This window comes from Acidovorax sp. Root70 (assembly GCF_001428225.1).
Taxonomy (GTDB): domain Bacteria; phylum Pseudomonadota; class Gammaproteobacteria; order Burkholderiales; family Burkholderiaceae_C; genus Acidovorax.
On record NZ_LMHQ01000031.1, the window covers coordinates 283,418 to 340,405 of the forward strand.

Below are 56,988 nucleotides of genomic sequence, written 5' to 3' on the forward strand. Positions count from 1 at the left end.
GCCAGCACGCCCGGTGCCACGGCCACAGCGTAGCGCCAGCCACCACTGGCCAGGGCCACCACGCATTTGCTGCCCGCATGCACCAGCAGCGCGGCCATCAACGCCTGCACGATGGCGGGTGCGAACGCGCTGTCCGGGCCACCGCGCACCAGCACGGCTGCGGTGGCCGCATGCACGTCGGCCAGAGCCGCCAGCAACGCGCCCACAAGCATGCCCGCATCGCCTTGCCAGACGGTGAGCCCCTGCACCGCCACCTGAATGCCCGTGAGCAAGGCTGCAATCAGCAAGGCGTCGCGCAACTTGAACATGGGGGTATCAGGGGGGACGGCAACAGCCCCGTCCACCCCGGCATCTGCAGCCTTGGCGGACCGGCGAGCCGCTCCCCGCCCGCCCCACCAGCCCACGGCCGCCGCCACGCATCCACCCGCCAGCGCAGGCAGCCACAGCCACGCCAGCCACTGGGGCTGCACGGTAGCAGCCACCACCACGATCTGCACCATGGTGGCCACACATGAGAGCACCGCAGCCCCGGCGTTGGCGCGTGCTGGGGCCCGGCCCGCACGCACCTCCATGCCCAGGCTGCCGATGGTGGCGGTGCTCGACACAAAGCCCGACGCCAGCGCCGACAGCGCCACCGCATGGCGCGCCTGCATCAGCCGCTTGGCCAGGTGCGCCAGCGACTGGATCACCAGCAGCACGATGACCAGGCGCACCACCACCTGCGGGTTCAGCACCCCTTGCCACAGGGGGGTGTTGGGGGCGAGCGGGTACACCAGCAAGGCCAGCGCAGCCAGAATGAGCCCGCTGCGCACCTCGCCGGGCTGCAACCACTGGTTGGAGAACTGGTGCAGCGCGCCCCGCAGCGCCAGCAGCCCCGTCACCAGCACCGCCAGGGCGGCAGCGAGCAACTGGTCGCGTGCGCAAATCACCCCGATCACATAGGCCAGCAACAGGGCAATCTCGGTGGTCACGCCCGGGTCGCTGGAGCGGTCCCGCGCATAGGCCACCACGGTCAGCGCCGCCACCAGCGCGGCCCCCACCGCCACCAGCGCGGGCATGGCCGTCAGCGCAGCAGCGGCCCCCCCCAGGGAGGCCAGGGTGAACGACCGCACGCCGGCTGGTGCCCGGTCGGGCCCCGCGCCCTTGCGGCGCTCCCGCTCGATGCCCATCAGCAAACCGCAGCCCGTCGCGCTCGCCAGCACCGCCAGCGCTGTCGAAAAACCTCCGAACTCCTGCATGGAACTCCCGCCCCTTTCTGACTTCTCGTTTCTCTGACCACACCCCATGGTGACAGAAAGGGCCGCCATCGCGCCCCGCGCACGGCGGCCATGCGGAGTTGCCCCTAGCCTGAATGTCAGGTGGATCGGCTATAACGAAACCCATCGGAGCCTGCCCATGCAAGACCCCCACAACGCAGCTTCCACCCCTGGCCCCAGTGGCTCCAGCGACGCATTGCTGCGGCTGATTGCCGATTCGGTCCCGGCCATGATGGCTTACTACGACCTGCCCGGCCTGCTGTGCCGGTTTGCCAACCAGGGCTACGCGGCCTACAACGGCCACAGCACCGAATCCATTCTGGGCCTCACGGTAGAGCAGGCCATCGGCGCCAAGGCGTGGCAAGTGATCCAGCCGCATGTGGAACGGTGCGTGCAGGGCGAGCACGTGAAGTACACGCGCGAACAGACCCTGCCCAATGGCGAAGCGCGCATGATCGAGGTCAACCTGATCCCGCATTTTGGCGACACGGGACAGCAGCTGGGCTCGTTTGTGCTGATCACCGACATCACCGAGCGTTGGCGCGCCGAGCGCACCGTGCGCCAGAGTGAAGAGCGCATGCGCAAGTTCACCGAGGCCACGGACGAGGCCATCGTGTTCCACCGCGACGGCATCATCACCGATGGCAATGAGGCGCTGCACCGGCTCACGGGTTTTGCGCTGCACGAGGTGCTGGGCCTGTCGATCTTCAATTTCATCAGCCCCGAATGGCGCGCCACTGCGCTGGAATACACCCGCAGCGGGCGGGAGGACCCCTACGAAGTCACCATCCGCCACAAGGACGGCCATGCGATCCCCGTGGAGGTCGTGGGCAAGACCATGCCACTGCACCACGCGGACTACCGCATCGTGGTGGTGCGGGACATCACGGCACGCAAGCAGGCCCAGGAGCGCGAGGCCTTCATTGCGCTGCACGACCCCCTCACGCAGTTGCCCAACCGCCACTTCCTGATCGAGCAGCTGTCGCAGGTGCTGTCGCTGGCACGCAGGCGCCATGGCCGGGTGGCAGTGCTGTTCATGAACCTGGACCATTTCAAGACCGTGAACGACTCGCTCGGTCACCACGCGGGCGACCAGCTGCTGTGCAACGTGGCCGAGCGCCTGCGCCACGGCGTGCGGGACGCCGATGTGGTCGCGCGGATCGGCGGGGATGAGTTCGTGGTGGTCCTGACCGACGTGCAGACAGCCGACGACGCCGCCATGGTGGCCGACAAGCTGCTGGACTCGATGCATGGTGTGTTCACGGTCGATCAGTTGCCGCTCACCATCTCCCCATCCATCGGCATCAGCCTGTATCCAGACCATGGGGACAGCGCCGACGTGTTGCTGCGCTGCGCCGACGCAGCCATGCAACACGCCAAGGACAGCGGGCGCGGCAACCGCCAGTTCTACACCTCCAGCATGGAAGCGGGCGCCCTCGACGTACTGCATCAGGAGCGGCTGCTGCGCGACGCCATCGCCCGCAACGCCTTCGTGCTGCACTACCAACCACAAATTTGCCTGGCCGATGGCACGCTGCAGGGCCTGGAAGCGCTGGTGCGCTGGCGCCACCCCGAGCGCGGGCTGGTCGGGCCGGACGAGTTCATCACATTCTCGGAGTCTCGCGGCCTCATTGCACCCATTGGCCGCTGGGTGATGCGTGAGGCCTGCCGCCAGCTCAAGGCGTGGCAGGACCAGGGCCTCGCCATGGTGCCCGTGGCCGTCAACCTATCGGCCCTCGAATTCCGCCAGCGCGACGTGGCCGCCGACATTGCAACGGTCCTGCAGGAAACCGGGCTCGCCGCGCAGTACCTGGAGATCGAGCTCACCGAGTCCGTGCTGATGCACCACACGGGCCAGACCCTGAACACCCTGCACGCCGTCAAGGCGTTGGGCGTCGGCATCTCCATCGACGACTTCGGCACCGGGTACTCGTCCCTGGCCTACCTGAAACGCTACCCCATCGACAAGCTCAAGATCGACCGATCGTTTGTCGCCGACACCCCAGGCAACGCCGACGATGTCGCCATCGTCACCGCCATCATCCAGATGGCCCGCAGCCTGCAACTCAAGACCGTGGCAGAGGGGGTGGAGACGCAGGCGCAAATCGGCTTGCTGGCGGGGTTGGGCTGTGACCTGATGCAGGGGTTTGTGGTGGCAATGCCCATGGATGCCGAGGCCGCCGGTCACTGGCTGAAGCAATAGCCGCTGGTTTCCTACCGGGGCCTTCGGCTTGTGGACAATAGGGGTATGCCCCTCATCCCCGACTTCATCGCCCCCACCCGCCACACCGACCCGGCCGATGCGCTGGCCCAGGTGCAGCGCATCTACCAGCAGCAAATCGGCCACCTGCGCGACGCCATGCAGCGTTTTGTGGCGGGCGAGACGCCCGAGGGCCCGGTGCGCGCGTTCTACCCGTTTGTGCGGGTGCACACCACCACCGTGGCGCGGGCAGACACCAAGCTAGCCTATGGCTTTGTGGAAGGCCCCGGGCGCTATGAAACGACGCTGACCCGGCCCGACCTGTTTGCCAACTACTACGCCGAGCAGTTCCGCCTGCTGCGCGCGGCCCACAACGTGGAACTGGAAGTGGGCACCAGCACCCACCCGATCCCCATCCACTTCTCGTTTGCCGAGCACGACCACATCGAAGGCACGCTGACTCAGGCCCGCCGCATGCTGATGCGCGACGTGTTCGACCTGCCCGACCTGGCCGCCATGGACGACGGCATTGCCAACGGCACCTGGCAGGCTGCACCCGGCGAGGCGCAGCCCCTGTCGCTGTTCACCGCGCCGCGCGTGGACTACTCGCTGCACCGCCTGCGCCACTACACCGGCACGGCGCCCGAGTGGTTCCAGAACTTCGTGCTGTTCACCAACTACCAGTTCTACATCGACGAATTCGTGCGCCTGGGCCACGCAGAGATGGCCAAGCCCGACAGCGAATACATCGCTTTCATCGAGCCCGGCAACGTGGTAACGCGCCGCGTGGGCCTGAGCGCCGAGGCCGGCGACGACCTGGGCGCCGCCCCGCCCCGCCTGCCGCAGATGCCCGCCTACCACCTGGTGCGCAAGGACGCGAGCGGCATCACCATGGTCAACATCGGCGTGGGCCCCGCCAACGCAAAAACCATCACCGACCACATTGCCGTGCTGCGCCCCCATGCCTGGATGATGCTGGGCCACTGCGCGGGCCTGCGCAACAGCCAGCAGCTGGGCGACTACGTGCTGGCCCACGCCTATGTGCGCGAGGACCATGTGCTCGACGAAGACCTGCCGCTGTGGGTGCCCATCCCGGCGCTGGCCGAGATTCAGCTCGCGCTGCAGCAGGCCGTGGCCGATGTCACGCAGATCAGCGGCGCGGACCTGAAGCGCGTGATGCGCACCGGCACCGTGGCCAGCACCGACAACCGCAACTGGGAGCTGCTGCCCGACAACACGCCGCAACGCCGCTTCAGCCAGAGCCGCGCCGTGGCGCTGGACATGGAAAGCGCCACCATCGCCGCCAACGGCTTTCGCTTTCGCGTGCCCTACGGCACCCTGCTGTGCGTGAGCGACAAGCCCCTGCACGGCGAGATCAAGCTGCCCGGCATGGCCAACCACTTCTACCGCGAACGGGTGGACCAGCACCTGCGCATCGGCATGCGCGCCATCGAGATCCTGCGCAACGGCGGCGTGGACCGCCTGCACAGCCGCAAGCTGCGCAGCTTTGCCGAGGTCGCGTTTCAGTAAACCGCCCCGGGGCCGCCGCGTATGCCACTGGATTTCCTCACCCTGATGACGGTCATGGCGGCCAACCTGTTCATGATCTCGGCCGCGCTGCCGCTGATCATGGGCCGGGACGTGAGCCGTGCGGCCCGCCATGTGCAGGCCAGCATGCTGCTGCAGGCGGTGGCCTGGGCAGCCATCATTGCCTCATCCACCCTGTGGGACCAAGCCCTCTCCACCCTGTCGATTGCCTGCAACGCCGCCGCGCAGTGGATGCTGTACCGGGCGCTGGAGGAATGGCTGGGCCCCCGCCCCTTGCGCCGCCTGCTGCTGCTGCTGGTGATTGCCGCCCCGCTGGGCTACACGCTGGGCTTTGGTCACTACGCCTGGCGCGTGGGCTGGGCCAACTTCTTGATGGCCACCATTCTGTGCATCGTTGCGCGCGCCACCCTGGCGCCCGTGGTCGAGGCCAACCTGCGCTGGCGCAGCCTGCTGCTGGGCTGCCTGCTGACGTCGGCCGCGTTCACGCTGGCGCGGGGCATGCTGGGCGCCTTCACCGACCAGTACTCCAGCTTTCGCACCCCCCACCCTGTCAACCTGGCAGCGGCCGTTGCCACCAACGTGAGCCTGGTGCTCGGCACGGTGGCCGTGCTGGTGGCCTGGCGGTCGGAGGCCGAACACAAGCTGCGCACGCTGGCGATGACGGACGGCCTGACCGGCGTGCTCAACCGGCGCGGCTTCACCACCCAAGGCAGCAGCCTGCTGGCACACGCCGCGCGCCACCAGCTGCCCATGACAGCGCTGATGCTGGACCTGGACCACTTCAAGCAGGTCAACGACACCCACGGCCACGAGGCGGGGGACCGAGCCCTGCAGCTGTTTGCCCGCCTGCTGGGCGGCACCTGCCGCAGCGGCGACCTGGTCGGGCGCCTGGGAGGTGAGGAGTTTGGCGTGCTGCTGCTGCACAACAGCGAGCCCGCCGGCCTGGCGCTGGACCGGCGGCTGCGCAAGCGCCTGCATGCCGCCAGCGTGGCCGAGCTGGGCTTTGCGCTGGACTACAGCGCCGGGATGGCCGTGCTGCAACCTGGCGAAGCCGGCTTGGCGGAGCTGATGGCCCGTGCCGATGGCGCCCTGTATTCAGCCAAGACGGCGGGCCGGGGGCGGCTGGTCGCTGCGGACTGAGGCAAGGAGTCCTGTTTTGATAGCAGCAGGCGCAATACCCACTAGCGCCTGCGGCTGATTCTGGCAAAACCGCCACCCCCAAGCACCACCGGCGCACTCGTCGCACACAATCCCTCCATGACCGCACTTTTTGAAGCCCTGCACCTGCGCAAGCGTTATGGCGAGACCACGGTGGTGGACGACGTGTCTTTTGCCATTGCTCCCGGTGAATGCCTGGGCGTCATCGGCCCCAACGGCGCGGGCAAGACCACCACCATCCGCATGTGCCTGGGCTTGGCGTCGCCCGACGGGGGCGAAGTGCACTTCACCCCCCAGCCCGGCACGGCCCCGCTGCTGATGCCCCGCGATGCGTTGGCCATCAAGGCGCAGCTGGGCGTGGTCACCCAGTTCGACACGCTGGACCCGGACTTCACCTGCGCCGAGAACCTGCACGTGTTTGGGCGTTACTTCGGCCTGAAAGGCGCGGTGATGGACGAGCGCGTGCCCCAGTTGCTGGAGTTTGCCGCCCTCACCCACAAGGCCGATGCCAAGCCAGGCGAACTGTCCGGCGGCATGAAGCGGCGCCTGTCGCTGGCCCGGTCCCTCGTCAACAACCCACGCCTGCTGCTGCTCGACGAGCCCACCACGGGCCTCGACCCCCAAGCCCGCCACCTGATGTGGGAGCGGCTGCAACTGCTGCTGCAGCAAGGCAAATCCATCCTGCTGACCACCCACTTCATGGACGAGGCCGAGCGCCTGTGCTCGCGCCTGCTGGTGCTGGACCACGGCCGCAAGATCGCCGAAGGCCGCCCGCGCGAACTGATTGCCCAGCACCTGGAGCCCGACGTGGTGGAGGTGTTTGGCGTGGGTGCCGTGCAGATGGCGGAAGACGCCGCGCTGCGCACCCTGGCCGCCCGCGTGGAGGTCAGTGGCGAGACCGTGTTTTTCTACACCCAGAACGCGCAGCCGCTGCTGCAGGCGCTGGGCCAGCACGGCCACCTGCGCACGCTGCACCGGCCCGCGAACCTGGAAGACCTGTTCCTCAAGCTCACGGGGCGACAGATCCGGGAGTGATGAAGCGAAAGGACAGAACGCCGCACGCCGGGCATGCCAATGCTCCTGAATACATAGCTACTAGCGCTTATGGATTAAGCACCAGAAGCCAATTTCTCTCAAATTTCCCAACTACGCCTTGCGTGGCTTGACCTTGCTCGCGGCCAGCTTGGCGTTGGTGCGGGCCGTGTCCACATCGGCCGCGCGCGCCAGTGCCACGCCCATGCGGCGCTTGGCAAAGCTCTCGGGCTTGCCGAACAGGCGCAGGTCGGTGTCAGGCACGCGCAGGGCTTCGTCTACGCCGTCGAACACGATGCCCTGGGCGTCCATACCGCCATAGATCACGGCGCTGGCGCCGGGGTTGCGCAGGCTGGTGTCCACGGGCAGCCCGAGGATGGCCCGGGCGTGCAGCTCGAACTCGCTCTGGTGTTGGGTGCACAGCGTGACCAGGCCCGTGTCGTGCGGGCGCGGGCTCACTTCGCTGAACCACACGTTCTCGCCTTTCACGAACAGCTCTACGCCAAACAAGCCCTGGCCACCCAGGTTGTCGGTCACGGCCTTGGCGATCTGGCGCGACTTGTCGAGCGCTGCCGGGTGCATGGGGTGGGGCTGCCAGCTTTCCACATAGTCGCCGCTCACCTGCACATGGCCGATGGGGTCGCAAAAGCTGGTAACGATCTGGCCGTCGGCGCCCACCGAGCGCACGGTGAGTTGCGTGATTTCGTAGTCAAAATCGATGAAGCCCTCGACGATCACGCGGCCGTGGCTCACGCGGCCGCCGGCCATGGCGTAGTCCCAGGCTTTTTGCACGTCGGCCGGGCCGTCGATCTTGCTCTGGCCCTTGCCGGAGCTGCTCATCACGGGCTTGACGATGCAGGGGTAGCCCACCCCGTTCCCATTCCCGGCGTCAATCGCGGCCTGCAGCTCTTCGAGCGAGTTGCAGAACTTGTAAGGGCTGGTGGGCAGGCCCAGCGTCTCAGCAGCCAGCACGCGGATGCCTTCGCGGTCCATGGTCAGGCGCGCGGCGCGGGCCGTGGGGATCACGCGCACGGTGCCGGCGGCTTCCAGCTCTTCGAGCATGGGGGTGGCGATGGCTTCAATCTCAGGCACGACGAGATGCGGGCGCTCGGCTTCGATCAGCGCCTTGAGCTGGGCCGGGTCGCTCATGGTGATGGTGCGCGCGTGGTGGGCCACCTGCTGGCCGGGCGCGTTGTCGTAGCGGTCTACGGCGATGGTCTCGACCCCGAGACGCTGCAGCGCAATCAGCACTTCCTTGCCCAGCTCGCCCGAGCCCAGCAGCATGACTTTGGTGGCGTGGGGAGACAGGGGGGTTCCGAGGGTGGTCATGGTGGTGCTGCTTTCGGCAAAGGTCTAAAGGAAGGAATGCGGGCAACTTTAATGCAACCGGGCGCAGAACTTGCAATGCAGACTCCATGCCCCCAACGCCCTCTGCTCGCGCCTCCCAGGGCGCCCTCACCGACTGGCACGCGCAGGAGCTGCTGCTGATGCGCGAGGTGATGCGCCTCATCGGCCGCAGCCTGGCGCCCGGCCTGGTGCTGCGCGAAATGCTGCACCTGATGAGCGAGCTGCTGGGCCTGAACCGGGGTCGCATCGTGCTGGTGGACGCAGCGCCCACCGCCCCAGCCGGCGCGCCGCGCACCGCCGCCATCCAACATGCCTACGGCCTCACCCAGGCCGAGGTGGCGCGGGGCCGTTATGCCTGGGGTGAGGGCATCACGGGCCGGGTGCTGGCCACGGGGCAGCCTGCCATCGTGCAGGACATCGATGCCGAACCGCTGTTCCTGGCCCGCGCGGTGGCGCGCAGCCAGCTGCCGCCCGAGACGGTGGCCTTCATCGCCCTGCCCATCGAGGTCAACAACGCCCCCATCGGCGTGCTGGCCTGCCACCGCATCCGCAGCCGCCAACGCCACCTGAACGACGACCTGGCGGTGCTGCGCGTGCTGGCCACGCTGGTGGGGCAGCTGCTGCAGCTCGAAGCCCTGGTGGCCGAGCAGACGCGGCAGCTGGAGGCGCGCAACGCTGTGCTGGCCAATGCGCTCAACACCAAAAGCGCGCGCTACGGACTCATTGGCAGCTCGCCGCCCCTGCTGCAGGCCTTGAGCGAGCTGGAACGCGTGTCGCAAACCCAGGCCACCGTGCTGCTGCTGGGCCAGTCGGGCACGGGCAAGGAGCTGTTCGCACGCGCCGTGCACCTGGCCAGCGGGCGACGCGACCGGCCCTTCATCAAGGTCAACTGCTCGGCCATTCCGGACGCGCTGTTCGAGTCCGAACTGTTTGGCTATGAAAAAGGCGCGTTCACCGGCGCCAGCACGGCCCGCGCGGGCTGGTTCGAGCAGGCCGACAGCGGCACCATCTTTCTGGACGAGATTGGCGAGTTGCCGCTGGCCCTGCAGTCCAAGCTGCTGCGCACGCTGCAAGAGGGTACGCTGGTGCGCCTGGGCGGTCAGCGCGAGGTCAAGGTCAACGTGCGCCTGGTGGCGGCCACCCACCGCGACCTGGCGGCCGATGTGGAGGCCGGCCGCTTTCGGCAAGACCTGTACTACCGCCTGCACGTGATTCCGATCCACCTGCCCTCGCTGGCCGAGCGGCGTGAGGACATCCGCGCGCTGGCGCTGCACTTTGTGAGCCGCGCCAACCAGGCGCACCAGCGCAATGTGAACCTGTCGCCCGACGCGCTGACGCGGCTGGAAGAACACCCCTGGCCCGGCAACATCCGCGAGCTGGGCAATGTGATCGAGCGGCTGGTGCTGCTGACCAATGACACGCTGGTGACGCGGGCGGAGCTGGACCGGTTTCTACCGGCTGCGTCCGTGCCCTTGCCACCGCCGCCTGCACCGCCGCCCCCAGCCACCACCGGCGCAGCAGCACAGCCGGCCGCCACCCCGGCGCCGCTGGTGCGTGACTACGCACCCGCCCAGTCGCACAGCGTGTTGGTGCTGCAGGCAGCACTGGCCGAGCACCACGGCAACCAGTCGCGCGCTGCGCAGAGCCTGGGGCTGACGCTGCGGCAGTTCAGCTACCGGCTGCGCAAGGCGGGTCTGAAGTGACGACGGACACTGTGTCGACAATTTGTCAACACAGTGTCCAGGGCCGTGTGATCCACCCCGACCAGCGACATGTGGCAACACCCCATTCACTATCAAATCAATAGCTGTCAGCGCATATTCCACTAGCGCATTCAGCCATTTCCATTCAAATCTTCTCATCCACAACCGCTCTGGCACACCTGTTGCGATAAGGAGGGCAGGCATCCCGCCCACCACCGCACCGAAAGGTTTTCCATGAGCACCGTGACCGCTACCGCCTCCGACGCCGTCCTCATCTCGCCCACCCAGCTGCAGGCCCTGCAAGCCGCAGAGCCTGTGGTGCTGATCGACACCCGCGACGCCGACACCTATGCCCTGGGGCACATCCCCGGCGCGGTGAACCTGCGCGAGACCTTCACCTACCTCGCCACCTCCACGCCCCAGGGCTTGCAGGAGCTGAAAGACACCTTTGCCGCGCACCTGGGCGCCATCGGCCTGTCGGGTGCGGAGACGGCGGTGTTTTACGAGGATGCACTCAACAGCGGCTACGGCCAGTCGTGCCGGGGCTACTACCTGCTGACCTGGCTGGGCTACCCCAAGGTCAAGGTATTGAATGGCGGCTACTCGGCCTGGAAGGCGGCAGAGCTGCCCGTCTCCACCGAGGCTGTGGTGCCCACCCCGGCCATCTTCCCCACCAACCTGGCCACCACCGACGTGATGCTGACCAAGGAAGACGTGATCGAGGCCCTGGGCACCGACACCGTGCTGCTGGACGTGCGCGATGTGGACGAATGGATTGGCGACAGCTCCAGCCCCTACGGCAAGGACTTTGCGCCCCGCAAGGGCCGCCTGCCCGGCGCCAAGTGGCTGGAGTGGTACCGCTTCATGAAGCCCTCGCCCCAGGGCCCCGTCTTCAAGTCACCAGACGAAGTGCGCGCCGAATGCGCCACGGCCGGCATCAGCCCGGCAGACACGGTGTACCTGTATTGCTTCAAGGGCGCGCGTGCGTCCAACACCTTCCTCGCGCTCAAGCAGGCGGGCTTTGCCGATGTGCGCATGTACTTCGGCTCGTGGAACGAATGGTCGCGCGACGACAAGCTGCCGATCGAAAGCGGGCTGCCGCTGGTCAAGTTCCCCAAAAAGCCTGCGCTGGCGCTGGCGGCCTGAGCCCCGTGCGTTGTTGCAGCGGGCGTGGCCCGCTGCGAACCCTGTCCTTCTTTTTTCATTCCCGTCTCTTTCTTCAAGGAACACCATGTCCACCGATCTGCTGGAACCCTCTGCCCCCGTCACCACCGTGCACACGCACCTGCGCCCCATCGACCGCGACGGCCTGATGGCCTTTGCCGACAAAGGCCGCAACAACCCCGCCAGCCGGGGCACCAACAAGGTCCACACGGTGATGGAGGGGCAGTACCGCTCGCTGAGTTATGTGGGCAACCACGCACCAGTGGTGGTGGACGAGCCCCTGCACCTGTTCGGCCAGGACACGGCACCCGCGCCCGGCGAAATCGTGCTGTCAGGCCTGGGCGGCTGCCTGGCCGTAGGCATCACGGCCGTGGCCACCTGGAAGCAGGTCAAGCTCAGCAAGATCGAGGTGTTCATGGAAGGCGACATCGGCAACCCCGCCGCCTGGGGTGCGGGTGGCGCATTGCAGAAGACGCCGCCGGAGATGGGCTTCCAGGCCATCCGCGTGAAGGTGCTGGTGGAGGGCGATGCACCGCGCGAGGTGTTGGACGAGATCGTGCAGCACGCCAATTTCTACTCGCCCGTGGCCAACAGCATGCGCAACCCCATTCCGTTCGAGATCAGCCTCGCGGACTAAATACCCCCGCAACCGAGCCCGCCCTGCGCACCCAAGGAGCCCCATGAACCCCGCCGACCTCCCTCCCCAACTCCACCTGGACGGCGCCCTGCGGGGCGATGCGCTGCTGGCCGCGGTGCGCCAGATCGCCCAGGGCCCGCTGGCCGCGCAGGTGGAGGCGATTGACCGCACCGGCTACTACCCCTGCGCCGAGCTGCAGCAACTGGCCGCCGTGGGCGCGATGAGCGCGCACCTGGACAGCACGGCGGGCCCGGCCGACTACGGCCTGGCCATCCGCGCCATGGCCGAGGCCTCGCGCGTGTGCGGCGCCACCGGCTTCATGATGTGGTGCCAGGCGGTGTGCGGGCTGTACCTGCAGCAATCGGGCAACCCTGCGCTGATGGGCGATGTGCTGCAGCGCCACGCCAGCGGCGCGGGCATGGGCGGCACGGCGCTGTCCAACCCCATGAAGAGCTACGCCCAGATCGAAAGCCTGCTGCTCAAGGCCACGCCGGTAGAGGGCGGTTACCTCATCAACGGCACCCTGCCCTGGGTCAGCAACCTGGGGCCCGACCACTACTGTGGCGCGATCGCGGCGGTGGTGGAGGCCGACGGTGCGGCCAGCCAGCGCGAGGTGATGTTTTTGCTGCGCTGCGACGCACCGGGCGTGGAGATGCGCGAATGCCCGAGCTTCTCGGCCATGGAGGGCACGGGCACCTATGCACTGCGGCTCAAGGACCATTTCATCGGCACGGCCGACATCATGGCCGACCCTACGCGTCCTTTCATCGCGCGCATCCGCGCGGCCTTCGTGATGCTGCAATGTGGCATGGCCGTGGGCATCACCCAGGGCGCCATCGACTCGATGTGGGCGGTGGAGGCGCAGCTGGGCCATGTCAACCAGTTCCTGGAAGACCGGCCCGACGCGCTGCAGGCCGAGCTGGATGCCCTGACCGCACGCGTCGTGCAACTGGCCCAGACGCCGTTCGACACAAGCACCGACTTCTTCATCGACGTGCTGGACGCCCGCGCCCACGGCGCGGAGCTGTGCCTGCGCGCCGCCCAGTCCGCCCTGATGCACCAGGGTGCGCGCGGCTACCTCATGAGCTCGGACGTGCAGCGGCGCGTGCGCGAGTCGCACTTTGTGGCCATCGTCACGCCCGCCATCAAGCACCTGCGCAAAGAGATCGCCCGGCTCAGTGCCGAGGAGATGCCTGCATGACGCCCGCCACAACCACCACCACGCCGTTGGCAGCCTCCGCCTTCGGATTGAGCGCCGCCTCGCAGGCCGTATACGACGCGTTGGCCGAAGCGGCAACACAAGCGCCCTGGCAAAGCTACATCTGCAACGCCTGCGGCTACATCTACCACGAGGCGGACGGCGACCCCGATGGCGGCCTGCCGCCGGGCACCCGGCTGGCGGACATTCCTGACGACTGGGCCTGCCCGCTGTGCGGGGTGACCAAGGCCGATTTTTCTCCGTACGAAGCCCCCACGCTGGAGGCGCTGCGGGCGCAGGCCAGCGCAGCGCCTCCGGCCCACATCCGCCCGCGTGACGAGCCGGGCGTGGTCATCGTCGGCGCAGGCCGTGCAGGCTGGCAGCTGGCCGAAACCCTGCGCCAGCACAGCGCCACATTGCCTATCACCCTGGTGACGGCCTGCGCAGGCGACCGGTACGACAAGCCTTTGCTGTCGGTGGCCATGGCGCGCCAGCTGGACCCGCTGGCGCTGGTGTCCGAAACCGGCCGCGATGCAGCGTTGCGGCTGGGCGTCACCCTGCTGGCCCACACCCATGCCGTGCGCATCTGCGCCGACACCCGCCAACTGCGCACCACGCGGGGCGTGCTGCGCTACGGCCACCTGGTGCTGGCCCACGGCGCGCAGGCCGCCTTGCCGCCGGGCTTGCCCGCCAGTCTGTGCTGGCGCATCAACCACCTGGACGCCTACCAGCGCCTGCGCCAGCACCTGGGCGAGCAGCCCAAGGACGTGCTCATCATCGGCGCGGGCCTGATCGGCAGCGAGCTGGCCAACGACCTGGCACTGGGCGGCCACCACATCACGCTGCTGGACACGGCCACCGAACCGCTGGCGCGCTGGCACGACCAGCAGGCGGGCCCGCAGTTGCTGGATGCCTGGAAGGACCTGTCCATCCGCTTTGAAGGCGGTCTGCAGGTGGAGCAGGTGGAACGAGTGGACTCGCGCTACCGCGTCACCACCACCAGCGGGCAGCGTTTTGCGGCCGACGAAGTGGTGGCGGCTGCAGGCCTGCTCCCCCCCACCCGGCTTGCGCAAAGTGCAGGGCTCGATTGGGCCCAGGGCATTGCGGTGGACGCAGGCACGCTGCAGACCAGCGTACCCCGCATCCACGCACTGGGCGATTGCATCAGCATCAACGGGCAGTGCAGCCGCTATATCGAACCGATTGCCCGGCAGGCGCGCACGCTGGCGGCCGCCATCCTGGGCCAGCCGACGGCCCCCTATGAGCACCGGGCGGCGGTGGTGCGCGTCAAGACCACCACCCGACCGTTGACCCTGCATTGAGGCAGCCTCCGCCCAGGCGGCGGCCCTGCCCGGGCAGGCATCGGAAAAATTTTTTACATCTCCTGCATCCAAACGGCGTTTTCGTGGGTAGTACCTCCAGCAGCGCAACTTGCTGCTGTCCTATCAACCCATAGACCAGAGAGAAACGCCATGACCATCCACACGTCTCCCATCTCCCGCCTGCTGCCCCTGGGGGGTGCCGTTGCCGCCGCCGTGCTGCTGAGCGCCTGCGGCTCGATGATGTCGTCGCCTTCCAAATCCATGTACTCGCAGGACAGCCTGCCCGACAGCATCAAGGTTCCTGCGGGCAACAAGGTGGCGATGGAAACCGTGGGCGTGGGCGAGATCACCTACGAATGCCGCGACAAGGCCAACATGCCCGGCCAGACCGAATGGGTGTTCGTGGGCCCCAAGGCCGTGCTGAATGACCGCAGCGGCAAGCAGGTCGGCACCTACTACGGCCCGCCCGCCACTTGGGAATCGAACGACGGCTCCAAGCTCACGGCCACCCAGCTGGCCGTGGCACCCTCTGGCACTGGCAACCTGCCCTACCAGCTCGTCAAGGCCAACCCTGCCATGGGCTCCGGCGCCATGACCGGCGTGACCTTCATCCAGCGCGTGGCCTTGAAGGGCGGCGTGGCACCGGCTGCCGCCTGCACCACCGCCAACAAGGGCGAGCGCCAGATCGTGAAGTACCAGGCCGATTACATCTTCTGGAAGGCCGCGTAAACCACGCACACGCAATCCCCTGCGCAGCGGGGGCTACCCACCGGGGCGGTGACGGGTTTGCGGCTACGATGCGCCCACCTTTCAGCCACTGCCCCGCTGCCCGCACACCGTGCCCGACACCCCTGGCGATTTTGACTACGAAGCCGCTCTGGCCGCCTGCGCGGCCGGCGACCGGCAGGCCATGCACCGCCTGTACCAACAGGAGGGCGCGCGGCTGCTGGGCGTGGCGCTGCGCATCGTGCGCCAGCGCGCACTGGCCGAAGACATCGTGCACGATGCCTGCGTGAACATCTGGACCCGCGCCGCCAGCTACGACGCGAGCCGAGGCAGCGCACGTGGGTGGATCTACAGCGTGGTGCGCAACCTGGCCCTGAACGCCGTGCGCGACGGCAGCCGCCACGTGGATGTGGACGACACCACCACCCAAGCCCTGGAGGCCGACATGTCTGTGCAGGCCCACCACGAGGTCGAGGAAACCTTTGAACTCAACGCCAGCCTGGGCCGCCTGCAGCATTGCCTGGAGGCCCTGGACCCGGCGCGCCGCAGCTGCGTGCTGCACGCCTACGTGGACGGCTGCTCGCACGGCGAAATTGCCGAGCGCCTGGGCGCCCCGCTGGGCACCGTGAAAGCATGGATCCGGCGCAGCCTGGTATCGCTGCGGGAGTGCATGGCATGACCGATGTGCGAACCACACCGCCTACGCCCTCGCCGGAAGACCTGCATGTGCTGGCTGGCGAGTACGTGCTGGGCACCCTGCCCGCTGCCGAGCGCCAGGCCATGCAGCAACGCCTGCCCGGTGACCGAGCACTGCAGCAGGCGGTGGCCGAATGGGAAGCCCGCCTGCTGCCACTGACCCAGCTGGTGGAGCCCATTGCGCCGCCCGCCGCCTTGTGGGCGCGCATCGATCAATCGCTGCAAGCAGCCAGCGCGCAGCAGGCCACGACACCCGTTACCGCGCCACCCCGCGCCAACACCGAGCGCAAGCCGTCCGTCCGCTGGTGGGACCACCTGGGCCTGTGGCGGGCTCTCGCCGGCTCGGGCTTTGCGATGGCGGCGGTGCTCGCGGCGGTACTCGTGACGCGCACCGCACCCGTGGCCGCGCCGCCGCAGTTCATGGTGGTGCTGGTCGCGCCGCAGGACAAGGCCCCCGGCTGGGTGGTGCAGGCCAGCTCGCCGCGGCTGATCAGCCTGATTCCGCTGGGCGTGGCCGAAGTACCGGCCGACAAGGCCCTGGAGTTCTGGACCAAGGCCGATGGCTGGAGCGGCCCCGTGTCGCTGGGCCTGGTGCAGCCCGGTCAGCCGCTGCAGATCCCGCTGGACAAGCTACCGCCGCTGCAGCCCAACCAGTTGTTCGAGCTGACGCTGGAACCGCCCACAGGCTCGCCGATTGACAAACCCACAGGCCCCATCCAGTTCATTGGCCGCGCCGTCAAAGTGCTCTGACCGCCGCCGAGGGGGGCGGCCCATACCAGCGACCGCCGCGCAAGGGCCGCCCCGCCGCGCTGGCGGTGTCCCCCTTCCCGAATTGCGCAGCAATTCGAGAGAAAGGGGGAAGGCGCGAAGCGACTCAGGGGGTTAGTACTGTTTATACGGCAGGAATTTGCCGGACAGCACCACATTCACGCGGTCGCCATTTGGGTTGGCTTCGCGCTGAATGTCCATGCTGAAGTCGATGGCGCTCATGATGCCGTCGCCAAACTCTTCGTGGATCAGCTCCTTGATGGTGGTGCCGTACACGCTCACCACCTCGTACCAGCGGTAGATCAGCGGGTCGGTGGGCACGGGTGTGGGCAGCGAGCCCTTGTAGGGCACCACTTGCAGCCACTTCTGCTCCTCGGCCGTCAGGCCGAAAATCTTGCCCACGATCTTGGCCTGCTCGGGCGTGGCAGTCATCTGCCCCAGGCACAGAGCGGTGGTCCATTCCTTGGACTGGCCGACCTTCTTGGCAATGGCCTCCCATTGCAGGCCCTTGGCGACCTTGGTGCTGATGATCTTTTCGGTAACGTCGTTGCGGTTCATGGTGATGGCTCCTTCGGTTGGATGGGTTTTGAAACGGGGAACAGGAACTTCGGGGTGCAGCCCTCCCTGTCGGCCACAAGGGGCAACACGACAGGGCTTGGCTGCTCAGGAATTCAGTGGGCTTTGGCGCGCGTCACCAAGAAGTCCACGATGTGGTTGCGCAGCGCGTAGTAGCCGTCCAGGTGGTGCAGGCTGGTGCGCGTGCGTTCGCGTGGCAGGGGGTTCACCACCACCTCGGCAATGCCACCGGGTCTATAGCCCTCGGGCGTCTCGTTGCCGTTGCTCATCAGCAGGATGCGGTCAGCCAGCAAAATGGCTTCGTCCACATCGTGCGTGATCATGAAGACCGTCTGCTGCGTCTGGCGCACGATGGTCATCAGCTCGTCCTGGATGGTGCCGCGCGTGAGCGCATCGAGTGCGCCAAAGGGCTCATCCAACAGCAGCATCTTGGGCTGGATGGAGAACGCGCGCGCAATGCCCACGCGCTGCTTCATGCCGCCCGAGAGTTGCGAAGGCTTCTTGTCGATGGCAGGGCTCAGGCCTACCAGCGCCACGAACTTCTCCACATGCGCATCGACCTGGCTCTTCTTCCAGTCGGGCCAGCGCGACTTCACGGCGAACGCGATGTTCTGGCGCACCGTGAGCCAGGGCATGAGCGCATGGCTCTGAAACACCACGCCCCGGTCCAGGCTGGGCCCGGCCACTTCGCGCCCGTCCATGATGACGGTGCCCGAGGTGGCAGTATCGAGCCCCGCCAGCACGTTCAGGATGGTGGTCTTGCCACAGCCCGAGTGACCGATGATGCAGACGAACTCGCCCTTGTCGAGCGTGAACGACACATCGGCAAACACGGGTTTGGCGGGCGCAAAGGCTTTGCTCAGCCGGTCGATCTGGAGGAAGCCTTGGGTCACGGCAGAGGCCTTTCGTTGCGGTGCGTCAGTGGCAAGAGGGGCTGGAACAGCCGGGCGCTGGGCAACATCACTCCACATAGGTCACCACCTTCTGCAGCTGGCCAAACGCCAGGTCGAGCAACATGCCCACCACGCCGATCACCAGGATGGCAAAGATCACGTTGGTGAGCGACAGGTTGTTCCACTCGTTCCACACGAAGTAGCCAATCCCCGTGCCGCCCACCAGCATCTCGGCGGCCACAATCACCAGCCACGCAATGCCCATGCTGATGCGCATGCCCGTGAGGATGGTGGGCGCCGCAGCGGGCAGGATCACCAGGAAGGCCTTGCGCAGCGGGTTCACTTCCAGCGTGGCCGACACGTTGAGCCAGTCTCGCTTGACCGAGGCCACACCAAACGCCGTGTTCACCAGCATGGGCCACACCGAGCAGATGAAGATCACGAAAATGCCCGAGATGGATGAGTCCTTGATGGTGTAGAGCGCGAGCGGCATCCACGCCAGCGGGCTGATGGGCTTGAGTACCTGGATGAACGGGTCGAACGCGCGGCGCAGCAGCGGCGACATGCCGATGATGAAGCCGAGCGGGATCGCCACCAGGCAGGCCAGGCCAAAGCCCAGCGCCACGCGGCCCAGCGAGTGCGCCAGCTGGATGGCGATGCCCTTGTCGTTGGGACCGTTGTCGTAGAACGGGTTGGACAGGTGGCCCCACACCGTGCTGCCCATCGCACCCAGCGTGGGAAAGCCACCGCTCTTGGATGCGCCCGGGTCCTTGCCCATCATCTTGGCGTACTCGATCTGCTCGGCCGTCATGCCCGCCGTGCCGCCGCTGGCGCCCGAGGACGACGTGGCTACATACCAAATGCCCAGCAGCGTGAGGAAGATGAGCACGGACAGCAGGCCCGCGCGCAGGTTGAGGTTTTTGGTGGCAGTCATGTCATGCCGCCTTGCGGATAGGGAAGCTCTTGGCGTACTCGGCCGCCTTCGCCGCATCGAACTCGCGCCCCATGATCTTGAACTTGGGGTACGCGCCGTCGGGCACCTTCTGGTCCAGCGCCTTCATCTGCTTTTTCGCATCGGTGATGAGGAACACCTTTTCGGCAATCTGCTTGTAGTCCACATCGCCCTTGATGTAGCCCCAGCGCTGCATCTGTGTGAGCATCCACACGGCCATGCTTTGCCAGGGCATGGGGTCGAAGTCGGCGCGGTCGGGCACGTTCTGGATCTTGCCCAGGCCATCGGCGAACTTGCCGGTGAGCACCTGGTTGATCACGGCCTCGGGCTGGTTCAGGTAGGCCTGGGGCGCAATCACCTTGGCGATCAGCTCGCGGTTCTTGGGGTCGCGCGCCATGGCGGCCGAGGTGAGCACCGCGCGATACAGCGCGGCAAAGGTGTTGGGGTTCTTCTGGATGAACTCGGTGCTGGTGCCGAAGGCGCAGCAGGGGTGGCCGTTCCACAGATCCTTGGTGAGCAGGTGGATGAAGCCGACTTCCTCGAACACGGCGCGCTGGTTGAACGGATCGGGGCCCAGGAAGCCATCGATGTTGCCCGCGCGCAGGTTGGCCACCATCTCGGCCGGTGGCACCACGCGCAGCTGCACGTCAGTGTCGGGGTTCAGGCCCGCCTCGGCCAGGTAGTAGCGCAGCAGAAAGTTGTGCATGCTGTACTCAAAGGGAATCGCGAACTTGAAGCCCTTCCAGTTCTTGGGGTCGCGGTTGTCCTTGTGCTTGAGGGCGAGCGTGATGGCCTGGCCGTTCACGTTCTGGATGGTGGCCACGTTCATGGGGGTGGCGTTGGAGCCCAGGCCCATGGAGATCGCGAGCGGCATCGGGCTCAGGAAGTGCGTGGCGTCGTACTCCTTGTTGATCATCTTGTCGCGGATCAGCGCCCAGCCGGCCGTCTTGGTGACTTCGACATTCAGGCCCTGCTTGCTGTAGAAGCCCAGCGGGTGGGCCATGATCAGCGGCGTGGCGCAGGTGATCGGGATGAAGCCGATCTTGAGGTTGGTCTTTTCCAGCGCGCCCTGTTTCTCTTGCGCCATGGCCTGCAGGCTGGCCACGGGCAACACGCTGGCAATGGCCGCCATGGCTGTGCCCTTGCCCACGGCCTTGATGAAGCGGCGGCGCACCGCGTCTTGCGGAAACAGCGCCTTGACCAGCGTGGCTTCGATGAACTCGTTGCTGTAAAGCTCGAACTCGCGGGTCTCGCTGCGCTGGCGCAAGGTGGCTGCAGCAGCATCGGCCGAGACCTCGGCATGGTGGTCGGCCACCGTGTGGTCGCGGCCACAGCTGCATTTCAGCATCAACGGGCGGTCGGCATCGTAGGGCGAGAAGAATTCGGACATGGCACACCTCGAAGAAGTTGGTGCCAGGCGTTACGCAAAGCGCGGGCCAGTTTTTGCCGGCGCCGGCCCTCTGTCATGAATTCGTGGGTGTGGTGTCTACAGCGTGTAGGGCCAGCACTACAAATCGGGCATATCGCACCCACAAATCACTCGGCAGGCGCGCCACGCGCCAGCAGCGCCAGCTCCACGTCATTGCGCGCGCCGGTCTTTTCGAGGATACGGGCGCGGTAGGTGCTCACCGTGTTGGGCGCGAGCTTGAGCTGCGCACCAATTTCGCTCACGCTCTGCCCGGCCGTGAGCAGGCGGAACACCTGGTGCTCTCGATAGGAGAGCACGTCTACTCCGGCGGGCGCGCCCTGCTGGGCGGTGCGCACCACGCCGGTGCGCTCCACTGCGCCCGCCAGGGCTTGCGCAGTGGCCTCGGTCAGGTAGCGCCCGCCCGCCGCCACCTTGCGCACGGCCGCCACCATATCGTCGGGGTCGGCGCTTTTGTGCAGGTAGCCCGCTGCGCCCATCTGGATGCAGCGCACCGCATATTGCCGCTCAGGGTAGGTGCTGAGCATCAGCACCGGCAATGCAGGCCAGGCCTTGCGCAGCGCCTGCAGCACTTCGAGGCCGTCCATGCCCGGCATGGCGATGTCCAGCAGCACCAGGTCCAGCCCCGGTGCGCCCGTGCGCCCCTGCAGCGCAGTAACCTGCTCCAGCACCTCGCTGCCCTGGGTGGCTTCGGCCACCACGGTGATCTCGGGCGTGCCGTTGGCCGGGTCGCCCAGCACCTGCTTGAGTCCCTCCCGCACGATGCGGTGGTCGTCCCCGATCAATACGCGAACCACGGAATTCATGACAGCTCCAGAGGAATCAGCAATTGCAGGCACGAGCCCTGCCCCAGCTCGCTGGTGATGGTCAGCTGGCCTCCCAGCTGCCGCGCCCGCTCGCGCATGCCCATCACGCCATAGGCGGTGGGCGCCTCCAGCGCCTGGCGGGTGGAGCCTACGCCGTTGTCACGCACGCGCAGTTGCAGCACATCGTCCTGCACGTCAATCGCAATGTCGATGGCGCTGGCCTGCGCGTGGCGGCCCACATTGCTCAGCATCTCCTGGAAGATGCGGAACACGGCGATGGCGGCGGGCTCGGGCAAGTGCAGGGTGGCGGGCACGTCCATGTGCCACGTCAGCTCCAGCTCGGCCGACTGCACAAACTCCTGCGCCTGCCACTCCAGCGCCGCCCACAGGCCCTGGTGGTCCAGGATGCTGGGGCGCAGGTCGGTGATGATACGGCCCACGTTGTCCACGGCGTTTTCGATCAGGCGGCTCATGTTCTGGCATTTGCACCGCATCTGCGTGCGCATGTCGCCAGCCGCTTCGGGCGTGCGCTCGCCCTGCTCGCCCAGGCGCTTGTGCAGCCAGTTCACATCCATCTTCAGCGCCACCAGCAGGCTGCCCAGCTCGTCGTGCACCTCGCGGGCAATGCGCGTGCGTTCGTCCTCACGCACCTGCTCCGAGTAGGCCGACAGCTCCCGCAGCTGCGCCAGCGCCTGCGACAGCTCCTGGGTGCGCGCGGCCACGCGGCGCTCCAGCTCGTCATTGGCGCGGGCCAGGTCGTCGTGCGCGCGCTGCAGCTCGTCGGCTGCGCGCTTGCGGCTGGTGATGTCCACAAACGCAATGACGGCGCCGTGCACCTGCTCGCCCTCGAGGATGGGGTGGCTGGAATACTCCACGGCAAACGCCGAACCGTCCTGGCGCCAGAACACCTCGGTGTCCACCCGGCAGGGCAGGCCCTGGCGGAAGGCGTTGAAGATGGGGCAGTCGCTGTCGGCGTAAGGTCTGCCGTCGGGGTGGCTGTGGTGGGTGAGCGCGTGCATGTTGCGACCCATCACCTCCTCGGCGGCAAAGCCCAGCATCTGTGCGCCCGCCCGGTTGATGAATACGCAGTTGCCGGCCAGATCGATGCCGAACACGCCCTCCCCGGTGGACTCCAGCAGCAGCCCCAGACGGTTTTGCCAGAGGGCGCTGGCACCGGCGGGCAGGTTCAGGACATGGGTGGGCATGACAGCACCCAAGCAATGGACGTGCCCAGCCAGCGGGACGGCCGCCCAAGCAGGCGCGCAAGGGGCTGTGCGACCACCCGCCAACATCGCACAATAAGCGGATGCAAACCGTTACCCCGTCCTCCGTGGCCTCTGTGGCCCCGCCCCCGCCGTCGGTGTGGCGCCCGCCCAGCCTGTCCGTGCGCTGGTGGCCCGTGTTCATGCGCAACCTGCTGGTCTGGCGCAAGCTCGCCATCCCCAGCCTGGTGGGCAACATTGCCGAACCGCTGATGTGGCTGGTGGCCTTTGGCTACGGCATGGGGGCCCTGGTGGGGCAGGTGAACGTGGGCGGCGCGGCGGGCGACACCAAGGTGCCCTACATCCTGTTCCTGGCCAGTGGATCGATCTGCATGAGCGCCATGAACGCGGCCAGCTTTGAGGCGCTGTACTCGGCCTTCTCGCGCATGCATGTGCAAAAGACCTGGGACGGCATCATGAACGCGCCGGTGAGCCTGGACGACGTGGTGCTGGCCGAGATGCTCTGGGCGGCGTTCAAGGCACTGTTCACCGTGACGGCCATCCTGGGTGTGATGCTGGCCCTGGGTATCAGCCATAGCCCCAAGCTGCTGGTGGCCTGGCCGGTGCTACTGTTCGTGGGCATCATGTTCTCCAGCATCGCGCTCATCTTCAATGCGCTGGCCAAGGGGTATGACTTTTTTACCTACTACTTCACGCTGGTGCTCACACCCATGATGTTTCTCTCGGGCGTGTTCTTCCCGCGCGAGCAGCTGCCGCCCATCGTGCGCGCCATCTCCGACTGGCTGCCGCTGACCAACGCGGTGGAGCTAGTGCGCCCGTTGTTCATGGACCAGTGGCCCGCCCACCCCCTGCGCCATGGCCTAGTGCTGGTGGTGACCACGGTGGTCGCCTTCTGGGTGGCCCTGGCCCTGACCCGCAAGCGCTTCAAGGCATGACCGTGCTGCTCGGCCCCAGCCATATCGCCATGGTGGCCAAGGGCGTGTCGGCCATCGTGGCGTCACGCGATGCGGCCCTGCGCCCGAGCATCATGCGGGCCGTGGGCAGCCACATCAGCGGCGATGGGCAGGAGGTCACGGTGTACCTGCGGCGCAGCCAGTCCGAGCAGTTGCTGCAGGACATTGCGCACACTGGTGAGATTGCCGTGGTCTTCAGCGTGCCGTCCACCCACCAGACGCTGCAGCTCAAGGCCCGCCGGGCCACGCAGCGCCCGGCCCATGACGGCGACGTGCCCGTGTTGCAGGCCTACCTGCAGTCCATGGTGCAGGAGGTGGGCCAGGTCGGCTACGGGCCGCAGTATGTGGCTGCCATGCTCGCAGCGCCGCTGCAGGATGTGGTGGCCGTGAGCTTCACGCCCACCAGCGCGTTCGACCAGACACCGGGCCCGCGCGCAGGCGCAGAGTTGTGCGCGCCACCCTCACCACCTACGCCGCAGCCATGAGCACTGCAGCGCCCTCCCTGCACAGCATCCGCCCCTGCCTGGAGGGTGCTATTCCCGCCGTCATGGCGACCTGCGACCCCGACGGCACACCGAACGTGGCCTACATCTCACAGGTGGTGTATGTGGATGCGACGCATGTGGCACTGTCGTTCCAGTTCTTCAACAAGACCCGCCAGAACATCCTGCGCAACCCGCGCGCGTCCGTGCTGGTCCTGGACCCGCTCACCGCCCATTTCTACCGCCTGCACCTGCTGTACGAACGCACCGAGGACTGCGGCCCGGTGTTCGAGAGCATGCGCGCGCAGCTGGCGGGCATTGCATCGCATTCAGGCATGGCCGAGGTGTTTGAGCTCAGGGGCGCCGACATCTACGCCGTGGAGCACATCGAATCGGTGGCGGGCGAAGGCCTGCCGGCACCCGCGCCACGCTCCGGGCTGCTGCACACGCTGCGCCTGTGCAGCGAAAGCATTGCGCGCTGCACGGGGCTGGACGAATTGCTGCAAGGCGCGCTGCAGGGCCTGCAGCACAAGCTGGGCATCGAGCACGCCATGGTGCTGATGCTGGACGCCAGCGCCCAGCAGCTCTACACAGTGGCCAGCTGCGGTTACGCCACCTCGGGCGTGGGCTCCGAGATCCGCCTGGGCCAGGGCGTGATCGGCATGGCCGCGCGCGAGCGCACCCCGGTGCGCATCAGCCACATGACCCATGCCGCCCTGTACAGCCACGCCATCCGCGAGAGCATGGACGCGCATGCCGCCCCCGATGCGCCCCCGCTGCGCGGCATGGACATTCCCTACCCCGGCTTGCCCGAACCGCACAGCCAGGTGGCAGTGCCGCTGCTGTCGGCCGGGCGCCTGCTGGGCGTGCTGTTTGCCGAGAGCCCCGAGGACATGCGCTTTGGCTTCGAGGATGAGGACCTGCTGGTGGCCATTGCGGGCCAGCTGGCCGCCGCCATCGACCTGCTGCAGGCCGCGCCCGATGCGCCCGAGCCGCTGCCTGCTCCTACAGCAGCACCGCCGGTGAGCGGCAGTGCGCTGCGGGTGCGCCACTTTGCGGCCAACGACAGCGTGTTCATCAACGACGACTACCTGATCAAAGGCGTGGCGGGCGCCATCATCTGGAAGCTGCTGCGCGACCACCAGCACACTGGGCGCGTGGACTTCACCAACCGCGAGCTGCGGCTGGACCCCGCCCTGCGCCTGCCCGATGTGGCCGACAACCTGGAGGCCCGCCTGCTATTGCTGCAGCGCCGCCTGCAAGAGAACTGCCCACACATCCACATCGAGAAAACAGGGCGCGGCCGCTTTCGGCTGTGCGTGCTGCGCCCCGTGGTGCTGGAAGACGCCTGACGCCTTCACGCCACTGATTTCTCAAAGTCAGTGCACCAGACCCGGAACCACCGGCAGGCCCAGGCTGCGCATCAGCTTGGTCCACTCGGGCTGCGAGAGGTGCGGCTGCACCTGCGCCAGCACTGCGGCCAGCACAGGGGCAGGCGCATGTTGCTGCATGTCTGACAGCATGGCCGTGCGCTCGGCCGGTGACATGTAGGGCACCATCCAGCGGGCCACCACCATCATTTCGTGCGGGGGGATCGAGGCCACCAGCGCATCGTGCACGCCCGCCAATTCGGCGTCGGTGTAGCACTGCCAGAGCACGCGGTTGTGGGCAGTCTCTTCCTCATGCATGTGCTCGAAGTTGTGCGCCACAAACAGCGCCAGCTGGCGGTACAGGGCCAGGGTGGCGGCCGGGCGTGCGGGCTTGGCGCAGGCCATCAGGTGGTTCACCCCGTCGGCCAGGGCCGTGATGGCCTGTTCGTGCTCCACATGTTCACCGGCAATGCTCTGGCTGGAGCCGGGCTGGCGCGCCTCCATGGCGGCGTGCACAAACTGGTTCTCGTGGTGCAGGTGCGCGCGGCACAGGTCCAGCAGCTGCATCACGCGGTCGCAGGTCTGGGCAAACTCCAGGTCGTCGTCCACATCCATGCGGCCCAGGCCCAGCAGCGTGTCGGCCATGAAGGCGCGCAGCGCCTTGTGGATGCTGGCGTACATGTCCATGCGGGGGGCGGCGGGTTGGGCTTGGGTCAGTGCGGCAATTTCGCGGGCATCAATCTTCATCACGTTCTTTCATGGCCTCGTTGGGCTCTTTCAGCGCCTTTTTTCGGGCGCCGGGCCGGGTGCACCATGCACCCGCTTCCATGCCAAGAAGTCTAGAAATTCGCCGCGTTTTTGCCTGTTAAAAACTCCTTAAACAGACCCTTTGAAAACCTTAAAAATCGCGTTCCGGGCGCCAAACGTGAAATCGTTCACGGCGCGGCGCGCAGCAAGTCCACCGCTTTTTCCGCAATCATCACCGTGGGCGCATTGGTGTTGCCGCTCACGATGCGCGGCATGATGGACGCGTCCACCACGCGCAGGCCGGCGAGGCCATGCACGCGCAGTTCGGCATCCACCACGTCCAAGGGCCCAGGCCCCATCCGGCAGGTGCCCACGGGGTGGTAGATGGTGTCGGCGTACTGGCGGATGAACTGCTCGATCTCGGCATCGCTGCGCGCACTGGCCGAGGCCGCCAGCTCCTTGGCGCCGAACTTCGCGAGCGCCGGTTGCATCAGGATCTCGCGCGTGCGCTTAAAGCCACGCACCATGCGCGCCATGTCGTCGGGATCGGCCAGGAAGTTCGGGTCCACCAGTGGCAAGGCCATGGGGTCGCGGCTGGCCAGCGTGACCGAGCCCCGGCTCTTGGGCTGCAGCAGGCACACATGGGCCGAGTACCCGTGGCCGAACACCGTCTTGCGGCCATGGTCCACCAGCTTGCCGATCACAAAGTGCAATTGCAGATCGGGCGCAGCCTCTGACGGGTCGCTCTTGATAAAGCCGCCCGCCTCGGCGAAGTTGGTGGTCAACATGCCCGTGCGGTGCTTGCGCCATTCGATGATGCCGCGCATGGTCTGTGCCATGCCCGACAACGAGAGGCCGAACAGGTCCTTGAGCTCAGGGGCGTCCAGCACCTGTACCACGTCGGGGTGGTCGTGCAGATGCTGGCCCACGCCGGGCAGGTCGTGCAGCACCGGGATGCCGTGTTGCTGCAAATGCGCTGCAGGCCCCACGCCCGACAGCATCAGCAGTTGCGGCGACAGCAGCGCGCCCGCACTCAGCAGCACCTCGCGCCCGGCACGCACTTGCTTGATCGCGCCACCCTGGCGGTATTCGACACCCACCGCGCGCGTGCCGTCGAACAGGATGCGCGTGGCATGGGCGCCGGTAATGACCTGCAGATTAGGCCGCGCCAGGTGGGGCGTGAGGTAGCCCTTGGCTGCGCTGTGGCGTTCGCCATTCTTGTGCGTGACCTGGTACAGGCCCACGCCTTCCTGCGTGGCGCCGTTGAAGTCGGTATTGTGCGGGTGCCCGGCCTGCACACCTGCGTCGGTGAAGTATTGGCTGAACCGGTTGGGCGCACGCAGGTCCGCCACGTTGAAGGGGCCGCCCTGGCCGTGCCATGCATCGGCGCCGCGCTCGTTGTTCTCGGCACGCAAGAAGTAAGGCTTCACGTCCTCCCAACCCCAGCCCGGGTTGCCCTGCGCGGCCCAGTGGTCGTAGTCCGCATGCTGGCCCCGGATGTAGACCATGGCGTTGATCGAGCTGGAGCCCCCCAGCACCTTGCCACGGGGCTGGTAGCCGCGCCGGTTGTTCAGCGCGGTCTGCGGGGTGGTATTAAAGCCCCAGCCGTTCAGCTCGAACTTGGCCATCACGGCCAGCCCGGCCGGGCAGTGGATGAGCACACTGTTGTCGGCGGGCCCCGCTTCCAGCAGGCACACGCGCACGGCGGGGTTCTCTGTCAGCCGGCCGGCCAGCACGGAGCCTGCTGAGCCTCCGCCGATCACGATGTAGTCGAACATGTTGTGGTGTCTCCTCCGCCATGCTGCGCAGCGGCTTGTTGGTTCAGGTTTGACGCACGATAACCGAACGGTCGTGCGATTCGCCTTACCATTCCGTCCATTCGTTTCACTTTGAAGAGGGCTCTCTATATGACGATTCAGACCGTAGGCATCATCGGCGCAGGCACCATGGGCAACGGCATTGCACAGGCCTGTGCGGTGTCAGGCATCAACGTGGTGATGGTTGATATCTCGGATGCTGCAGTGCAAAAAGGCCTGGCCACCGTGGCCGGTAGCCTGGACCGCCTGATCAAGAAGGAAAAGATCAGCGAAGCCGACAAGGCTGCCGCCCTGGCGCGCATCAAAACCTCCACCAGCTACGACGACCTCAAGGCTGCGCAGCTCGTGATTGAGGCCGCTACCGAAAACTACGAGCTCAAGCTCAAGATCCTCAAGCAGGTGGATGCCATCGTGGCGCCTGAGGTGATGATTGCTTCGAACACCTCTTCGATCTCCATCACCAAGCTGGCCGCAGCCACCAGCCGCGCCGACAAGTTCATCGGCATGCACTTCTTCAACCCCGTGCCTATGATGGCGCTGGTGGAGATCATCCGCGGCCTGCAGACCAGCGACGCCACGCACGACGCCGTGAAGGCGCTGGCCGAGGCGCTGGGCAAGAGCCCCATCACCGTGAAGAACGCGCCCGGCTTTGTGGTCAACCGCATCCTGGTGCCCATGATCAACGAGGCCTTCTTCGTGCTGGCCGAGGGCCTGGCCACGCCCGAGGACATCGACGCGGGCATGAAGCTGGGCTGCAATCAGCCCATCGGCCCCCTGGCGCTGGCCGACATGATCGGCCTGGATGTGTGCCTGGCCGTGATGGATGTGTACCTGACCGAGTTTGGCGACAGCAAGTACCGCCCCTGCCCGCTGCTCAAGGAAATGGTGGCCGCAGGCCGCCTGGGCCGCAAGACCGGCCAGGGCGTGTATACCTACTAACCCCCCTGAGTCGCTTCGCGCCTTCCCCCCAGGGGGACGCCCCCAGCGCATGGAGTGGAAACGACATTTGCATGTCGTGGCGGCCCTTGCGCGGGGGCACTGGTAAGTCGCCGCGCCGGTTTTGGAGGCCGCTTGCCTTAATCGGCTGCGCTGTCTCGATTGAGACGGCGCGCAGCGCTTGAAGCGTTTTCAATCATGGGCCAGGAGACCTGCGCCCATGACAAACATCACCCCCACTACGCCCCCGCCCGAGGGCAACATCGACACCCAGGTCATCGGCCATGTGCTGCTGATCGGCATCAACCGGCCTGCCAAGCGCAATGGCTGGACGCCCCCCATGTTCCGCCAGCTGGCCGAGGCTTACACCCGACTCGACGACGACCCCGCCCTGCGCGTGGGCGTGCTGCATGCGTTTGGCGACCACTTCACCGCCGGGCTCGACCTGCCCGCCGTGAGCGCCTACATGCAGCGCGGCGAAAAAGCCATCCCCGAAGGCCTGGTGGAGCCGCACGACTACGGCCTGCCTGGCTACCGGCGCCGCACCAAGCCCATGGTGGTGGCAGTCAAGGGCATCTGCTTCACCGTGGGCATCGAGCTGATGCTGGGCGCCGACATCGTGGTGGCGGCCGACAACTGCCGCTTCTCGCAGATGGAAGTGCAGCGCGGCATCATGGCCACGGGCGGCGCCACGCTGCGCATGGCCGAGCGCGCGGGTACGGGCAACGCCCTGCTGCACCTGCTGACCGCCGACGAATTCGGCAGCGCCGAGGCCTACCGGCTGAACTTTGTGCAAAAGGTGGTGCCCGCAGGCCAGGAGCTGCAGGAAGCACTGCAGATTGCCCAACGCGTCGAAGCCCAGGCGCCGCGGGCCGTGGTGGCCACGCGGCTCAATGTGCTCAAGGCCATCGAGCAGGGGCAGGCGGCAGCGGTGGCGGAATTCATCCCCGTGCAAAAGCAGCTGGCCAACAGCGAAGACGCGGCCGAAGGCGTGCGCGCGTTTGTGGAGCGCCGGCCCGCGCAGTTCAGCGGGCGCTGAGGTCTTGGTGGTTCGTTGTCGCCCGAACCACCACATGCAAAGTTTCAAGCCTAATCGACCGCTAGCGCATATGGATCATGCGCAAGCAGCTCTGCTATTGATAGCAATTCCCCGCGATTGACGGGAGCACAGCGCCCCCGCCTGCGCCAGCGGGACGCGCGACTAGCACCGATGGCGTGGCGCTGCTTCCCCACCCACCCAATCCCATTCATTAACAAAGTTTTTCACAATTCAATTGCACACAATTGAATTTGCAATCAGAATTCACCCCATGCCCAGCCACAGCACACCCCACACTCCCAGCCCCGCCATCCTGCGGCTGGACAACCAGGTCTGCTTTGCGCTGTACTCCGCCTCGCTGGCGATGACCAAGCTGTACAAGCCCCTGCTCGACCGCATCGGCCTGACCTACCCGCAGTACCTCGTGATGTTGGTGCTGTGGGAGCAGGACGGCGTGACCGTGTCCGAGCTGGGCGAGCGCCTTTTTCTCGACTCCGGCACGCTCACGCCGCTGCTCAAGCGCCTGGAGGCGCAGGGCCAGATTGCCCGGCTGCGCGATGTGCAGGACGAGCGCCGCGTGCGCATCACCCTCACCGCCGAGGGTCGTGCGCTGCGCGACCAGGCCGAGGCCATCCCGCAGTGCGTGCTGCAAAGCAGCCAGTGCTCGATTGCCGAGCTGACCACCCTGACCACCGAACTCAAGCAGCTGCGAGACCGGCTCAGCGAGCAACGCTGACGGCCCGCAGAAACACGCAACGACATTGCAAGAACCGATTCCCTCCACCGCCCATCGTGGGCAACAACCGCAAGGAAGACACCATGACCACACTCGAAAAAGTCCTGTACACCGCCAAGTCGCACGTGACCGGTGGCCGCGATGGCGCCGCCAAGACCGATGACGGCCGCCTGGAAGTCAAGCTGTCCTCGCCCGGTACGTCCGGCACCGGCACCAACCCCGAGCAGCTGTTTGCCTCCGGCTACGCAGCCTGCTTCATCGGCGCGATGAAGGCTGTGGGCGGCAAGATCGGCATCCCCGTGCCGCAAGACGTGTCCATCGACGCCGAAGTGGACCTGGGCCCCATCCCGAACGCCTACGGCATCGCCGCGCGCCTGGCCATCAGCCTGCCCGGCATGGACAAGGCCACGGCCCAGAAGCTGGTGGATGCAGCCCACCAAGTCTGCCCCTACTCCAACGCCACGCGCGGCAACATCGACGTGACCATCACGATCGTCTAAGACGATGGGTCGCCAGCTGCTTCCCCGCATCGCGGTGGCCCTGGTGGCCATCGAGCATGTGTACATCCTCGTGCTCGAAATGTTCTTCTGGAACAAACCGCAGGGCATGAAGACCTTCAACCTGACCCAGGAGTTCGCCGACGCCACCACGACGCTGGCGGCCAACCAGGGGCTGTACAACGGTTTTCTGGCGGCGGGCCTGTTCTTTGGGCTGTTCACCGGCAACCGGGTGTTCAAGATCTTCTTTCTGGCCTGTGTGATCGTGGCCGGGGTGTTTGGCGCCGCCACCGCAGCGCCCAAGATCTTCTTCAGCCAGGCGCTGCCCGCGATCATTGCGCTGGGCCTGGTGCTGGCGCTGGACAAACCAGTCACCGCACAGCGCAGCCTCTGAGCTACCAAAACCATAGCTGCTAGCGCTTGATACACCAGCGCTGGCGGCTATTTTTGATTTGAAGCCACGCAGGCACTGCCACCTGCAAGCTGGCATTCAGCCATGCGCGCGATGATGGGGTTGGAGACAACCACATGAAAATCGCCCTGCTGTCCGACATCCACGCCAACCGCCAGGCCCTGGACGCCTGCCTGACACACGCCCGCGCCCACGGCACCGAACAATTTGCGCTGCTGGGCGACCTGGTCGGCTACGGCGGCGAGCCCGTGGCCGTGGTGGAGCAAGTGCGCGACCTGGCCCAGCAAGGTGCCCTGTGCGTGCTGGGCAACCACGACGCCATGGCCCTGGCGCCCCCTGCCAACCCCCGCAACCGCAGCGAGCTGGGCGCGCAGTGGACCCACGACCAGCTGGGCAACAGCCACATCGCCTTTCTGCAATCCCTACCGCTCACCGCCAGGCTGGGCAGCAGCGCGCTGCTGGTGCACGCCAGTGCCGACATGCCCGCGCAGTGGCGGTATGTGGAGGACTCCAACGCGGCCGAGCGCAGCATGACGGCCGCCCAGGGCATCGACCCCGCCATCCGCTACGTGTTCTGCGGCCATGTTCACGAGCAGGTGCTGTACTTCCTCACGCCCACCGCCAAGCTGATGCGCTTTGCACCCGAGCCCGGCGTGCCGGTGCCCGTGCCCACGCACCGCCAGTGGCTGGGCATCGTGGGCTCGGTGGGCCAGCCGCGCGACGGCGATGCGCGCGCCATGTACGCGCTGTTCGACGACACTGCCAAGCAGATCACCTTCTACCGCGTGCCCTACGACCACCTGGCCGCCGCCGCCGCCATTCGCGCGGCAGGCCTGCCCGGCTTCTATGCCGACCGCTTGGAAAAGGGCCAGTGAGATGAAGCTGCTGGAGCCCGGCACCGAGATCGACGGCTTCCGCGTGGTGGACTGCATCCACGCCGGCGGCATGGCCCACATCTACGCCGTGGAATACGCGCAGGCCGACCGCAGCCCCGGCTTTGCCATGGCGATGAAGATCCCGCGCATGACGGCGGGCGACGGGGCCGAGAACATCGTGAGCTTCGAGGTCGAACTGCAGATCCTGCCCGTGCTCAGCGGCCCGCATGTGCCGCGTTTTGTGGCTGCGGGCGACCTGGTGCGGCTGCCCTACCTGGTCATGGAATACATCCCCGGCCAGACGCTGCAGCACTGGCTGGATGCGCCTGGGCACTGCGACATCCCAACAATAACCCGCCTGGGCGCGGCCACAGCCCACGCGGCGCACAGCCTGCACCAGCAGAACGTGTGCCACCTGGACCTCAAACCGGCCAACGTGCTCATCAAAGACGACGGCACGGCCGTGCTGCTGGACTTTGGCCTCTCGTGCCACGCCCACTACCCCGACCTGCTGGCCGAGGAGATGCGCCAGGCCGTGGGCTCCCCCGCCTGGATCGCGCCCGAACAGGTGGTAGGCGTGCGCGGCGACCCGCGCAGCGACATCTTCGCCATCGGCGTGATGCTGTACGAGCTGGCCACGGGCGAGCTGCCCTTTGGCGCCCCCACCACCAGCGGCGGCATGCGCCAGCGCCTGTGGATGACGCCCGCGCCGCCGCGCAAGCACCGCGCCGATATCCCTCCCTGGCTGCAAGAGGTCATCCTGCGCTGCCTCGAGCCCGAGGCCGCCAGCCGCTACCCCTCGGCCGCGCACCTGGCGTTTGACCTGTCCAACCCCGAGCAGGTGCTCATCACCGAACGCGGCGAACGCACCGAGCGCACACCGCTGCGCACCCACCTGCGCCGCTGGCTGCGCGCAGCGGGCATGCACTACACGCCCAGCCCCCTGCCCTCGCAGCAGATAGAGGACACGCCCATCCTCATGGTGGCCGTGCCCCATGCCGATGTGAGTGATGCCACGCTCTATTCGCTGCGCCAGGCCGTGGGTCGATCATTGGGCATCCGCCCCGGCGCGCGGCTGGCCTGCGTGACGGTGGTGTCGCCCGGCGCCAGCAGCACCAGCGACAGCGAGCGCAGCGAGACCACGCTGCACCGCCAGAACATGGCCCGTCTGCGCCAGTGGGCCCAGGGGCTGGACCTGACCGGCCATGCCGTCAGCTACCACGTGCTCGAAGCCAGCGACGTGGCACAGGCCCTGGTGCGCTATGCGGCCAGCAACCACGTGAGCATGATGATCCTGGGCGCGGCAACGCACGGGCTGCAGACCCAGCGCTTTTTTGCCACCGTGCCCATGCGCGTGGCGCGCGACGCGCCCTGCACCGTCATCCTGGTCAAACAGGCGCTGCCTTTCGAGCAACTGGCGCAGCCCACGGCGGACTGAGCCCGTTGGCACTCCGGCGCACCGACACGCCGCGCACCTGTCGCCCAGGCGGCGCGCCCCGCTTGAGCGCGCGTACGCTTTGGTTTAGCGTCGCGACATGAGCACCACCACCCTCCTCGTGCGCCAGGACCAGCTGGCCACCACCCGCCTGACCACCACCGACGACACCCCGCTGGCCGAGGGCCAGGTCCGCGTACGGGTCGAGTCTTTTGCCCTCACGGCCAACAACATCACCTACGCCGCGCTGGGCGACATGCTGAACTACTGGCAGTTCTTCCCCACCGGCGAGGCCGGCTGGGGCATCGTGCCCGTGTGGGGCTTTGGTACCGTGGTGCAGTCGCTGCACCCGGCCGTGGCCGTGGGCGAGCGGCTGTATGGCTACTGGCCCATGGCCAGCCAGGCCGTGCTGTCGCCAGACCGCGTCAACCCCACGGGCTTCAGCGACGGCGCCCCGCACCGCGCGGGCCTGCATGCGGTCTACAACCACTACCTGCGCACCAGCACCGACGGGCTGTACCGCGCCGACAACGAAGACGTGCAGGCGCTACTGCGGCCGCTGTTCATCACCTCGTGGCTCATCGACGACTTTCTGGCCGACCAGCAGTTCTTTGGCGCCCAGCGCATGCTGCTGTCCAGCGCGTCGAGCAAAACCGCCTACGGCACGGCCTTTCAGCTTGCGCGGCGTGAGGGCATCGAGATCATCGGCCTCACCTCGCCCGGCAATGTGGCGTTTTGCGAGAGTCTGGGCTGCTACCACCGCGTGGTCACTTATGACGCACTGGACACCCTCGACGGCACTACGCCCACCGTCTACATCGACTTTGCGGGCAGCGTGGGCCTGCGCCAGCGCATCCACGCCCACTTCACGGGCCTGGCCTACAGCTGCTCGGTGGGCGCAAGCCATGTGGGCGATCTGGGCGGCGCCGGCCAGCTGCCCGGCCCGCGCCCGGTGATGTTCTTTGCGCCCGCCCAGGTCAAGAAGCGCCATACCGACTGGGGCGCGCAGGGCCTGAACGACCGCTTGGTCGCGGCCTGGAACCAGTTCAGCACCGCCGTGTCGGCCGGGCCGCAGCCCTGGCTGGTGGTGCAGCACCACGCGGGGCCCCAGGCCACGCAGGCGCTGTTTGCCAGCGTGCTGGCAGGCAGCGGCGACCCGCGTGCGGGGCATATCGCGACGATGCTGCCTGGCTGAAACGCTATGTGCGGCCGGCAAGGGCGCGGCAGCGACAATGAGGCATGACCCCATTGCCCCCCGATACCGCCGCCAACGCTGCCAACGACCAGCACCCCTACGCCCGCCTCACCCCCGATCAGGTGCTGGACGCGCTGGCCAGCGTGGGCCTGTACGGCGACGGCCGCCTCATGGCCCTGTCGTCCTACGAAAACCGGGTGTACCAGGCCACGCTGGAAGACGGCGAACGCGTGGTGGCCAAGTTCTACCGCCCCGGCCGCTGGAGCGAGGCGCAGATCCTCGAAGAACACGCTTTTGCCGCCGAGCTGATGGCCGCCGAGGTGCCCGCCGTGGGCCCGCTGGTGCTGAACAGCGCCACCCTGCACCAGCACGAGGGCTTTGCGTTTTCCGTCAGCCCCTGGCGCGGCGGGCGCCAGCCCGAGCTGGACGACTTTGAAGTGCTGGAATGGATCGGCCGCTTTCTGGCCCGCATCCACACGGTGGGTGCTGCCCAGCCCTTTGCCCACCGGCCTACGCTGAACCTGGCCTCCTTTGGCACAGCGTCGCGCGACTGGCTGCTGATGAACGAGATCATTCCGCTCGACATGCAAGCCGCCTGGAAGACCCAGTGCGAAAAAGCTCTCGATTTGATAGCTAACAGCGCATATGCCACTAGCACTACAGGCACATTTGGCTTGAAAGATGCCACCCAGATCCGCCTGCACGGCGACTGCCACCCCGGCAACATCCTGTGGACCCCGCTGGATGAGTGGGGCCGCGGCGGCCCGCACTTTGTGGACCTGGACGACGCGCGCATGGGCCCAGCCGTGCAGGACCTGTGGATGTTGCTGTCGGGCGACCGGCGCCAGCGCACCCACCAGCTCGGCGCGTTGATCGACGGCTACGAGCAGTTCCGCAGCTTCGACCGCCGCGAGCTGGCACTCATCGAGCCACTGCGCACCTTGCGCCTCATCCACTACAGCGCCTGGCTCGCACGCCGCTGGCAGGACCCGATCTTCCCGGCCAACTTCCCCTGGTTTGGCAGCAGCGACTACTGGCGCGGGCAGGTGGACATGCTGATCGAGCAGATCGAGGCGATGCAGGAAGAACCGCTGATGGCCTGACGTGGGCGGGCCCGGGCGCTGCGGCAAGATACGGGAGGCACCCGCGTGGGGGCAGACCGTGCGCAGCAGATGCCTTCACGACGGCGCCACCGGCAAGGCCCCACGCCACCCGCGCACCAGCACATCGCTCACAAACTGGCGATCCATCCACAGCCAAAGCAGAATGGGAGCCAGTGTGGGCACCACCAAAGAGCCCCATTGGTAGCCGTAGATGATGGCCTCCATCTGCCATTGGGCGATGCGCAGCAGCCGGATATCGGTCTGCGCCGCCAGCACCATCTGCATGAGTGCCGACATCGTGAGGCTGAACGCCTGGAACGGCAACAGCAGTACATACCCGCCCACCGCCCGGGTCAGTCGACCCTTGCCACGTGCTGCGAGCACCAGCGCCAGAAAGATGGGCAGACCATACGCGTAGTGCGCTGGGCGCACTTCAATGCTGACCTCTCCCCGCCGCCCCCCAGCCTGGGCCACCGGCACCGAGATGGCGGTATCCACCTCCATGGCACCCGGTGACAAGCGCACCTGCCGCACCCACATGGGCGCCCCCTGCTCCAGGGCCATGTGCGACAGCACTCCCACGGGGTAAGACGTCCAGGCAGACACCACGGACCACGCGGCGGTCAACGCCAAGATCCAGCCAAAGGCCGACAACACGAAGAGAGTCAACGGAGACAGACGGCGCATTCACAAGCTCCAGAATGGCATCGTGCGATGCATCAGCCCGCACTGGCAGGCGCAGTGGCCCGCCCCGCTGCCCGGTCCCCGGCGCGTACCCACAGCAGCCAGACAATCAACACGTCCAGCATGATGAGGGCCTGCCACAGGTACTCGTGGGCGAAATTGAACGCGGTGGTACTCCACTGCCCCAGATAGAAAAGGCTGATCACCCGCACGACATTCAGCCCTTGCACTGCCACAAAGCCCACACCCAGCCCCACGAGCTTGTGACGCCAGGTGGACGGAAACGCCATCACTGCAGCAAACAGCACGATGCACGCCTCGATGCCGTTGCAACCCGGCTCGATCGATACGCCAAAACCGCTGACGGTGTTCCACAGCACCTTGCCCGCCGCAGCAGCCGATGCGTCAAACAATGTCACCAGCCCAGCGCAGCCACGCGCCAGCAGCGCGGTCCAGGGCAGCACCACGTGCTGCTGCACCACCCCCAGCATGTTGATGCCAAACAGGGTGAGTTGGAGCACGACAAAAGTCAGGAAGAACCGCAGCATGGACACTCTCAAACAACGAAGTGGCCAGCACCGGATGCATTGGCCCTGCGCGCATTATCCGCAACGCATGCGTTCCAAGAAACAACCGTAGTGCCATGGCCCGGAGATGGCACGCGCGCAAATCTTGGCTATGCTGTAGCCACTCACCGCCGGGTGCCCCATGAAAGACTGGATCCGCAACGCCTTATCGATCCGCCAGCCGCGCAAGCCGGCCCCCGTGGGCTCGCTGCCTGCGGTGGGGGTGTTCATCGTGCGGGGGGGCACCAAGATGCTGGTCACGCACCCTGTGTCCGCAGAGTTGTGGGACTGGCTGGTGCTTTCGGGCTGGCGCAACATGCCGGTCAAGGCAGACCGTCGCAAGAGCATGCTGCTGCCTGACGGCGCGCTCAAGGCCCTGATCGACGCAACCCCGGCGGAGCTCAACCAGACACATGCGCGCCTCCTGGCGCTGGCAGAACCCCGTGACTGACGGGCAGCGCAGGAAATCCCGGCACCACGCATCACACTCCCGCAGAAACAAAAAACCCCGGTGGCGCATTGGCACCACCGGGGTCTCATATTTTGATAGCAGCAAGCGCTTATGGCACTAGCGCCTACCGCCATTTTATCGACAAATCGCCCCCCTCACACCAGCAAGGCGTTCACGCGCCTCACATAGGCGGCGGGGTCTTCGGGCAGGCCACCTTCGGCCAGCAGGGCCTGGTCGAACAGGATGTGGGCCAGGTCGTGGAAGTGCACGCTGCCGTCGAGCTTCTTGACCAGCGCGTGCTCGGCATTCACCTCCAGCACGGGTTTGGTCTCGGGCGCCTGCTGGCCAGCCTGCTTGAGCATGCGGGCGAGCTGGGTGCTCATGCCGTCGTCCTGCACCACCAGGCAGGCGGGTGAATCGACCAGGCGCGTGGTCACGCGCACGTCTTCCGCCTTGTCCTTGAGCGCTTCCTTGAGCTTGGCCAGCACGGGTTTGAAGGCTTCGGCGGCCTCTTCGGCGGCCTTCTTCTCGGCTTCGTCTTGCAGCTTGCCCAGGTCCACGGCGCCCTTGGCCACGCTTTGCAGCGGGGTGCCGTCGAAGTCGTGCAGGTAGTTCAGCGCCCACTCGTCCACGCGGTCAGTCATCAAGAGTACCTCGATGCCCTTCTTCTTGAAGACTTCGAGCTGCGGGCTGTTCTTGGCGGCGGCCAAGCTGTCGGCAGTGATGTAGTAAATCGCCTCCTGGCCTTCCTTCATGCGGGCCTTGTAATCGGCAAAGCCCACCGTCACGGCGTCGCTGGTGGTGGATGCAAAACGCAGCAGCTTGGCCAGGCGCTCGCGGTTGCCGAAGTCTTCGCCCAGGCCTTCCTTCAGCACCGCGCCAAACTCGCTGTAGAACGCCGTGTACTTGCCTTCCTTGGCCTTGTCGTCGGCGTCCACCACATCGGTCACGCCATCGGCATTCGCCGCGATGTCGTGCTTATCGTGCTTGGCCAGGTCTTCGAGCATGCTCAGCACGCGCTTGGTCGATCCCTCACGGATGGCGCGCACGTCGCGGCTTTCCTGCAGTAGCTCGCGGCTCACGTTGAGCGGCAGGTCGGCCGAGTCGATCACGCCCTTGACGAAGCGCAGGTAGGTGGGCATCAGCGCCTCGGCGTCGTCCATGATGAAAACGCGCTTCACGTACAGCTTCACGCCCGCCTTCTTGTCGCGGTTCCACAGGTCAAACGGTGCCTTGGCGGGGATGTACAGCAGCTGCGTGTACTCGGTATTGCCTTCGACGCGGTTGTGCGCCCAGGTCAGCGGGGCCTCGTGGTCGTGGCTGATGGTCTTGTAGAACTCGGCGTACTGTTCTTCGGTGATGTCCTTCTTGGGGCGCGTCCACAGGGCGCTGGCCTTGTTGATGGTTTCCCACTCGCCGGTCTTGACCATGCCACCGGGCTGGCGGCCGCCGTTTTCGTCCGATGGATTGATCAGCTCGCCGTCTTTCCACTCTTCCTTTTCCATCAGGATGGGCAGGCTGATGTGGTCGGAGTATTTGGCGATGACCTGCTTGAGCTTCCAGGCGTTGAGGTATTCCTCGGCGTCGTCGCGCAAGTGCAGGATGATGCTGGTGCCGCGCTGGGCGCGGGTGATGGTTTCGACCTCAAAGTCGCCCGTGCCGCCGCTGATCCAGCGCACGCCTTCTTCGGCCTTCAGGCCCGCGCGGCGCGATTCCACGGTGATCTTGTCGGCCACGATGAAGCCCGAGTAAAAGCCCACGCCGAACTGGCCGATGAGCTGGGCATCCGCCTTCTGGTCGCCAGAGAGCTTGCCCATGAAGTCCTTGGTGCCGCTCTTGGCAATCGTGCCCAGGTGGTCGATGGCCTCCTGCTGGCTCATGCCGATGCCGTTGTCGGTGATGGTCAGCGTCTTGGCATCTTTGTCGAAGGTCACGCGCACTTCGAGATTGGGGGCGTCTTCGAACAACGCGGAGTTGTTCAGGCCCTCAAAGCGCAACTTGTCGCAGGCGTCCGACGCGTTGGAGATCAGCTCGCGCAGGAAGATTTCCTGGTTGGAGTACAGCGAATGGGTGACCAGGTGCAGCAGCTGGGCCACTTCGGCCTGGAACGACAGGGTTTGCTTGCTCATGGGGGGTTCTCTCTCAGTGGAAATCGGTCTGAACGGAAACGAATGGAATCGGCACAAAAAATCACGCCTGCCGAACCAGCAGGCGTGATTTAGGGGCATGCGCCCGGTTTTCAAGGCCCCTTCGGGTGGCGTCGCACCACCCAGGCGGGGCGCGGGGGCTCAACCGTCGGTGGTGATGCGCTGGATCAGCGTCTTGAGCATGGCGTCGGCCTTGTCATTGGCCACCTGGCAGGTACCTGCCGCAGCATGGCCACCGCCGCCAAACTCCAGCATCAGGTTGCCCACATGGGTCTTGCTGCTGCGGTCCAGGATGGATTTGCCCGTGGCGAACACCGTGTTCTGCTTTTGCAGGCCCCACATGACGTGGATGGAGATGTTGCACTGGGGGAACAGCGCATAGATCATGAACCGGTTGGTGGCCCAGATGGTTTCCTCATCGCGCAGGTCCAGCACCACCAAGTTGTCGATGCGGATGGCGCAGCTCTGCAGCTGGGCCTGGGCCTTGCGGGCGTGCTCGCGGTAGAGCTGAACGCGTTCCTGCACGTCCGGCAGCGCCAGGATCTCGTCGATGGTGTGGTCGCGGCAGTACTGGATCAGGTCCATCATCAGCGCGTAGTTGCTGATGCGAAACTCGCGAAAGCGTCCCAGGCCGGTGCGCGAGTCCATGAGGTAGTTCAGCAGCACCCAGCCCTGGGGGTTGAGGATGTCTTCGCGCGAATACTGGGCCGAGTCGGCCTGGTCCACGGCCGCCATCATCTCGTCGGTGACGCGCGGGAACGCGGCCTTGCCGCCGTAGTGGTTGTAAACCACGCGCGCGGCCGAGGGAGCATGGGCCTCGATGATGTGGTTTTCGTCGCGGCGGCCCGAGTTGCGGATGGTCTCGGACTCGTGGTGGTCGAACACCAGGTGCGCACCGGGCACGTAAGGCAGGTTGGTGGTGATGTCGCGGCTGGTGATGGGCACCTTGCCGTCCTGCATGTCCTTGGGGTGGACGAAGGTGATCTCGTCGATCAGGTTCAGCTCATTGAGCAGCACCGCGCAGACCAGGCCATCAAAGTCACTGCGGGTCACCAGGCGGTATTTCGCATCACTCACTCAATTCTCCTTGTTATATAGCGCAACGCGACATGGTAGCCGCGCCCCGACGCCTGGCAAGCACCGCCTGCGTCGAAAAGCAGGCCGCCCAGGCATTGATCGATCCATCAATGGACCTTCATCCAGTCCTCCAGCTGCCGGGCCACGCCCGCATCCGCCAGCAGGTCCAGGTGCCCCAGGCGGTAAAACACCGCTTGCCGAGCCTTGTCAAATCCCAGCGTCCGGCCGGCATCATCGTGGATGCCCAGCGCACTGTGCAAGGGCACCAACCCATCCCCCACCAGCCGCTCGCCCACCGGGCTGCGGCGCGCGGCCAGCGTTGCAGCCACCGCGTGGCAGGCCACCCCGGCGGGCAGAGGCACCGGGGTGCGCTGGTCGGGGCTTTTGCGAAAGCGATCGCGCCCTTGCCAGTCGGTGTCGAGCACGTGGCCGTAGCGCAGGTCGGTGATGCCCGCGCTGCGCAGCTGGGCCAGGCGTGCAAACGGGCGCGAATAGGCGGTGCTGCCCAGCAGCACATCCACCCAATGCCCGGCGCGTTCCAGGGGCGCGCCGTGGTGCGGGGTGCCCAGAAAGACCAGATGGCGCAGCCGAGGCAGCCAGCCGCTGGCGCTTGCCGGTGTCTGGGCTGCCAGGTGGCAGGCGCTGCGCGCCACCAGCCCGCCCATGCTGTGTGCCAGGATGGACAGCTCCGTCACCGGCACGGGCCACGAAGCCACGAGGGATGCAAGCAGGGCCGATAACTCGGCACCGTTGGTGGATGTGTGCTGGCCGGTGTTGTAGCGCAGGTAGACAGGGGTATAGCCCAGGACCTCGGCCAGATGGGCGCCATGGTCGTGGCCATTGCGCAGCCACTGCAGGTCGTTCATGCACAGGCCATGCACCAGCACCAGGAGCTTGCCCGTAGCGGCGCCCGGTGCAGCCAGCGCGCGCAAGTCCAGGGGCAGACCGTGCTGGTACCAGCCCATCTGCGTGCACAACGGGTTGCCGTCGCGTTGCAGGCGGTCGCCCATCACGCCGTTGAGCGCGGCGATAACCGCCTCGCGCTCCCAATGCACTGCGTCGGATGGCGTGGCCGGAGCAAAAAACGGCTCCAGCCGCGCCAGCCCGGCCTGCAGGCCCGCATCCACCAGCTGCGTTACCCCCCGGATGCTTTGGTACACCAACCCGGTCAGCCCCCGCGTACGACCCGGCTGGTCACCACCCGGCAGCCCCAGCGTGCCCAGCACCGACTGGTGCACCCCCTCGGCCACCCGGCTGATGCCGGTGGTGGCCTGCGCGGCCAGGCGCGCGACACCGCGCAGGTCGGACGCCCGCAACTGGCGCAGCGGGTTGGCGTTCGCCGCAGTGGCGCCGTCGACCGAAGGGGCAGAAGCAGCAGGCTTGCGCAGCCGGGGTGTGGACGGTGGGGGCATGAAAGGGCTCCGTTTAAAAAGTGTCAGGGAGCCCACAGGCTCTCAGAACCGCTCGTTGGGCGACAGGTAGCGCCACTGCCCCACAGGCAGATTGCCCAAGGTCACGCGGCCGATGCGGATGCGCTTGAGACCCACCACCTTGAGCCCCACCAGTTCGCACATGCGGCGGATCTGGCGTTTTTTGCCCTCGGTGAGCACAAAACGCAGCTGCTCGGGGTTTTGCCAATCGACCTTGGCGGGCTTGAGCGGTTCGCCGTCCAGGCTCAGGCCATGGCGCAGGCGTTCCAGCAACTCTCGGGGAAACACCGCCTGCACATTGGTGCTGACCGGGTCACGCTCGTCGATTTCCTGCAGCGGCGCGGAGCGCTCGCCGGGGTGGCGTGGCACCGCCTGACCGGGGGCCTGGTAGACCACGCGCACCAGATACTCCTTTTCCATCTCGGAGTCCTCGCCAATGATCTGCCGGGCCACGCGGCCGTCCTGGGTCAGCACCAGGAGGCCTACCGAATCGATATCGAGCCGCCCGCAAGGTGCCAGGCCCCGCAGCTGCGGCGGGGAGAAGCGGTTGCGGCTGGGGTCATCGCGCCAGTGGGTGCGGGGGTTGATCAGCGCCACGGCGGGCGTGTGGCCGTCTTCGGCCTGGCCGCTCACATAGCCAATGGGCTTGTTCAGCAGGATGGTGACGCGCTGCTCCTGGAAACCCTGGGCAATCTTGTCCACCTCGATGCGGTCGGCCGCCGTGACCTGCTGGCCCATGGTGGCCACCACGCCGTTGACCTTGACCCAGCCCTGCTCCACCCAGTCGTCGGCCTCACGCCGCGAACACAAGCCCAGTTCAGCCATGCGCTTGTTCAGGCGCGAGGTGGGCAAGCCTCCCACGGTGCTGGTGGCGGGCGCAGGCACCTGGCGCACCGGCGCGACAAATGCGCCCGACGCCACACGGTAGCCAGACGGCGCAGGCGCGCGGGCGGGGCGGGGAGCCCTGGGCGGCGGCGCAGGCCGCGCGGGAGCGGGCTTGGCCGCCAGGGTCGGGCGGCGCAGCACGGGTCGGGCGGATGCGGGCGCAGAGGAAGGGGACGCGCCAGCGTCAGAGGCTGGGGCCGCAGCAGGGCCCGCAGGCGGGCGAGAGGAAGAAGAAGACATTGCGCGTATTTTCGCCTGCGGACCGCCCGGGCCCCAAATGAAATGCAACGGCCCTGGCGCCGCCTACCCCTGGTGCGCCTGCCAGGCCAGAAAATCATCGACCGGCAGAGGCCGCGCAATGTGGTAACCCTGCGCCTCATCGCAGGCCAGGACACGCAGGCGCTCCAGGATGGCCGCCGTCTCCACGCCCTCGGCCACCACGGTGAGTCCCAGGTTGTGCGCCAGATCGATGGTCGAACGCACGATCATCGCGTCGTCCTCGCCGGACTCCATGCCCATCACAAACGACTTGTCGATCTTGAGCTCATCGACCGGCAGGCGCTTGAGATAGGCCAGCGACGAATAACCCGTGCCGAAATCATCGATGGACAGCTTGAAGCCCTGCTCCGACAGGCGGTTGAGCATGGCCTCGGCGCGCTGCGGGTCGTCCATGATCGCGCTCTCGGTGATCTCCAGGCAGAAGGCACTCGCAAGCACCCCGTGGCGTGCCAGGATGTCGCCCAGCCGGTGGCTCAGCTCGGGGTCGAGCAGATCGCGGGTGGAGAGGTTGACCGACACCCTGAGCGGCAGGCCCCGCGCGCGCGGGTCGGCCAGCAGGCGCGCGACTTCTTCAAACATCCACAGCGTGAGGTGGCGCACAAACCCCGTCTGCTCAGCAAACGGAATGAACTGCATGGGCGGCACCAGCCCGCGCTGCGGGTGCTGCCAGCGCACCAGCGCCTCGGCCGCCAGACCCGGCTGCCCGTGCAAGGGCACCTTGGGCTGCAGGTACAGGCGCAGCTCATGGTGCTCCACAGCCTGGCGCAGCTCGGTCAGCAGCGACAGGGTCTGGGCGCTGGACGAGTCAAACGCTGCGTCGTACTGCAGCGCGCCACTGAGCTGACGCTTGGCGGCATACATGGCGATTTCAGAGCGGCTGAGCAGGGTGTCGGCATCGTCCGCATCGCCCGGCCAGCAGGCAAAGCCAATGCCCGCGCTCAGGTCCACGGTCTGGTCTTCAAAAGCCAGCGGCTGCTCGAACGAACGGTTGATGCGCTGCGCAATGTCGTGCGCGGCGGCGGCGTCGGCACGTCGCAGCAGGATGGCGAATTCGTTGCCGCCCAGCCGCGCCACCATGTCGTCGGGGGATGGCAGCTGCTGGCTCAGGCGCTCTGCCACCGCCTGCAGCAGGCGGTCGCCAAATGCGTAGCCCAGCACATCGTTGACATGCTTGAACCGGTCCAGGTCCAGGGTTAGCACCGCCAAGGGCTGCACGGGTGCAGTGCTGGCGGCAATGGCCTGCACCACGGCGTCACGAAAACGCTCCCGGTTGGGCAGGCCCGTCAGCCGGTCCCAGTAAGCCAGGTGGCGGATCTCGGCTTGCTGCGCGCCAATGTCCACCCGCATATGGTCGAACGAGCGCGCCAGGTTGCCAATCTCGTCGGTGCGGTCGGTGTGCTCCAGCGGTACGTCGTATTCGCCGCGCGACAGCCGCTGCGTGGCCGCCAGCAGCGAGCGCAGGGGCGTGGTGAGCCGCTGGGCCACCAGGCCCGTGCCCGCCGCAAACAGCAGCACACCCGCCACGGTGATGATGGCCAGCAGCACCTGCAATTGCCGGTACGGCGCCACCACCTCGTCCACCGAGCGCAGCAGCAGCGAGTGCACCTCGCCCCCCACGCTGTCCATCCGGCTGGAGCGCGCGAGCAATGCGCCCTCTTCCGTCTGCAGCTCGCCCGCGGCGCCACCGCTACCTAGCAGCAAGGCCCGCGCATCGGCGGGCAAGGTGCTGACGGGCAGGGTCACCGTGCCATCCGGAGCCTTGACCATCAAGGTCACATGCACGGACAACAGCTGGCGCATTTCGTCGGCACGCGACTGGTCGATGCGAAAACCCATGAGCACCCAGCCAATGACCACCGGCGCCCGCAGGGGCACCATCACAAACTGGTAGGGCACGCCGTCCATGACCGCAATCTGGCTTCCCTGGGGCTGCTGCGCCAGCCGGGGCACCACCTGCCGCAGCGTGGCCGGAAATTGGTCCATGCTACCCGTGAGGCTGACCGCACGCAGCTCCAAGTCGGTCCCCAGCAGCGCCGTCACGGCCGCGCCGATGCGGCTGCCGTGGTTCTCCAGCACCGATTGGATGGTTTCCTCGTCCCCCGAGTTGACCGCAGCGCGAAACCCGTAGTCGGCAGCCAGCAGGGCCGAGCCCTGGCGCAGTTGCTCGGCGTTCTGGTCCAGCAGGCGGCGCCAGATGTTTTCGTCCAGGTCCAGGGCGCGCGCGATCTGCGCGCGCGCATTGCGGTCGATGGAGGCCCGCACCACCGCAAAACCCGCCGCCTGCACGATGAGCAGCAGCAGCAGCGACAACCCCACCAACCGCAGGATCAGGCTGCGCCGGGCCAGGCGCAGCCGCATCAAGGCTGCAACCCCGTCATGCGCACCGAAGCCGTGGCCATGCCCGTGGCGGGCACGGCCAACGTCTGCTCCAGCGCCGGGGCACCCACCGGCAGGCGGGTGTGCCAGGTGCGCAGCGTGTAGGTGCCGGGCGGCACGTTGTCGAGTTGCGCCTTGCCTGTGGCGGCGGGGGTGCGGGCGTAGTACGGCGTATCCACCACCAGCACCCAGCCCACCATCTGGTCGTGGATATTGCAGCCCAGGGTGACCACCCCGGTTTTGTCAAACAGCACCGGGTTGGACGGCGTGCCGCTGTACAGCTTGAGCTCGAACTTCTTGGCAGGCGAGAAGGAGTACACATGGTGCCGCACCGAATCGCGGTTGGGGAACAGCACCTCGGTGCCCACCGGCACCACCAGCAGGCCGGGCACGAACTGCCGCTTCTCCTGCGCCATCTCCGCACCAGACAGCGGCTTGACCTGCTTGCGCGCCTCGGCAGAGTCCAGAAACACCACGGCATCGGCCAGCGGCTTGCCCGCGGCGTCAGACACATCGACCTGCACCGTGCCCGCACCGGCGCCAGCGGCCAACGTGGCCAGCAGCGCCGCGCACCAGGTCCTGCGCCCCGCACGCACCGGCAGCCTGGGCATACCGCTCTGGCTCATGGTTCGATCGCCAGGCCCACCAGTGGGGCGCCGTCGCCCACCAGGCCCAGGGGGCGGGTGGCGCCCGTGGCCAAGTCCACCTGGTGCAGCCGGGTCTGGGTATCGGCGGCGGTGCGCACGGCAATGAGGGCGGTGTTGCCCACGTCGGCAATGTCAAAGCTCACATCCGTGAGCGGCCCCAGCCCCAGCGGGCCTACGGTGCGCAGCTGCCCGGCATTGGGCGACACCACGGGCACCGTGCCTTCGCGCGAGCCCTGCATCACCAGCACGCCCAGGGCGCGATCGATGGCGTAGTTGGTGGTGATCTTGCTGTCGTTGGGGTTGTAGGTGTAGGCAGCACCGGCAATGTCGGGCTTGCGGCGGGCGTTCACGTCGCCCCAGGCGTAGCGCAGGCTGGGGTCGGGCTGCACGCCCTCCACGGCAGCGTCGCCATCGACGGCAGCCCCGGTGTCGGGGTGCAGGCGCAAGTTCTGGCCGGTGTTGGACACCACCCGGATGCGGTCGGCCGCTGGGTTGAAATCAAAGCCGAACACGGTGCCCTGCAGCGCCAGCGCAGCGGGCGCGAGGCCCACCGGGCGCAGCGCGCCCGTGGGGATGTCGAGCGTGTACAGGCGGCCCGCTTGCGACAGCGCATAGAGCACGCCCTTGGCCACGCGGAAGTCGATGCCCACCAGCCGTTCGCCGGGCGCCAGGCCCGTCACCGGGCGCCGCTCCAGGATGCGCTCGGGCTGCACAGCCTGGAAGGTGATGAGCTCCTGCGAGGCCGTCACCGCCACCAGGGTTTCGCGCAACCCGGTATCGGGCCGAGGCGCCGCACAGCCGGCCAGCACGGCCAGGGCCGCCGCAGAGGCGGCGGCCGCGCGCAGCGTGGAGGAGGGAAAAAACGGATGCATGAAAGGCCTCGCAAGTGTTACAGGTTTATACCTGATCGATTGCGCCCACGGCGGGGGCAAGGGCAAACCCCAAGCCTTGCATTTACTTTGTTTTTGATAGCAACAAAGCCATATTTCGATGGCACTACCAGTGTTTTTCATCATGATTTCAGCGCGACCTTCTGTTGCACTTTGCCTCCAGCGCACCCGGCTCGTGCATGGCCGCATTTGTAACAACGGCGGCCATGCAGATCGGGCATGGGGCCATCCGCAACGCTCATGACACATTTGGTTGTTATTACCTACACTGCACCGACCCCAGCGCCCGCCCAATGGGCGCACAGCGGCCGGTGGGCACCCTTATTGCTTGGCGCAAAAGCCCACCGTTTGATCACGCTTTGATCCTTTTCGAGACCCAAGGACCCCCATGTCGGCTGCTTCCACCCTCAAATCCCTCTCGATCTCCAGCCGGCTCGGCCTGGGATTCGGCTGCATGCTGGTGCTCCTGGTGGCTGTGGCGGCGGTGGGCCAACTGTCCGCGGGCAAGGTGCACGATCAGATGATTCAGATCACCGACGTGGGTGCCAACAAGGCCAAACTGGTCAACGGCATGCTGGAGGGCGTGAGCGCCATCGGCATCCAGAGCCGCTCCGCCGCCATGCTCAACGACATCGACCCCAAGCAGGCGCGCGAGCAGATCGTGGCCGTGGGCAAGACGCTCAAGGAGTACGCCACGCAGGAAGCCGCTTTGACCCAGTTGCTCACCCCAGCCACCGCCACCCCCGCAGAGCTCAAGCTGCTGGGCGAGGTGCAGGCCCTGGGCGGCAAGACGCGCCCCGAGCTCGACAACGCCATCAAGGCGGCAGACGACGGCGACACCGTGAGCGCCACGCTGGCGCTCATGACGCGCGTGGCCCCCGCCGAAACCGCCTGGCGTGCCAAGCTGCGCGAGTTGATCGAACTGCAAAACACCCTGAATGCCGAAGCCACGGCTTCTGCAGAGCAAACCCAGAGCAGCGCCCGTGTGGTGGGCGGGCTGCTGGTGCTGCTGGCCATCGGGCTGGGCGCACTGATCGCCTGGCGCATCACGGCCAGCATCACTGCCCCCATCGGCCGTGCGGTGGTGGTGGCCGAGCGCATTGCGCGCGGCGACCTCACCTCGCAGGTGGAGGTGCGCATCCACGACGAAACCGGGCGCCTGCTCGAAGCCATTGCGGCCATGCAGGAGCGTCTGCGCACCCTGGTGGGCGAGATCGGCCAGACTGCCGACTCCATCCTGGTGGCCAGCTCGGAGGTGGCCTCGGGCAACCTGGACCTGAGCCAGCGCACGGAGCAGACCTCGCACAACCTGCAAAGCGCTGCCACCTCGCTGGTGGACCTGACCGGCACGGTGTCGCAAAGCGCCGACTCGGCCCGCCAGGCCAACCAACTCGCGTCCACCGCGTCCGATGCGGCCACACGCGGCGGCGAAGTGGTGGGCCAGGTGGTGCGCACCATGGACACCATCAGCGCCAGCTCACGCAAGATCGCCGACATCATCAGCGTGATCGATGGCATCGCGTTCCAGACCAACATCCTCGCGCTGAACGCCGCCGTTGAGGCCGCCCGTGCCGGCGAGCAGGGCCGGGGCTTTGCCGTGGTGGCGGGCGAGGTGCGCAACCTGGCGGGCCGTTCGGCCCAGGCTGCGCGCGAGATCAAGGCCCTGATCGGCACCAGCGTGGACCAGGTGCAAGAAGGCAGCACGCTCGTCAACCACGCGGGCAAGACCATTGAAGAACTGGTGCAGTCGGTGCGCCGCGTGTCCGACATCATGGGCGAGATCACGGCCGCCACGCAGGAGCAAAGCCAGCGCATCGGCCATGTGAGCCAGTCCGTGGGCGCGCTGGAAGAAATGACCCAGCAGAACGCCGCGCTGGTGGAAGAAGGCGCGGCCGCCGCCGACAGCCTCAAGGACCAGGCGGGGCGCCTCACGCAGATGGTGGGCACCTTCCGCCTCACGCGCAACGATGGCGGCGGCGAAGACAGCTGGGGTACCGCCAGCCCCGCCGCAGCACCGGCGGCGGTGCCGGCGCCCACACGCACCACAGCCCCACGCCCACTGGCCTCTGCCCCGTCACGCGCTCCTGCACTGCCGCGCAGCTGACGAGACTTTCCCACGGGCGTACGCTCCCAGAGGGAAAGCGCAGAGCGCCTCAGGGGGCGGTCACGCTGGACCGCAGCGCAGCCAAGTCCAGCACGCGCAGGCCGCCGTACTCCACACGAATGGCGCCTTGCGCCTCCAGCGCAGACAGCGCCTCGTTCACCCGCTGGCGTGACAGCCCCACCAGATAGGCCAGCTCTTGTTGCGTGATGCGCAGCACCTCGCCCACGCCCGGGTACAGCACCGGGTTGAACAGCGATGCCAGGCTGCGCGCCACCCGCACATCGGGGTTGTTCAGGCGGTCGATTTCGCGCGCTGCGATGAACTGACCCAGGCGCTCGTTGAGCTGGTTCATCACGAAGCGGTTGAAGCCGATGGAGTGGTCCAGCAGCCAGTGAAAGCTGTCGATGGGCAGCCCCGCCACCACGCTCTTGCGCAGGGCCTGGATGTTGTAGCGATAGGGTTCGCGCTTGATGGTCGTGCCCTCGCCAAACCAGCCGCCAGGCGGCAGGCCCGCATAGGTCATGGTCTGCCCCTGGGCGTTGTCGGTGCTCATCTTGAGCAGACCCTCCACCACCCCAAACCAATAGGTCACCGGGCGTCCCACACGGCACACATAGTCGCCCGGCTTGGCGTCACCCACCAGCAGCGAGGCCACCGCACGCTCCCGTTCAGCGGGCAGCAGCAGGGGGAGCCAGGGAATGCCTTCCAGCTCCTGCGGTGTGGGCGAACGGCGCCGCTGGTGCAGCGACAAGTCCTGGTGGGTGCGTGGGTCCATGGCACAAAGGTTCTCACGAAAAAGGGGCCCCGCGGCCGCCTGGGCATGCGGGAATACCACGACCCCAATTGTCGTCAGACCGACAAAAAAATGCCAATCGTGACGGGATGATGTCGCCTCGCGCCCCCGCCATACAGGGAGGGCGCCCCGAGGAGACAAGCACCATGACCCAACCATCTTCCACCACCGCACGCCCCCACCACCCCGCGCCCACCGCACTGCGCCCCCTGGCCCGCCGCCAAGTGCTGGCCGCTGCAGCCGCCACCGCAGCGGCCGTGGGCCTGCCCGGGCTGGGCTGGAGCGGCGCAGCCCGCGCGCAGGAGGGCGCCATCAAGATCGCACAGTCCACCGCCCTCACCGGCCCGCTGGGCGATCTGGGCTCGGCCATGCACCAGGGCGCCAAGGCCGCGTTTGCGGGCATCAATGCGCGCGGCGGCGTGCACGGCAAGGCCATCGAACTCGTCACCCAGGACGACACCTACGACGTGCCCAAGGCGCTGGCCAACGTGGAGCAGTTTCTGGCCGACCCTGGGTACTTTGCGCTGTTCAACTGCATGGGCACGCCCATGATCGACGCCATGCTGCCCAAGGTGATCGAGAGCGGCATCCCGTTTTTTGCGCCCTTCACCGGCGCGCAGCTCAGCCGCACCAAGAACGCCCGCAACGTGTTCAACATCCGCGCCAGCTATGCCGACGAGGCCGAGAAGCTGGTGCAGCACCTGTCCACCATCGGCATCCAGCGCATTGGCATCGTCTACCAGAACAACTCGTTCGGCAAAGAGGTGTTCAACGCGGCCAAGCAGTCCATGGACCGGCTCAAGCTGCCCGAGGCCGTCGCGGTGACCGTGGAGAACAATGCCTCGGACGCGGGCAGCGCCGCAGCCAAGCTGGCCGGCGGCAACCTGGAGGCCATCGTGATTGGCCTGGCGGGCAAACCCACGCTGGAGTTTGTGAAGGCGTTCCGCGCGCTCAAGCGGGGCGTGACGCTGTACGCGCTGTCGGTCATGGGCACCCCGGCCACCGTCAAGGCCCTGGGCGCGGACGCCACGGGCATGGCGATCTCGCAGGTGGTGCCCCTGCCCTCCAACGTGGTGATGCCCGTGGTGCGCGAGTTCCAGGCCGCCTGGAAGGCCTCGGGCGCCACGGCCGAGCCTTCGCATCTGGCGCTGGAGGGCTACATCAACGCCCGCGTGTTTGCCGAGGCTTTGCAGCGCGCAGGCCGCAACCCCACCCGCGCAGCCTTCATCGACGCCACCTGGAACCTGAAAAAGTGGGACCTGGGCGGGTTCGAGATCAGCGCCAGCACGCCCGACCGCAACGCCTCGCGCTTTGTCGAACTCACGCTGGTGGGGCGCGATGGGCGGTTCTTGCGATAGCCCGAAGGGCCCGCCGCTGGCACGCTGATGACAGGGGCGCGCTGCGGCGGGGCCGCCCATTCAATTGCTATAAATCAGATAGCTATCAGCGCATATTGCACTAACGCTACCGGCCGATTTCGCCCAAATACTGCTATTGCGACGCCAGCCCGTACCGGTAGCCCTTGAACGACCAGATGGTGCGGCCGGGCTCGATCTTCTCCAGCAGCAGGCCCGGCCCGGCCGGGTCGCCCTCGTGCAGCACCTGGCCGTTGACGATGGCCATCCGGTACACCGGGTTGCTGGAATAGGTGACCCCAGAAATCTTGAGTGACGGCAGCTGCGCCCGCACGGCTTCGGGCAGATCGGCCTGCGCAAACACGGTGCCCGTGGCGACCGGGGCTGCGGCAGGAGCGGAATTGGCCGCTGCTACGTCTGCGGCACGCGGGGGGGGAGCGGCGGGCGTGCGCTCGCGCGGGGCGGGCGCTGCAGAGCGCGGCCGCTCGGGGTCGGCCGCAGGGGAGTGCGGCACCACGGAGGGGCTGGGCGCGGGCGCAGGCCGCTCCCGCTGCGGTGCCGCCGCGCGCGGCGCGGTTGCCGGAGGGGGCGTTACCGCTGGCGCCACGGCAGGGGCCGGTTCCAGGGAGGCCACGGCAGCGGGTGGCGCCGTGGACGCTACCGCCGGCATGGACGGAGCCACGGCCGCAGAAGTAGCAGGCGCTGCAGCCACTACGACGGCGCCCGCCGGTACAGGCCGCTGCAAGACCCACCAGGTGCCGCCGGCCGCCGCGGCGGCCACAGCAACCACCGCCACAGCCACCAGCACCGGGCTGATGGCCGACCGCCCGGCCACCGGCACGGCACCCGGCACGGGCACCGCCTGGGTATGGATGCCGGGCACGGCGCCACGGCCCCGTTCGGCTTCTGCGCGCCGCAGCGCGTCGAGGATGTAAGACACTGGGTTCAGCCTCCGGTGCGCAAGCGCGGTTCGCTCACGCCGTTGACACGGTTGAGCAGCATGAGGGTCAAGGGCCCCGCACGGCCGTCCGGGGTCACCCCCTGGGCCAGCTGGAAGCGCTGGATGCGTGTCTGGCGCTGGGCCGGCGTAATCGCACGGCCGACTGCCGTTGCGCCAGCGCGCGAGCCACCGGCCGCAGCCGTGGCCAGCTGCTGGTCCAGCCAGGCGGCGCCGGCAGCGGTCTCCGCCAGGTCGCCCTTGTCGGGCATGTCGGGCGGCGTGCGCCACAGCGTGGCCATGTCGCCACGCCACACTTGCGCCAGCTCGGCCACCGGCACACGCACCGTACGGCCCGCGCCTTCGAGCGTGGCCATGTCGCCGTCCAGACGGCGTAGCACGGCCGACACCGCCACATCGCCCTCTTCGGACGGGAACAGCGTGACCAGCACTGGGCGGTCGATCTGCCGCACCAGGTTCAGGCCCGCGCGGCGGTTGCGGTAGCAACGCAGGCCGTCGCGCGGCAAGGCGGCGCAGGCATCGGCACCTTCGGCCACGCTGCCCCCCCAGGCCGAGGCCAGCGTCTGCCAGGCCGCGTTGTCGCTGGCGGGCAGTGCGGCCACAAACTGCTGCAGGTCCGACATGGCCACCGGCGCCGCACCGCGCGGGGCCGAAGCCCCTGCCGTTGGCGCCGTGGGCGTTGTAACCGCTGCCGTGCTGGCAACACTGCTGGGTGGGGCGGTGGATGATGGCGCGCTGGCAGATGTTTTGCTGGCCATGGCGCCCGCAGGCGCGGCGGATGACACGACGCCCTGCCGAGACCATTGCGGCCAGGTCCCCAATGCCCAGCCGCCCGCCACCAGGGCGGCACCCGCCGCCACGCCCAGGCTGGCCACCGCCCAGCGGGGCCACTGGCCCCGCGCGCTGCGCGCCGCAGCGGCCGACGCGGGCGCATCAAACACCTCAGCCGCCGCACGCTGGACGATGCGGGCGCTGACCTCGCGCACCCCGGCCGCGTAGGCGCCCAGCAGCGCCCGGTCGCACAGCAGGTTGATGCGCCGGGGGATGCCGCGCGACAGCGCATGCACCCGCCGCAGGGCGCTGCGGCTGAAGGGCTGCGGCCCTTGCAGACCCGCCACGGCCAGGCGGTGGGCGATGTACTGCTGGGTTTCCTGCGCGCTCAGCGCATCGAGGTGAAAGCGCGCTATCACGCGCTGGGCCAGTTGCTCCAGCGCAGGGCTGGCGACCATGGTGCGCAGCTCGGGCTGGCCGATGAGGATGATCTGCAGCAGCTTGCGCTCGCTGGTTTCCAGGTTGGTCAAGAGGCGTAACTGCTCCAGCACGTCGGCCGACAGGTTCTGCGCCTCGTCGATGATCAGCACGGTGTTGCGCCCGGCGCCATGCGCAGCGAGCAGCGAGGCATTGAGCGGGTCGATGTAATCCTTGACCGTTTCCACCCCGGCCACCGAGGGCTGGTGCGGCACGCCAAACTCGTCGCAAATAGAGCGCAGCAGCTCGCCCACCGTGAGCTTGGGGTTGAAGATGTAGGCCACGTTGCAGTGCGGCGGGATCTGCTCCAGAAAGCAGCGGCACACCGTGGTCTTGCCCGCCCCCACCTCACCCGTCAGCAGCACAAAACCGCCGCCCGCATCCAGCCCGTACAGCAGGTGCGCCAGCGCCTCGCGGTGCCGCTCGCTCATGAACAGGTAGCGGGGGTCTGGGGCGATGGAGAACGGCGGGTGCTGAAGGCCGAAGAACGGGGCGTACATGCCCCGGAGGATACCGCCCGCCCATGGGCAGGGTTTTACCCACCCGGGAGTTACCCCTAAATTGTCGTCGGCAAGACAAGATGGCGTCAAAGTGGGTCCTAGCATTCCCCCATCGCGCAAACACAAGCTTGCGCACCCGGCAGTCACCGGGCTGACACCTTCTCACTTTCAGGAACCAGCAATGTTGACCACGTTCCCGCAACTGCTGCTCAAGCACGCCGCCGAGCGCCCCGACGCCCCGGCCCTGCGCGAAAAAGAATATGGCATCTGGCAAACCCACAGCTGGGCCGACCTGGTGCGCCTGGTGGAACAGGTGGCCGCCGGCCTGCACCTCGCAGGCCTGAAGCGCCACGAACACATGGTGGTGGTGGGCGCCAACCGCCCCCGCCTGTACGCCACCATGCTGGCCGCGCAGTCGCTGGGCGCCATCCCCGTGCCGCTGTACCAGGACGCGGTGGCAGCCGAATGCATCTTCCCGCTGAACAACGCCGAAGTGCGCTTTTGCCTGGTGGAAGACCAGGAGCAGGTGGATAAGCTGCTCGAAATCCGCGAGCAATGCCCGCAGATCTCCAACATCTACTTTGACGACCCGCGCGGCCTGCGCAATTACGCAGAGCCCGGCCTCGCCTCGCTGGACGCCCTGATCGAGTCCGGCAAGGCCTTTGCAGCCCAAAACCCCGGCTGGTTCAAGGCCGAGGTGGCCAAAGCCCAGCCCGGCGATGTGGCCGCGATGTTCTTCACCTCGGGCACCACGGGCAACCCCAAGGGCGTGGTGCACACCCACAGCACGCTGCTGGACCGCGCCAGCGCGGGCGCCGAATTTGACAAGCTCACCAGCGGCGAAGAAGTGCTGGCCTACCTGCCACCCGCCTGGATCGGCCAGAACATCTTCAGCTACGCGCAGTGGCTGGCCTGCGGCTACGTAGTCAACTGCCCCGAGTCAGCCAGCACCGTGACCATCGACCTGAAAGAAGTAGGGCCCACCTACTACTTTGCGCCCCCCCGCATTTTTGAAGGTCTGCTCACCAGCGTGATGATCCGCATGGAAGACGCTGGCGCCTTGAAGCGCAAGATGTTCGAGGCCTGCATGGCCGTTGCCAAGCGCGTGGGCCCGGCCCTGATGGACGGCGAGCCTGTGGGCACCCTGGACCGCATCAAGTACGCGCTGGGCAACCTGCTGGTGTACGGCCCCCTGCGCAACAACCTGGGGTTCAGCCGCGTGCGGGTGGCCTACACGGCGGGCGAGGCCATCGGCCCCGACCTGTTCACCTTCTACCGCTCCATCGGCATCAACCTCAAGCAACTGTACGGCTCCACCGAAACCGCCGTGTTCGTGTGCCTGCAGCCCGACAACCAGGCGCGCGCCGACACCGTGGGCGTGCCGATTCGTGGCGTCGAGATCAAGGTCGCCGACAACGGCGAGATCCTGGTCAAGTCGGCCGGGTTGCTCAAGGAGTACTACAAGAACCCCGCCGCCACGGCCGAGGTGCTGACGGCGGATGGCTGGTACCACACCAGCGACGCGGGCTTTCTGGATGCGCACGGCCACCTCAAGATCATCGACCGCGTCAAGGACGTGGGCCGCATCCTGGGCGGCGCCAACGACGGCGCCATGTTTGCGCCCAAGTACGTGGAAAACAAGCTCAAATTCTTCCCGCACATCAAGGAAGTCGTGGCCCTGGGCGACAAGCGCGAGAAGGTCTGCGTGATGGTCAACATCGACTTCGACGCCGTGGGCAACTGGGCCGAGCGCCGCAACCTGCCCTACGCTGGCTACACCGACCTGGCCCAAAAGCCCGAGGTGTATGAGCTGATCCGCGAGTGCATCGAAAAGGTCAACGCCGACCTGGCCACCGACGCCATGCTCGCGGGCAGCCAAGTCAGCCGCTTCCTGGTGCTGCACAAGGAGCTGGATGCCGATGACGGCGAACTCACCCGCACCAACAAGGTCCGCCGCGGCTTCATTGCCGACAAGTACGGCGTGCTGGTGGATGCACTGTATGCAGGCCGCACCGAGCAGTACATCGAGACGCAGGTGAAGTTTGAAGACGGCCGCACGGGCAGCGTGAGCGCCACGCTCAAGCTGTCGGACACCAAGACCTTTGCGCCTGTGAAGAGTGCCGCATGAAGCCCGCGCTCTACCCGCTGGAGAAGCCCCCCACCATGACCACCAAGAAGATCGGCGACGTCATCCTCGACGTCAAGAACATCAGCCTGCGGTTCGGCGGCGTGAAGGCGCTCACCGACATCTCGTTCAACGTGAAAGAGCACGAGATCCGCGCCATCATCGGCCCCAACGGTGCGGGCAAAAGCTCCATGCTCAACTGCATCAACGGCGTGTACACGCCGTCCGAAGGCTCCATCACCTTC

Annotated in this window: 51 protein-coding genes (2 of these 51 only partly in view); 29 read left to right on the forward strand and 22 right to left on the reverse strand. The window is 67.0% G+C overall.

What is annotated here, in order from left to right; all coding sequences use genetic code 11:
• On the reverse strand, positions 1 to 1,238 hold the 5' portion of the coding sequence (locus ASD94_RS21015; RefSeq protein WP_056647296.1) for a DUF4010 domain-containing protein. Its footprint begins 52 nt before the window's first position; only the first 1,238 of its 1,290 coding nucleotides appear in the window; the start codon lies at positions 1,236 to 1,238; its stop codon lies beyond the left edge, outside the window.
• Positions 1,239 to 1,395: 157 nt separating this feature from the next.
• Here ASD94_RS21015 and ASD94_RS21020 point away from each other — a divergent pair, with 157 nt between their 5' ends.
• From ASD94_RS21020 to ASD94_RS21035, 4 genes are all read left to right on the forward strand, one after another.
• Positions 1,396 to 3,459, forward strand: coding sequence for a bifunctional diguanylate cyclase/phosphodiesterase (locus ASD94_RS21020; protein ID WP_056647300.1), 2,064 nt, complete (start codon positions 1,396 to 1,398; stop codon positions 3,457 to 3,459).
• A 45-nt stretch (positions 3,460 to 3,504) separates the two neighbouring features.
• A complete protein-coding gene (locus ASD94_RS21025) occupies positions 3,505 to 4,986 on the forward strand; it encodes an AMP nucleosidase (protein ID WP_056647302.1) in 1,482 nt (493 codons plus the stop codon).
• 21 nt (positions 4,987 to 5,007) lie between these two features.
• Positions 5,008 to 6,144: a GGDEF domain-containing protein gene (locus tag ASD94_RS21030; RefSeq protein ID WP_056647307.1), complete on the forward strand. Its 1,137-nt coding sequence runs from the start codon at positions 5,008 to 5,010 to the stop codon at positions 6,142 to 6,144.
• A gap of 117 nt (positions 6,145 to 6,261) precedes the next feature.
• The gene (locus tag ASD94_RS21035; RefSeq protein WP_056647310.1) at positions 6,262 to 7,197 is read left to right on the forward strand and encodes an ATP-binding cassette domain-containing protein; all 936 of its coding nucleotides are present in this window, start codon (positions 6,262 to 6,264) and stop codon (positions 7,195 to 7,197) included.
• Positions 7,198 to 7,308: 111 nt separating this feature from the next.
• On the opposite strand, the gene purT is transcribed toward ASD94_RS21035, so the two are convergent.
• A complete protein-coding gene (purT, locus tag ASD94_RS21040) occupies positions 7,309 to 8,523 on the reverse strand; it encodes a formate-dependent phosphoribosylglycinamide formyltransferase (protein ID WP_056647312.1) in 1,215 nt (404 codons plus the stop codon).
• A gap of 86 nt (positions 8,524 to 8,609) precedes the next feature.
• Here purT and ASD94_RS21045 point away from each other — a divergent pair, with 86 nt between their 5' ends.
• From ASD94_RS21045 to ASD94_RS21080, 8 genes are all read left to right on the forward strand, one after another.
• Positions 8,610 to 10,244, forward strand: coding sequence for a sigma-54-dependent Fis family transcriptional regulator (locus ASD94_RS21045; RefSeq protein ID WP_056647315.1), 1,635 nt, complete (start codon positions 8,610 to 8,612; stop codon positions 10,242 to 10,244).
• Positions 10,245 to 10,478: 234 nt separating this feature from the next.
• Positions 10,479 to 11,390: a sulfurtransferase gene (locus ASD94_RS21050; RefSeq protein ID WP_056647318.1), complete on the forward strand. Its 912-nt coding sequence runs from the start codon at positions 10,479 to 10,481 to the stop codon at positions 11,388 to 11,390.
• Between the two features lie 85 nt (positions 11,391 to 11,475).
• Entirely contained in the window at positions 11,476 to 12,045 is a 570-nt protein-coding gene (locus tag ASD94_RS21055; protein WP_008905298.1) for an OsmC family protein, read from the forward strand.
• Between the two features lie 43 nt (positions 12,046 to 12,088).
• The gene (locus ASD94_RS21060; RefSeq protein ID WP_056647321.1) at positions 12,089 to 13,246 is read left to right on the forward strand and encodes an acyl-CoA dehydrogenase family protein; all 1,158 of its coding nucleotides are present in this window, start codon (positions 12,089 to 12,091) and stop codon (positions 13,244 to 13,246) included.
• Complete coding sequence (locus ASD94_RS21065) at positions 13,243 to 14,565, forward strand: FAD-dependent oxidoreductase (protein WP_056647324.1); 1,323 nt, start codon at positions 13,243 to 13,245, stop codon at positions 14,563 to 14,565. Before ASD94_RS21060 ends, ASD94_RS21065 begins: the two co-directional genes overlap by 4 nt.
• Before the next feature lie 150 nt (positions 14,566 to 14,715).
• Positions 14,716 to 15,294: a DUF3455 domain-containing protein gene (locus tag ASD94_RS21070; protein ID WP_056647328.1), complete on the forward strand. Its 579-nt coding sequence runs from the start codon at positions 14,716 to 14,718 to the stop codon at positions 15,292 to 15,294.
• A 109-nt stretch (positions 15,295 to 15,403) separates the two neighbouring features.
• Positions 15,404 to 15,970: a sigma-70 family RNA polymerase sigma factor gene (locus tag ASD94_RS21075; protein WP_056647331.1), complete on the forward strand. Its 567-nt coding sequence runs from the start codon at positions 15,404 to 15,406 to the stop codon at positions 15,968 to 15,970.
• Positions 15,967 to 16,737 carry an anti-sigma factor domain-containing protein gene (locus tag ASD94_RS21080; protein ID WP_056647333.1) on the forward strand — a complete coding sequence of 257 codons (771 nt, stop codon included), beginning with the start codon at positions 15,967 to 15,969 and terminating at the stop codon, positions 16,735 to 16,737. Before ASD94_RS21075 ends, ASD94_RS21080 begins: the two co-directional genes overlap by 4 nt.
• A gap of 132 nt (positions 16,738 to 16,869) precedes the next feature.
• Here the strand turns inward: ASD94_RS21080 and cynS are convergent, their stop codons facing one another.
• From cynS to ASD94_RS21110, 6 genes are all read right to left on the reverse strand, one after another.
• Positions 16,870 to 17,313: a cyanase gene (cynS, locus tag ASD94_RS21085; RefSeq protein WP_008905293.1), complete on the reverse strand. Its 444-nt coding sequence runs from the start codon at positions 17,311 to 17,313 to the stop codon at positions 16,870 to 16,872.
• Between the two features lie 113 nt (positions 17,314 to 17,426).
• Complete coding sequence (locus tag ASD94_RS21090; RefSeq protein ID WP_056647336.1) at positions 17,427 to 18,302, reverse strand: ABC transporter ATP-binding protein; 876 nt, start codon at positions 18,300 to 18,302, stop codon at positions 17,427 to 17,429.
• Entirely contained in the window at positions 18,292 to 19,158 is an 867-nt protein-coding gene (gene ntrB / locus ASD94_RS21095) for a nitrate ABC transporter permease (RefSeq protein ID WP_056647337.1), read from the reverse strand. The genes ASD94_RS21090 and ntrB overlap by 11 nt, the downstream gene beginning before the upstream one ends.
• A 1-nt stretch (position 19,159) precedes the next feature.
• Positions 19,160 to 20,566: a CmpA/NrtA family ABC transporter substrate-binding protein gene (locus ASD94_RS21100; protein ID WP_056647340.1), complete on the reverse strand. Its 1,407-nt coding sequence runs from the start codon at positions 20,564 to 20,566 to the stop codon at positions 19,160 to 19,162.
• Positions 20,567 to 20,712: 146 nt separating this feature from the next.
• Positions 20,713 to 21,408: a response regulator transcription factor gene (locus ASD94_RS21105; protein ID WP_056647343.1), complete on the reverse strand. Its 696-nt coding sequence runs from the start codon at positions 21,406 to 21,408 to the stop codon at positions 20,713 to 20,715.
• Entirely contained in the window at positions 21,405 to 22,613 is a 1,209-nt protein-coding gene (locus ASD94_RS21110) for a PAS domain-containing sensor histidine kinase (RefSeq protein ID WP_056647345.1), read from the reverse strand. Before ASD94_RS21110 ends, ASD94_RS21105 begins: the two co-directional genes overlap by 4 nt.
• Before the next feature lie 101 nt (positions 22,614 to 22,714).
• On the opposite strand from ASD94_RS21110, the gene ASD94_RS21115 reads away from it, so the two are divergent.
• From ASD94_RS21115 to ASD94_RS21125, 3 genes are read left to right on the forward strand one after another with little or no spacing between them, the layout of a single operon-like run.
• Positions 22,715 to 23,566, forward strand: coding sequence for an ABC transporter permease (locus tag ASD94_RS21115; protein ID WP_056647348.1), 852 nt, complete (start codon positions 22,715 to 22,717; stop codon positions 23,564 to 23,566).
• Positions 23,563 to 24,069, forward strand: coding sequence for a hypothetical protein (locus ASD94_RS21120; protein WP_056647351.1), 507 nt, complete (start codon positions 23,563 to 23,565; stop codon positions 24,067 to 24,069). The genes ASD94_RS21115 and ASD94_RS21120 overlap by 4 nt, the downstream gene beginning before the upstream one ends.
• The gene (locus ASD94_RS21125; protein ID WP_056647667.1) at positions 24,066 to 25,418 is read left to right on the forward strand and encodes a GAF domain-containing protein; all 1,353 of its coding nucleotides are present in this window, start codon (positions 24,066 to 24,068) and stop codon (positions 25,416 to 25,418) included. Before ASD94_RS21120 ends, ASD94_RS21125 begins: the two co-directional genes overlap by 4 nt.
• 27 nt (positions 25,419 to 25,445) lie before the next feature.
• On the opposite strand, the gene ASD94_RS21130 is transcribed toward ASD94_RS21125, so the two are convergent.
• Together ASD94_RS21130 and ASD94_RS21135 are read right to left on the reverse strand one after the other, a co-directional pair.
• Positions 25,446 to 26,183 (reverse strand): hypothetical protein, encoded by a 738-nt coding sequence (locus ASD94_RS21130; RefSeq protein ID WP_056647354.1) that lies wholly within the window; start codon positions 26,181 to 26,183, stop codon positions 25,446 to 25,448.
• A gap of 188 nt (positions 26,184 to 26,371) precedes the next feature.
• Positions 26,372 to 27,961 (reverse strand): GMC family oxidoreductase, encoded by a 1,590-nt coding sequence (locus ASD94_RS21135; protein WP_056647357.1) that lies wholly within the window; start codon positions 27,959 to 27,961, stop codon positions 26,372 to 26,374.
• A 129-nt stretch (positions 27,962 to 28,090) separates the two neighbouring features.
• Between ASD94_RS21135 and ASD94_RS21140 the strand changes: the two genes are divergently transcribed.
• The 9 genes from ASD94_RS21140 to ASD94_RS21180 all read left to right on the forward strand — a co-directional run bounded on the left by ASD94_RS21140 (position 28,091) and on the right by ASD94_RS21180 (position 36,228).
• Positions 28,091 to 28,939 (forward strand): 3-hydroxybutyryl-CoA dehydrogenase, encoded by an 849-nt coding sequence (locus ASD94_RS21140; protein WP_056647360.1) that lies wholly within the window; start codon positions 28,091 to 28,093, stop codon positions 28,937 to 28,939.
• Between the two features lie 217 nt (positions 28,940 to 29,156).
• A complete protein-coding gene (locus ASD94_RS21145; RefSeq protein ID WP_056647363.1) occupies positions 29,157 to 29,975 on the forward strand; it encodes a crotonase/enoyl-CoA hydratase family protein in 819 nt (272 codons plus the stop codon).
• Positions 29,976 to 30,246: 271 nt separating this feature from the next.
• Positions 30,247 to 30,711: a MarR family winged helix-turn-helix transcriptional regulator gene (locus ASD94_RS21150; RefSeq protein WP_056647366.1), complete on the forward strand. Its 465-nt coding sequence runs from the start codon at positions 30,247 to 30,249 to the stop codon at positions 30,709 to 30,711.
• An 83-nt stretch (positions 30,712 to 30,794) separates the two neighbouring features.
• On the forward strand, positions 30,795 to 31,211 hold the full coding sequence (locus ASD94_RS21155) for an organic hydroperoxide resistance protein (RefSeq protein WP_056647672.1): 417 nt from the start codon (positions 30,795 to 30,797) through the stop codon (positions 31,209 to 31,211).
• A gap of 4 nt (positions 31,212 to 31,215) precedes the next feature.
• Complete coding sequence (locus ASD94_RS21160) at positions 31,216 to 31,602, forward strand: DUF1304 domain-containing protein (RefSeq protein WP_056647368.1); 387 nt, start codon at positions 31,216 to 31,218, stop codon at positions 31,600 to 31,602.
• 134 nt (positions 31,603 to 31,736) lie between these two features.
• Positions 31,737 to 32,495: a metallophosphoesterase gene (locus ASD94_RS21165; protein ID WP_056647370.1), complete on the forward strand. Its 759-nt coding sequence runs from the start codon at positions 31,737 to 31,739 to the stop codon at positions 32,493 to 32,495.
• Between the two features lies 1 nt (position 32,496).
• Positions 32,497 to 33,933: a bifunctional serine/threonine-protein kinase/universal stress protein gene (locus tag ASD94_RS21170; protein WP_056647373.1), complete on the forward strand. Its 1,437-nt coding sequence runs from the start codon at positions 32,497 to 32,499 to the stop codon at positions 33,931 to 33,933.
• A gap of 97 nt (positions 33,934 to 34,030) precedes the next feature.
• On the forward strand, positions 34,031 to 35,125 hold the full coding sequence (locus tag ASD94_RS21175) for a DUF2855 family protein (protein WP_056647378.1): 1,095 nt from the start codon (positions 34,031 to 34,033) through the stop codon (positions 35,123 to 35,125).
• 44 nt (positions 35,126 to 35,169) lie between these two features.
• On the forward strand, positions 35,170 to 36,228 hold the full coding sequence (locus ASD94_RS21180) for a serine/threonine protein kinase (RefSeq protein WP_056647383.1): 1,059 nt from the start codon (positions 35,170 to 35,172) through the stop codon (positions 36,226 to 36,228).
• A 75-nt stretch (positions 36,229 to 36,303) separates the two neighbouring features.
• Here the strand turns inward: ASD94_RS21180 and ASD94_RS21185 are convergent, their stop codons facing one another.
• Complete coding sequence (locus ASD94_RS21185) at positions 36,304 to 36,915, reverse strand: exosortase H-associated membrane protein (RefSeq protein WP_056647385.1); 612 nt, start codon at positions 36,913 to 36,915, stop codon at positions 36,304 to 36,306.
• Between the two features lie 32 nt (positions 36,916 to 36,947).
• A complete protein-coding gene (gene xrtH / locus ASD94_RS21190; protein ID WP_056647390.1) occupies positions 36,948 to 37,460 on the reverse strand; it encodes an exosortase H in 513 nt (170 codons plus the stop codon).
• Between the two features lie 160 nt (positions 37,461 to 37,620).
• On the opposite strand from xrtH, the gene ASD94_RS21195 reads away from it, so the two are divergent.
• Entirely contained in the window at positions 37,621 to 37,929 is a 309-nt protein-coding gene (locus ASD94_RS21195) for a hypothetical protein (RefSeq protein ID WP_056647393.1), read from the forward strand.
• 155 nt (positions 37,930 to 38,084) lie between these two features.
• Here ASD94_RS21195 and htpG read toward each other — a convergent pair whose 3' ends face one another.
• The 7 genes from htpG to ASD94_RS21230 all read right to left on the reverse strand — a co-directional run bounded on the left by htpG (position 38,085) and on the right by ASD94_RS21230 (position 47,642).
• On the reverse strand, positions 38,085 to 40,058 hold the full coding sequence (htpG, locus tag ASD94_RS21200) for a molecular chaperone HtpG (protein ID WP_056647397.1): 1,974 nt from the start codon (positions 40,056 to 40,058) through the stop codon (positions 38,085 to 38,087).
• Positions 40,059 to 40,217: 159 nt separating this feature from the next.
• A complete protein-coding gene (locus ASD94_RS21205; protein ID WP_056647400.1) occupies positions 40,218 to 41,153 on the reverse strand; it encodes a hypothetical protein in 936 nt (311 codons plus the stop codon).
• A gap of 107 nt (positions 41,154 to 41,260) precedes the next feature.
• A complete protein-coding gene (locus ASD94_RS21210; protein WP_082576964.1) occupies positions 41,261 to 42,565 on the reverse strand; it encodes a triacylglycerol lipase in 1,305 nt (434 codons plus the stop codon).
• Positions 42,566 to 42,607: 42 nt separating this feature from the next.
• Positions 42,608 to 43,609, reverse strand: coding sequence for a pseudouridine synthase (locus ASD94_RS21215; protein ID WP_235510722.1), 1,002 nt, complete (start codon positions 43,607 to 43,609; stop codon positions 42,608 to 42,610).
• Between the two features lie 162 nt (positions 43,610 to 43,771).
• Entirely contained in the window at positions 43,772 to 46,105 is a 2,334-nt protein-coding gene (locus tag ASD94_RS21220) for a bifunctional diguanylate cyclase/phosphodiesterase (RefSeq protein WP_056647409.1), read from the reverse strand.
• On the reverse strand, positions 46,105 to 46,749 hold the full coding sequence (locus ASD94_RS21225; protein ID WP_156391493.1) for a methylamine utilization protein: 645 nt from the start codon (positions 46,747 to 46,749) through the stop codon (positions 46,105 to 46,107). The genes ASD94_RS21220 and ASD94_RS21225 overlap by 1 nt, the downstream gene beginning before the upstream one ends.
• Entirely contained in the window at positions 46,746 to 47,642 is an 897-nt protein-coding gene (locus ASD94_RS21230; RefSeq protein ID WP_056647418.1) for a DUF4394 domain-containing protein, read from the reverse strand. Before ASD94_RS21230 ends, ASD94_RS21225 begins: the two co-directional genes overlap by 4 nt.
• 406 nt (positions 47,643 to 48,048) lie before the next feature.
• Between ASD94_RS21230 and ASD94_RS21235 the strand changes: the two genes are divergently transcribed.
• Entirely contained in the window at positions 48,049 to 49,764 is a 1,716-nt protein-coding gene (locus ASD94_RS21235; RefSeq protein WP_056647423.1) for a methyl-accepting chemotaxis protein, read from the forward strand.
• Positions 49,765 to 49,813: 49 nt separating this feature from the next.
• Here the strand turns inward: ASD94_RS21235 and ASD94_RS21240 are convergent, their stop codons facing one another.
• Positions 49,814 to 50,539 (reverse strand): Crp/Fnr family transcriptional regulator, encoded by a 726-nt coding sequence (locus ASD94_RS21240; RefSeq protein WP_015012356.1) that lies wholly within the window; start codon positions 50,537 to 50,539, stop codon positions 49,814 to 49,816.
• 164 nt (positions 50,540 to 50,703) lie between these two features.
• Between ASD94_RS21240 and ASD94_RS21245 the strand changes: the two genes are divergently transcribed.
• Entirely contained in the window at positions 50,704 to 51,915 is a 1,212-nt protein-coding gene (locus ASD94_RS21245) for an ABC transporter substrate-binding protein (protein ID WP_056647426.1), read from the forward strand.
• Positions 51,916 to 52,048: 133 nt separating this feature from the next.
• Here ASD94_RS21245 and ASD94_RS21250 read toward each other — a convergent pair whose 3' ends face one another.
• Together ASD94_RS21250 and ASD94_RS21255 are read right to left on the reverse strand one after the other, a co-directional pair.
• Positions 52,049 to 52,852 carry a general secretion pathway protein GspB gene (locus tag ASD94_RS21250; protein WP_056647428.1) on the reverse strand — a complete coding sequence of 268 codons (804 nt, stop codon included), beginning with the start codon at positions 52,850 to 52,852 and terminating at the stop codon, positions 52,049 to 52,051.
• A 5-nt stretch (positions 52,853 to 52,857) separates the two neighbouring features.
• Positions 52,858 to 54,618, reverse strand: coding sequence for an AAA family ATPase (locus tag ASD94_RS21255; RefSeq protein WP_056647431.1), 1,761 nt, complete (start codon positions 54,616 to 54,618; stop codon positions 52,858 to 52,860).
• Between the two features lie 181 nt (positions 54,619 to 54,799).
• Between ASD94_RS21255 and ASD94_RS21260 the strand changes: the two genes are divergently transcribed.
• On the forward strand, positions 54,800 to 56,746 hold the full coding sequence (locus ASD94_RS21260; RefSeq protein WP_056647433.1) for a long-chain fatty acid--CoA ligase: 1,947 nt from the start codon (positions 54,800 to 54,802) through the stop codon (positions 56,744 to 56,746).
• Between the two features lie 35 nt (positions 56,747 to 56,781).
• On the forward strand, positions 56,782 to 56,988 hold the beginning of the coding sequence (locus ASD94_RS21265) for an ABC transporter ATP-binding protein (RefSeq protein ID WP_056060064.1). It continues 579 nt past the right edge of the window; 207 of the gene's 786 nt are visible here — the first part of the coding sequence; its start codon is at positions 56,782 to 56,784; its stop codon lies off the right edge, out of view.

Bases quoted from the DNA above. Each gene is read 5' to 3' on its own strand.
- ASD94_RS21210 (WP_082576964.1), bottom strand. From the start codon at position 42,565: ATGCCCCCACCGTCCACACCCCGGCTGCGCAAGCCTGCTGCTTCTGCC.
- ASD94_RS21195 (WP_056647393.1), top strand. From the start codon at position 37,621: ATGAAAGACTGGATCCGCAACGCCTTATCGATCCGCCAGCCGCGCAAG.
- ASD94_RS21050 (WP_056647318.1), top strand. From the start codon at position 10,479: ATGAGCACCGTGACCGCTACCGCCTCCGACGCCGTCCTCATCTCGCCC.
- ASD94_RS21125 (WP_056647667.1), top strand. From the start codon at position 24,066: ATGAGCACTGCAGCGCCCTCCCTGCACAGCATCCGCCCCTGCCTGGAG.
- ASD94_RS21160 (WP_056647368.1), top strand. From the start codon at position 31,216: ATGGGTCGCCAGCTGCTTCCCCGCATCGCGGTGGCCCTGGTGGCCATC.
- ASD94_RS21230 (WP_056647418.1), bottom strand. From the start codon at position 47,642: ATGCATCCGTTTTTTCCCTCCTCCACGCTGCGCGCGGCCGCCGCCTCT.
- ASD94_RS21180 (WP_056647383.1), top strand. From the start codon at position 35,170: ATGACCCCATTGCCCCCCGATACCGCCGCCAACGCTGCCAACGACCAG.
- ASD94_RS21170 (WP_056647373.1), top strand. From the start codon at position 32,497: ATGAAGCTGCTGGAGCCCGGCACCGAGATCGACGGCTTCCGCGTGGTG.
- ASD94_RS21055 (WP_008905298.1), top strand. From the start codon at position 11,476: ATGTCCACCGATCTGCTGGAACCCTCTGCCCCCGTCACCACCGTGCAC.
- ASD94_RS21070 (WP_056647328.1), top strand. From the start codon at position 14,716: ATGACCATCCACACGTCTCCCATCTCCCGCCTGCTGCCCCTGGGGGGT.
- ntrB (WP_056647337.1), bottom strand. From the start codon at position 19,158: ATGACTGCCACCAAAAACCTCAACCTGCGCGCGGGCCTGCTGTCCGTG.
- ASD94_RS21240 (WP_015012356.1), bottom strand. From the start codon at position 50,539: ATGGACCCACGCACCCACCAGGACTTGTCGCTGCACCAGCGGCGCCGT.
- ASD94_RS21220 (WP_056647409.1), bottom strand. From the start codon at position 46,105: ATGCGGCTGCGCCTGGCCCGGCGCAGCCTGATCCTGCGGTTGGTGGGG.
- ASD94_RS21140 (WP_056647360.1), top strand. From the start codon at position 28,091: ATGACGATTCAGACCGTAGGCATCATCGGCGCAGGCACCATGGGCAAC.
- ASD94_RS21030 (WP_056647307.1), top strand. From the start codon at position 5,008: ATGCCACTGGATTTCCTCACCCTGATGACGGTCATGGCGGCCAACCTG.
- ASD94_RS21035 (WP_056647310.1), top strand. From the start codon at position 6,262: ATGACCGCACTTTTTGAAGCCCTGCACCTGCGCAAGCGTTATGGCGAG.
- ASD94_RS21135 (WP_056647357.1), bottom strand. From the start codon at position 27,961: ATGTTCGACTACATCGTGATCGGCGGAGGCTCAGCAGGCTCCGTGCTG.
- ASD94_RS21105 (WP_056647343.1), bottom strand. From the start codon at position 21,408: ATGAATTCCGTGGTTCGCGTATTGATCGGGGACGACCACCGCATCGTG.
- purT (WP_056647312.1), bottom strand. From the start codon at position 8,523: ATGACCACCCTCGGAACCCCCCTGTCTCCCCACGCCACCAAAGTCATG.
- ASD94_RS21115 (WP_056647348.1), top strand. From the start codon at position 22,715: ATGCAAACCGTTACCCCGTCCTCCGTGGCCTCTGTGGCCCCGCCCCCG.
- ASD94_RS21045 (WP_056647315.1), top strand. From the start codon at position 8,610: ATGCCCCCAACGCCCTCTGCTCGCGCCTCCCAGGGCGCCCTCACCGAC.
- xrtH (WP_056647390.1), bottom strand. From the start codon at position 37,460: ATGCTGCGGTTCTTCCTGACTTTTGTCGTGCTCCAACTCACCCTGTTT.
- ASD94_RS21100 (WP_056647340.1), bottom strand. From the start codon at position 20,566: ATGTCCGAATTCTTCTCGCCCTACGATGCCGACCGCCCGTTGATGCTG.
- htpG (WP_056647397.1), bottom strand. From the start codon at position 40,058: ATGAGCAAGCAAACCCTGTCGTTCCAGGCCGAAGTGGCCCAGCTGCTG.
- cynS (WP_008905293.1), bottom strand. From the start codon at position 17,313: ATGAACCGCAACGACGTTACCGAAAAGATCATCAGCACCAAGGTCGCC.
- ASD94_RS21120 (WP_056647351.1), top strand. From the start codon at position 23,563: ATGACCGTGCTGCTCGGCCCCAGCCATATCGCCATGGTGGCCAAGGGC.
- ASD94_RS21155 (WP_056647672.1), top strand. From the start codon at position 30,795: ATGACCACACTCGAAAAAGTCCTGTACACCGCCAAGTCGCACGTGACC.
- ASD94_RS21145 (WP_056647363.1), top strand. From the start codon at position 29,157: ATGACAAACATCACCCCCACTACGCCCCCGCCCGAGGGCAACATCGAC.
- ASD94_RS21065 (WP_056647324.1), top strand. From the start codon at position 13,243: ATGACGCCCGCCACAACCACCACCACGCCGTTGGCAGCCTCCGCCTTC.
- ASD94_RS21165 (WP_056647370.1), top strand. From the start codon at position 31,737: ATGAAAATCGCCCTGCTGTCCGACATCCACGCCAACCGCCAGGCCCTG.
- ASD94_RS21225 (WP_156391493.1), bottom strand. From the start codon at position 46,749: ATGAGCCAGAGCGGTATGCCCAGGCTGCCGGTGCGTGCGGGGCGCAGG.
- ASD94_RS21110 (WP_056647345.1), bottom strand. From the start codon at position 22,613: ATGCCCACCCATGTCCTGAACCTGCCCGCCGGTGCCAGCGCCCTCTGG.
- ASD94_RS21245 (WP_056647426.1), top strand. From the start codon at position 50,704: ATGACCCAACCATCTTCCACCACCGCACGCCCCCACCACCCCGCGCCC.
- ASD94_RS21255 (WP_056647431.1), bottom strand. From the start codon at position 54,618: ATGTACGCCCCGTTCTTCGGCCTTCAGCACCCGCCGTTCTCCATCGCC.
- ASD94_RS21060 (WP_056647321.1), top strand. From the start codon at position 12,089: ATGAACCCCGCCGACCTCCCTCCCCAACTCCACCTGGACGGCGCCCTG.
- ASD94_RS21150 (WP_056647366.1), top strand. From the start codon at position 30,247: ATGCCCAGCCACAGCACACCCCACACTCCCAGCCCCGCCATCCTGCGG.
- ASD94_RS21020 (WP_056647300.1), top strand. From the start codon at position 1,396: ATGCAAGACCCCCACAACGCAGCTTCCACCCCTGGCCCCAGTGGCTCC.
- ASD94_RS21185 (WP_056647385.1), bottom strand. From the start codon at position 36,915: ATGCGCCGTCTGTCTCCGTTGACTCTCTTCGTGTTGTCGGCCTTTGGC.
- ASD94_RS21090 (WP_056647336.1), bottom strand. From the start codon at position 18,302: ATGTGGAGTGATGTTGCCCAGCGCCCGGCTGTTCCAGCCCCTCTTGCC.
- ASD94_RS21080 (WP_056647333.1), top strand. From the start codon at position 15,967: ATGACCGATGTGCGAACCACACCGCCTACGCCCTCGCCGGAAGACCTG.
- ASD94_RS21175 (WP_056647378.1), top strand. From the start codon at position 34,031: ATGAGCACCACCACCCTCCTCGTGCGCCAGGACCAGCTGGCCACCACC.
- ASD94_RS21130 (WP_056647354.1), bottom strand. From the start codon at position 26,183: ATGAAGATTGATGCCCGCGAAATTGCCGCACTGACCCAAGCCCAACCC.
- ASD94_RS21235 (WP_056647423.1), top strand. From the start codon at position 48,049: ATGTCGGCTGCTTCCACCCTCAAATCCCTCTCGATCTCCAGCCGGCTC.
- ASD94_RS21025 (WP_056647302.1), top strand. From the start codon at position 3,505: ATGCCCCTCATCCCCGACTTCATCGCCCCCACCCGCCACACCGACCCG.
- ASD94_RS21260 (WP_056647433.1), top strand. From the start codon at position 54,800: ATGTTGACCACGTTCCCGCAACTGCTGCTCAAGCACGCCGCCGAGCGC.